56 protein-coding genes (1 of these 56 cut by a window edge) are annotated in these 55,661 nt (G+C 68.2%); 25 read left to right on the forward strand and 31 right to left on the reverse strand.

What is annotated here, in order from left to right:
- Positions 1–250: 250 nt before the first annotated feature.
- From V7Q48_RS06485 to purM, 4 genes are all read right to left on the reverse strand, one after another.
- On the reverse strand, positions 251–1,684 hold the full coding sequence (locus V7Q48_RS06485) for a phospholipase D-like domain-containing protein (RefSeq protein ID WP_333836974.1): 1,434 nt from the start codon (positions 1,682–1,684) through the stop codon (positions 251–253).
- A gap of 69 nt (positions 1,685–1,753) precedes the next feature.
- Complete coding sequence (locus tag V7Q48_RS06490; protein WP_333836975.1) at positions 1,754–2,851, reverse strand: MFS transporter; 1,098 nt, start codon at positions 2,849–2,851, stop codon at positions 1,754–1,756.
- Between the two features lie 47 nt (positions 2,852–2,898).
- Positions 2,899–3,837, reverse strand: a complete 939-nt coding sequence (gene purN, locus V7Q48_RS06495; RefSeq protein ID WP_333836976.1) for a phosphoribosylglycinamide formyltransferase — start codon at positions 3,835–3,837, stop codon at positions 2,899–2,901.
- 88 nt (positions 3,838–3,925) lie between these two features.
- Positions 3,926–5,032, reverse strand: coding sequence for a phosphoribosylformylglycinamidine cyclo-ligase (purM, locus tag V7Q48_RS06500; protein ID WP_333836977.1), 1,107 nt, complete (start codon positions 5,030–5,032; stop codon positions 3,926–3,928).
- A 143-nt stretch (positions 5,033–5,175) separates the two neighbouring features.
- Here purM and V7Q48_RS06505 point away from each other — a divergent pair, with 143 nt between their 5' ends.
- The 3 genes from V7Q48_RS06505 to V7Q48_RS06515 all read left to right on the forward strand — a co-directional run bounded on the left by V7Q48_RS06505 (position 5,176) and on the right by V7Q48_RS06515 (position 7,648).
- Positions 5,176–6,441 (forward strand): heavy-metal-associated domain-containing protein, encoded by a 1,266-nt coding sequence (locus V7Q48_RS06505; RefSeq protein WP_333836978.1) that lies wholly within the window; start codon positions 5,176–5,178, stop codon positions 6,439–6,441.
- 171 nt (positions 6,442–6,612) lie between these two features.
- Positions 6,613–7,239 carry an HdaA/DnaA family protein gene (locus V7Q48_RS06510; protein WP_333836979.1) on the forward strand — a complete coding sequence of 209 codons (627 nt, stop codon included), beginning with the start codon at positions 6,613–6,615 and terminating at the stop codon, positions 7,237–7,239.
- 79 nt (positions 7,240–7,318) lie between these two features.
- Complete coding sequence (locus V7Q48_RS06515) at positions 7,319–7,648, forward strand: DUF2794 domain-containing protein (protein WP_333836980.1); 330 nt, start codon at positions 7,319–7,321, stop codon at positions 7,646–7,648.
- Positions 7,649–7,657: 9 nt separating this feature from the next.
- Here V7Q48_RS06515 and V7Q48_RS06520 read toward each other — a convergent pair whose 3' ends face one another.
- The gene (locus V7Q48_RS06520) at positions 7,658–8,995 is read right to left on the reverse strand and encodes a PAS domain S-box protein (RefSeq protein WP_333836982.1); all 1,338 of its coding nucleotides are present in this window, start codon (positions 8,993–8,995) and stop codon (positions 7,658–7,660) included.
- Between the two features lie 120 nt (positions 8,996–9,115).
- Positions 9,116–10,324 (reverse strand): trans-sulfuration enzyme family protein, encoded by a 1,209-nt coding sequence (locus V7Q48_RS06525; protein ID WP_333836984.1) that lies wholly within the window; start codon positions 10,322–10,324, stop codon positions 9,116–9,118.
- A 120-nt stretch (positions 10,325–10,444) separates the two neighbouring features.
- On the opposite strand from V7Q48_RS06525, the gene V7Q48_RS06530 reads away from it, so the two are divergent.
- Positions 10,445–11,800, forward strand: coding sequence for a phospholipid carrier-dependent glycosyltransferase (locus V7Q48_RS06530; RefSeq protein ID WP_333836985.1), 1,356 nt, complete (start codon positions 10,445–10,447; stop codon positions 11,798–11,800).
- A gap of 153 nt (positions 11,801–11,953) precedes the next feature.
- Here the strand turns inward: V7Q48_RS06530 and V7Q48_RS06535 are convergent, their stop codons facing one another.
- The 3 genes from V7Q48_RS06535 to recO are packed head-to-tail and all read right to left on the reverse strand — an operon-like array spanning position 11,954 to position 14,831.
- Positions 11,954–13,078, reverse strand: coding sequence for a glycosyltransferase family 2 protein (locus V7Q48_RS06535; protein ID WP_333836986.1), 1,125 nt, complete (start codon positions 13,076–13,078; stop codon positions 11,954–11,956).
- A gap of 11 nt (positions 13,079–13,089) precedes the next feature.
- On the reverse strand, positions 13,090–14,145 hold the full coding sequence (leuB, locus tag V7Q48_RS06540) for a 3-isopropylmalate dehydrogenase (RefSeq protein ID WP_333836988.1): 1,056 nt from the start codon (positions 14,143–14,145) through the stop codon (positions 13,090–13,092).
- A gap of 14 nt (positions 14,146–14,159) precedes the next feature.
- Positions 14,160–14,831 (reverse strand): DNA repair protein RecO, encoded by a 672-nt coding sequence (gene recO, locus V7Q48_RS06545; protein ID WP_333836989.1) that lies wholly within the window; start codon positions 14,829–14,831, stop codon positions 14,160–14,162.
- A gap of 87 nt (positions 14,832–14,918) precedes the next feature.
- Here recO and apaG point away from each other — a divergent pair, with 87 nt between their 5' ends.
- From apaG to V7Q48_RS06565, 4 genes are all read left to right on the forward strand, one after another.
- Complete coding sequence (gene apaG, locus V7Q48_RS06550) at positions 14,919–15,317, forward strand: Co2+/Mg2+ efflux protein ApaG (protein WP_333836990.1); 399 nt, start codon at positions 14,919–14,921, stop codon at positions 15,315–15,317.
- 40 nt (positions 15,318–15,357) lie between these two features.
- A complete protein-coding gene (locus V7Q48_RS06555; RefSeq protein ID WP_333836992.1) occupies positions 15,358–16,185 on the forward strand; it encodes a LysR family transcriptional regulator in 828 nt (275 codons plus the stop codon).
- 130 nt (positions 16,186–16,315) lie between these two features.
- Positions 16,316–18,229 (forward strand): putative bifunctional diguanylate cyclase/phosphodiesterase, encoded by a 1,914-nt coding sequence (locus tag V7Q48_RS06560; protein WP_333836993.1) that lies wholly within the window; start codon positions 16,316–16,318, stop codon positions 18,227–18,229.
- A gap of 131 nt (positions 18,230–18,360) precedes the next feature.
- Positions 18,361–19,995, forward strand: coding sequence for a sulfatase-like hydrolase/transferase (locus V7Q48_RS06565; protein WP_333836994.1), 1,635 nt, complete (start codon positions 18,361–18,363; stop codon positions 19,993–19,995).
- 18 nt (positions 19,996–20,013) lie between these two features.
- Here V7Q48_RS06565 and V7Q48_RS06570 read toward each other — a convergent pair whose 3' ends face one another.
- The gene (locus V7Q48_RS06570) at positions 20,014–21,285 is read right to left on the reverse strand and encodes a multidrug effflux MFS transporter (protein ID WP_333836996.1); all 1,272 of its coding nucleotides are present in this window, start codon (positions 21,283–21,285) and stop codon (positions 20,014–20,016) included.
- 66 nt (positions 21,286–21,351) lie between these two features.
- Between V7Q48_RS06570 and dinB the strand changes: the two genes are divergently transcribed.
- A complete protein-coding gene (dinB, locus tag V7Q48_RS06575; RefSeq protein ID WP_333836998.1) occupies positions 21,352–22,557 on the forward strand; it encodes a DNA polymerase IV in 1,206 nt (401 codons plus the stop codon).
- Positions 22,558–22,995: 438 nt separating this feature from the next.
- On the opposite strand, the gene V7Q48_RS06580 is transcribed toward dinB, so the two are convergent.
- Both V7Q48_RS06580 and nhaA read right to left on the reverse strand, forming a co-directional pair.
- Entirely contained in the window at positions 22,996–23,451 is a 456-nt protein-coding gene (locus tag V7Q48_RS06580) for a Dps family protein (protein ID WP_333836999.1), read from the reverse strand.
- Positions 23,452–23,550: 99 nt separating this feature from the next.
- Entirely contained in the window at positions 23,551–24,726 is a 1,176-nt protein-coding gene (nhaA, locus tag V7Q48_RS06585; RefSeq protein WP_333837000.1) for a Na+/H+ antiporter NhaA, read from the reverse strand.
- A 234-nt stretch (positions 24,727–24,960) separates the two neighbouring features.
- Here nhaA and V7Q48_RS06590 point away from each other — a divergent pair, with 234 nt between their 5' ends.
- From V7Q48_RS06590 to V7Q48_RS06600, 3 genes are read left to right on the forward strand one after another with little or no spacing between them, the layout of a single operon-like run.
- A complete protein-coding gene (locus V7Q48_RS06590; protein ID WP_333837002.1) occupies positions 24,961–25,410 on the forward strand; it encodes a hypothetical protein in 450 nt (149 codons plus the stop codon).
- A gap of 38 nt (positions 25,411–25,448) precedes the next feature.
- Positions 25,449–26,363: a sulfite exporter TauE/SafE family protein gene (locus V7Q48_RS06595; RefSeq protein WP_333837004.1), complete on the forward strand. Its 915-nt coding sequence runs from the start codon at positions 25,449–25,451 to the stop codon at positions 26,361–26,363.
- A complete protein-coding gene (locus V7Q48_RS06600) occupies positions 26,360–27,115 on the forward strand; it encodes a TIGR02186 family protein (protein ID WP_333837006.1) in 756 nt (251 codons plus the stop codon). The genes V7Q48_RS06595 and V7Q48_RS06600 overlap by 4 nt, the downstream gene beginning before the upstream one ends.
- A 12-nt stretch (positions 27,116–27,127) precedes the next feature.
- Here the strand turns inward: V7Q48_RS06600 and V7Q48_RS06605 are convergent, their stop codons facing one another.
- From V7Q48_RS06605 to V7Q48_RS06620, 4 genes are all read right to left on the reverse strand, one after another.
- Entirely contained in the window at positions 27,128–28,009 is an 882-nt protein-coding gene (locus tag V7Q48_RS06605) for a LysR substrate-binding domain-containing protein (RefSeq protein WP_333837008.1), read from the reverse strand.
- Positions 28,009–28,953, reverse strand: coding sequence for a hemolysin family protein (locus V7Q48_RS06610; RefSeq protein WP_333837009.1), 945 nt, complete (start codon positions 28,951–28,953; stop codon positions 28,009–28,011). The genes V7Q48_RS06605 and V7Q48_RS06610 overlap by 1 nt, the downstream gene beginning before the upstream one ends.
- A 32-nt stretch (positions 28,954–28,985) precedes the next feature.
- Complete coding sequence (gene ybeY / locus V7Q48_RS06615) at positions 28,986–29,480, reverse strand: rRNA maturation RNase YbeY (RefSeq protein ID WP_333837011.1); 495 nt, start codon at positions 29,478–29,480, stop codon at positions 28,986–28,988.
- A gap of 100 nt (positions 29,481–29,580) precedes the next feature.
- Entirely contained in the window at positions 29,581–30,672 is a 1,092-nt protein-coding gene (locus V7Q48_RS06620; protein WP_333837013.1) for a PhoH family protein, read from the reverse strand.
- A 245-nt stretch (positions 30,673–30,917) separates the two neighbouring features.
- On the opposite strand from V7Q48_RS06620, the gene V7Q48_RS06625 reads away from it, so the two are divergent.
- Both V7Q48_RS06625 and V7Q48_RS06630 read left to right on the forward strand, forming a co-directional pair.
- Positions 30,918–31,223, forward strand: coding sequence for a hypothetical protein (locus V7Q48_RS06625; RefSeq protein ID WP_333837015.1), 306 nt, complete (start codon positions 30,918–30,920; stop codon positions 31,221–31,223).
- Positions 31,224–31,370: 147 nt separating this feature from the next.
- Entirely contained in the window at positions 31,371–31,733 is a 363-nt protein-coding gene (locus V7Q48_RS06630; protein ID WP_333837016.1) for a hypothetical protein, read from the forward strand.
- A gap of 70 nt (positions 31,734–31,803) precedes the next feature.
- Here V7Q48_RS06630 and V7Q48_RS06635 read toward each other — a convergent pair whose 3' ends face one another.
- The 5 genes from V7Q48_RS06635 to V7Q48_RS06655 form a co-directional block, all read right to left on the reverse strand.
- On the reverse strand, positions 31,804–33,123 hold the full coding sequence (locus V7Q48_RS06635) for an ABC1 kinase family protein (protein WP_333837017.1): 1,320 nt from the start codon (positions 33,121–33,123) through the stop codon (positions 31,804–31,806).
- Complete coding sequence (locus V7Q48_RS06640) at positions 33,120–34,331, reverse strand: FAD-binding domain-containing protein (RefSeq protein ID WP_333837019.1); 1,212 nt, start codon at positions 34,329–34,331, stop codon at positions 33,120–33,122. The genes V7Q48_RS06635 and V7Q48_RS06640 overlap by 4 nt, the downstream gene beginning before the upstream one ends.
- A 112-nt stretch (positions 34,332–34,443) precedes the next feature.
- Complete coding sequence (locus V7Q48_RS06645; protein ID WP_333837020.1) at positions 34,444–35,052, reverse strand: DUF4328 domain-containing protein; 609 nt, start codon at positions 35,050–35,052, stop codon at positions 34,444–34,446.
- A gap of 84 nt (positions 35,053–35,136) precedes the next feature.
- On the reverse strand, positions 35,137–36,237 hold the full coding sequence (locus V7Q48_RS06650) for a branched-chain amino acid aminotransferase (protein ID WP_333837021.1): 1,101 nt from the start codon (positions 36,235–36,237) through the stop codon (positions 35,137–35,139).
- 508 nt (positions 36,238–36,745) lie between these two features.
- Positions 36,746–37,288, reverse strand: a complete 543-nt coding sequence (locus V7Q48_RS06655; RefSeq protein ID WP_333837023.1) for a hypothetical protein — start codon at positions 37,286–37,288, stop codon at positions 36,746–36,748.
- Between V7Q48_RS06655 and V7Q48_RS06660 the strand changes: the two genes are divergently transcribed.
- From V7Q48_RS06660 to V7Q48_RS06675, 4 genes are all read left to right on the forward strand, one after another.
- The gene (locus V7Q48_RS06660; protein WP_333837120.1) at positions 37,287–38,108 is read left to right on the forward strand and encodes a TlyA family RNA methyltransferase; all 822 of its coding nucleotides are present in this window, start codon (positions 37,287–37,289) and stop codon (positions 38,106–38,108) included. The two genes, V7Q48_RS06655 and V7Q48_RS06660, sit on opposite strands and share 2 nt — an antisense overlap.
- Before the next feature lie 186 nt (positions 38,109–38,294).
- Positions 38,295–38,849: a TspO/MBR family protein gene (locus V7Q48_RS06665; protein ID WP_333837024.1), complete on the forward strand. Its 555-nt coding sequence runs from the start codon at positions 38,295–38,297 to the stop codon at positions 38,847–38,849.
- Positions 38,850–38,975: 126 nt separating this feature from the next.
- Positions 38,976–39,236: an accessory factor UbiK family protein gene (locus V7Q48_RS06670; protein ID WP_333837026.1), complete on the forward strand. Its 261-nt coding sequence runs from the start codon at positions 38,976–38,978 to the stop codon at positions 39,234–39,236.
- Between the two features lie 157 nt (positions 39,237–39,393).
- On the forward strand, positions 39,394–41,544 hold the full coding sequence (locus V7Q48_RS06675) for a catalase (protein WP_442947101.1): 2,151 nt from the start codon (positions 39,394–39,396) through the stop codon (positions 41,542–41,544).
- A 177-nt stretch (positions 41,545–41,721) separates the two neighbouring features.
- Here V7Q48_RS06675 and miaB read toward each other — a convergent pair whose 3' ends face one another.
- From miaB to V7Q48_RS06705, 6 genes are all read right to left on the reverse strand, one after another.
- Positions 41,722–43,053 carry a tRNA (N6-isopentenyl adenosine(37)-C2)-methylthiotransferase MiaB gene (gene miaB, locus V7Q48_RS06680; RefSeq protein ID WP_333837027.1) on the reverse strand — a complete coding sequence of 444 codons (1,332 nt, stop codon included), beginning with the start codon at positions 43,051–43,053 and terminating at the stop codon, positions 41,722–41,724.
- A gap of 74 nt (positions 43,054–43,127) precedes the next feature.
- The gene (locus V7Q48_RS06685; RefSeq protein ID WP_333837029.1) at positions 43,128–43,343 is read right to left on the reverse strand and encodes a hypothetical protein; all 216 of its coding nucleotides are present in this window, start codon (positions 43,341–43,343) and stop codon (positions 43,128–43,130) included.
- A 6-nt stretch (positions 43,344–43,349) separates the two neighbouring features.
- Positions 43,350–43,706, reverse strand: a complete 357-nt coding sequence (locus V7Q48_RS06690) for a hypothetical protein (protein ID WP_333837030.1) — start codon at positions 43,704–43,706, stop codon at positions 43,350–43,352.
- 205 nt (positions 43,707–43,911) lie between these two features.
- Positions 43,912–44,526: a calcium-binding protein gene (locus V7Q48_RS06695; protein ID WP_333837032.1), complete on the reverse strand. Its 615-nt coding sequence runs from the start codon at positions 44,524–44,526 to the stop codon at positions 43,912–43,914.
- Between the two features lie 297 nt (positions 44,527–44,823).
- A complete protein-coding gene (locus V7Q48_RS06700) occupies positions 44,824–46,017 on the reverse strand; it encodes an acyltransferase family protein (RefSeq protein WP_333837034.1) in 1,194 nt (397 codons plus the stop codon).
- A 194-nt stretch (positions 46,018–46,211) separates the two neighbouring features.
- Positions 46,212–47,018: a VOC family protein gene (locus tag V7Q48_RS06705; RefSeq protein ID WP_333837036.1), complete on the reverse strand. Its 807-nt coding sequence runs from the start codon at positions 47,016–47,018 to the stop codon at positions 46,212–46,214.
- 162 nt (positions 47,019–47,180) lie between these two features.
- On the opposite strand from V7Q48_RS06705, the gene cobS reads away from it, so the two are divergent.
- The gene (gene cobS / locus V7Q48_RS06710) at positions 47,181–48,173 is read left to right on the forward strand and encodes a cobaltochelatase subunit CobS (RefSeq protein ID WP_333837038.1); all 993 of its coding nucleotides are present in this window, start codon (positions 47,181–47,183) and stop codon (positions 48,171–48,173) included.
- 66 nt (positions 48,174–48,239) lie between these two features.
- Here cobS and V7Q48_RS06715 read toward each other — a convergent pair whose 3' ends face one another.
- The 3 genes from V7Q48_RS06715 to fmt form a co-directional block, all read right to left on the reverse strand.
- Positions 48,240–49,373, reverse strand: coding sequence for a zinc-binding dehydrogenase (locus V7Q48_RS06715; RefSeq protein ID WP_333837040.1), 1,134 nt, complete (start codon positions 49,371–49,373; stop codon positions 48,240–48,242).
- Between the two features lies 1 nt (position 49,374).
- Positions 49,375–50,121, reverse strand: a complete 747-nt coding sequence (truA, locus tag V7Q48_RS06720; protein ID WP_333837042.1) for a tRNA pseudouridine(38-40) synthase TruA — start codon at positions 50,119–50,121, stop codon at positions 49,375–49,377.
- 166 nt (positions 50,122–50,287) lie between these two features.
- Entirely contained in the window at positions 50,288–51,193 is a 906-nt protein-coding gene (gene fmt / locus V7Q48_RS06725; RefSeq protein WP_333837043.1) for a methionyl-tRNA formyltransferase, read from the reverse strand.
- Between the two features lie 50 nt (positions 51,194–51,243).
- On the opposite strand from fmt, the gene recR reads away from it, so the two are divergent.
- A complete protein-coding gene (recR, locus tag V7Q48_RS06730) occupies positions 51,244–51,837 on the forward strand; it encodes a recombination mediator RecR (RefSeq protein ID WP_333837044.1) in 594 nt (197 codons plus the stop codon).
- 7 nt (positions 51,838–51,844) lie between these two features.
- Here the strand turns inward: recR and V7Q48_RS06735 are convergent, their stop codons facing one another.
- A complete protein-coding gene (locus V7Q48_RS06735) occupies positions 51,845–52,033 on the reverse strand; it encodes a DUF1674 domain-containing protein (protein WP_333837045.1) in 189 nt (62 codons plus the stop codon).
- Positions 52,034–52,145: 112 nt separating this feature from the next.
- On the opposite strand from V7Q48_RS06735, the gene V7Q48_RS06740 reads away from it, so the two are divergent.
- The 5 genes from V7Q48_RS06740 to rsmH all read left to right on the forward strand — a co-directional run.
- The gene (locus tag V7Q48_RS06740) at positions 52,146–53,384 is read left to right on the forward strand and encodes an RsmB/NOP family class I SAM-dependent RNA methyltransferase (RefSeq protein WP_442947105.1); all 1,239 of its coding nucleotides are present in this window, start codon (positions 52,146–52,148) and stop codon (positions 53,382–53,384) included.
- A gap of 26 nt (positions 53,385–53,410) precedes the next feature.
- Positions 53,411–53,815: a c-type cytochrome gene (locus V7Q48_RS06745; protein ID WP_333837048.1), complete on the forward strand. Its 405-nt coding sequence runs from the start codon at positions 53,411–53,413 to the stop codon at positions 53,813–53,815.
- Positions 53,816–53,899: 84 nt separating this feature from the next.
- On the forward strand, positions 53,900–54,616 hold the full coding sequence (locus V7Q48_RS06750) for an MgtC/SapB family protein (RefSeq protein ID WP_442947102.1): 717 nt from the start codon (positions 53,900–53,902) through the stop codon (positions 54,614–54,616).
- 366 nt (positions 54,617–54,982) lie between these two features.
- On the forward strand, positions 54,983–55,483 hold the full coding sequence (locus tag V7Q48_RS06755; RefSeq protein WP_333837050.1) for a division/cell wall cluster transcriptional repressor MraZ: 501 nt from the start codon (positions 54,983–54,985) through the stop codon (positions 55,481–55,483).
- A protein-coding gene (gene rsmH, locus V7Q48_RS06760) for a 16S rRNA (cytosine(1402)-N(4))-methyltransferase RsmH (protein WP_333837053.1) crosses the window boundary here: on the forward strand, positions 55,480–55,661 show its beginning. The gene runs 802 nt beyond the window's last position; only the first 182 of its 984 coding nucleotides appear in the window; its start codon is at positions 55,480–55,482; its stop codon lies beyond the right edge, outside the window. Before V7Q48_RS06755 ends, rsmH begins: the two co-directional genes overlap by 4 nt.

The following is a 55,661-nucleotide window of genomic DNA, read 5'->3' on the forward strand; positions in this document are numbered from 1 at the left end:
GACAAGCTCAGGGCGAACGCGGGGCAGTGGTGCCACGCGCGCCCGACCTGTTTGTACCCCACGCTCCCGTTCGTCCTGAGCCTGTCGAAGGACGGGCAAGCGCGTCGTTTGCTCACAGGGGCCCTTCGACAAGCTCAGGGCGAACGCGGGGCAGTGGTGCCACGCGCGCCCGACCTGTTTGTGCCCCACGCTCCCGTTCGTCCTGAGCCTGTCGAAGGACGAGCAAGCGCCACGCCAGCCCGTCACCCCCTCACAACAGCGGGCTCATCATCGCCAGCACGTTGCGCCACAGCCGTTTGGCGAGCGGGGTCCTGGCCGCCATCTCGGGGGTGATCGCCACGCAGTCCGCCAGCCATTCCTTCTGCCGCGCCGCCACGGCACGCGCGAGGGTCGCGTCGGCGAAGAGGATCGTGTTCTCGTAATTCAGTTCGAAGCTGCGCCGGTCGAGGTTGGCCGAGCCGACAATGCCGGCGCTGTCGTCGGCGACCATGGTCTTGGCGTGGAGCAGCCCCGGGCAATACTCGTGGATGGCGACGCCGGCCTCGAGCAGGGCGGCATAGCTGGAGCGGCTGGCGGCGCCGACGAAGCGACTGTCGTTGCGGCGGGGCAGGATCAGCGTGACCGCAACACCGCGCCGGGCGGCGGCGACCAGCGCCGAGAGCACCTGCTCGCCGGGCACGAAATAGGGTGTGGTCACCACCAGCGAGCGGCGCGCAGCGTGGATCAGCGCGGCAAAGCAGGTGGTCATGGCGCCATAGGCCACCGTCGGCCCGGTGCCGATGCCGATCGCCACCACATCGCCGCGCGGCGGGGGCAGGGGCGCGACGATCCAGGCCGACAGGTCGTCCCCGCCCTCGGCCATCCAGTCCGCCGCGAACAAGAACTGCCAGTGGCGCGCCACCGGGCCTTCCCAGCGGGTCATGGCGTCGACCCACGGGGCAAAGCGGGGCTTTATGCGAAATTCGGGGTCGGCCGCGTTCTGGCTGCCGCACCAGGCCACGGCGTTGTCGATGACGAGCGCCTTGCGGTGATTGCGCAGGTCCACGCGACCGCGGATCAGCGTCCACAGCAGGTTGCCCACCGGCAGCGCCTCGCGCGCGTCGACCCCGGCCTCGCGCATCGCCTGCCAGTGCGGCGAGCGCACGAAGCGGCGCGAGCCGAGCGCGTCGGCCAGCACGCGTACCGCCACCCCCCGCCGTGCAGCCCGCGCCAGCGCTTCGGCCAGCGCGACGCCGCTCTCGTCGTCCAGCCAGATGTAGAAGCAGACGTGCACGCTCTCGCAGGCGCGATGAATGTCGGCGACCATTTCGGCGACGGCGGTGCGGTTGTCCGCGGCGAGGGTGGCAGCATTGCCGGCGGTGACCGCCAGACCGTTGACCGAGGTGGCGAAGGCGAATGGCGGCTGCCACGGCGTTGCTGCGACCATCGCGCTGCCGGTCGGATCGACCGGCGGGCGGGGCAGGGCGGCCTCGACGCTTTGCCCATGCAGCCGGCGGCGGCGGATCAGCCGCGTATCGCCCCACAGGATATAGGCAGGGATCGCCAGCACCGGGATCACGAGAACGACCACCAGCCAGGCAAGGCGCGAGGCAGGATCGCGATGCGGGCGCAGGATCACGCGCAGCAGGGTGACGGCCTCGGCCAGCGCGCCGAGCGCGAGTGCGATCCAGTGATAGGCGGTCATCGCCCCGGGTGGTCCCACCCCCGCAAGGCTTTGTCCAGTCTCGGTATACCGGACATCGTCCCTAACGTATCAGGTCGTGGCGCCGGCCCGTGCGTACCAGGTGAACAGCATGCGCCAGATCGCGGCAACGGCGACGATACCGCACAGGATCGGCACGCGGAAACCCGCGCCGAATTCAAGCATCGCGGCTGCGGCGAGGCAGGCGGCGGAACAGCCGAGATCCCAGCCGCCCTCGGTCGCCATGTTGAAGCGCAGCGTGCAGGCCGAGCGGCGGGCCATGTCATAGAGCGGCGACAGCATCGCCGTGGCGGCCATCGGCGTGACCAGCGCGCCGAGCGCAGTGGCGACGATCGCGGCGAGCGGCATGTCGAAGGCGACGGCTTTGACCAGCAGCGCGACGATCGCCGCGCCATAGGCCAGGGCCAACGAATGCAGCGGTCGGCCGCCGTCGATGAGAATGCCGATCAGCAGGCTGCCGGCCGCGGCCGCCACTCCGGCAACGGCGATCGCACCGCCGAAGGCGTCGAAGTGCTGGCCAAGCGTCACAAACAGCGCGAGGTTCCAGATCACCACCGCGCAGCCCGAGTGAAAGCCTTCGGACAGGTAGAGCCGCCGCGCGCGCGCCGTGGTGGGGCGATCAAGCGCGGCGTCTGCGGCGATGCCGGGGTTGGGCATGGCGAGCAGCGGCAACACGGCCGCCAGCTGGATCACGGCGATGACCCCGAAGCCGACCATCGCCCCGGCGCGATCGAGGAGGAGGCCGCCGGCCAGCGGCGCAACGATGCCGACGACGGCGGTCGTGGCCTGCTGGATCGACACCTGCCGTCCGCCGCGCTCGCTGTCGGCCAGCGCCGAGGCGAGGCTGTGCCACCCGGTCCAGTAGAGCACGCTGCCAAGGCCGGTGACGAGGATGAACGCCGCCAGCGCCGGCCCGGCCCCTGCAACGAGGGGAAGCAGCAGGAAGCTCAGGCACCGCACCACCACGCCGGCGATGACGACGCTGCGCAGCCCGGCGCGGCGCGCCAGCGGCAAGACCAGCCCGCGCAAGGCGAAGCGCGCCAGCAGCGTTCCCGCGAATGCCGCCAGCGCGAGCGCGTGCGAAAAGCCCTGCGCCACGAGGAAGCCGGCGATGAACAGGCCGCCACTCGCCTCGACAAACGATTGCATGCCGACGTGCACATAAAGCGGCCGCATGGGATTGCCGGTCATAGGGGTCAGAACTCCAGGATCGCGGCGAGGCGGCGCGGGGCGACTGCGGCCCAGCTGCGTTGCAGCCAGGCGGCGATGTCGTCCCAGTCGACCGTGCCCTGGTCGAGGCGGATGGCGATCCAGCCGTCGCCGAAATAGGCCGGGCGGTAAAAGCGCTCGGGATCGTTCTCGATCAGCTGAGCCTGCTCGTCCACGCCGCTGATCTTGACCAGCAGCGCGGTACGCCCGTCGCCATGATGGTCGACACTGACGTAAGCGAACTTCTTGCCTTTCGCGATGCCGAAGCAGGCCATGCCGTGGCTTGCGACTTCGTCGGCCTCGGGCAGCGCCATGGCGCGGCTGCGCACCTGTTCGGTCAGCCAATCGGGCGAGGTATCCCGCGTGACCAGCCGTGCGAGGCAGCGGGCGTAGAGCTGGTGCTCGGCGAACAGGACGCGCGCGGCCAGCGTATCGGCCGTGTCGCCGGGCACGATCGCCACCGGCGTCTGCCCCAGGATCGGGCCATCGTCGAGCGCGGCGGTCACCAGATGGACGGTGCAGCCGCCATGGGCATCGCCCGCCGTGATCGCGCGCTCGTGCGTGTGCAGCCCTTTATACAGCGGCAGCAGCGAGGGGTGGATGTTGACCATGCGGCCCTCCCAGCGCCCGACGAACTCGGGCGACAGGATGCGCATGTAGCCCGCCAGTGCGATCCACTGTGCGCCGGCGGCGCGAACCTGCTCTTCCATCGCCGCGTCATGATCGGCGCGCGCCATGCCCTTGTGCGGCAAGGCAAAGGTCGCGATCCCCTCGGCTGCGGCGAGCGCCAGGCCCTTGGCTGCGGGATCGTTGGAAAGCACCAGCACGATCTCGTAAGGGCAATCCTCGGCGCGGCTCGCATAGAGCAGCGCGGCCATGTTGGTCCCGCTGCCCGAGATGAACACGGCGACTTTTGCTCTGGTCACGGGACTGGTTCCTCGAGGGTGGCTGCGGATTTCGACGGACTGGAGGTTCGGTGAGGCCCTTCGATACGCTCAGGGCAAACCGCAACCCTCAACCGATATGCACCGCTTCCCAGGGCTCGCGTGCCGACCAGGTTTCCGCGCTGCCGAACACGGTGCACCCCTTGTCGCCCTCGACCACCTCGCCGATGCGATACACGGTCTCGCCCGCGGCGGTGAGGTCGGCGGCCAGCGCGTCGGCGCCCTCGGCCTCGACCGCCAGCACCATGCCGATGCCGCAGTTGAAGGTGCGCGCCATTTCGCCCGGCTCGATGTGGCCCTGTGCCTGCAGGAACGCCATCAGGCGCGACTGCTCCCACGAATCGGCATCGATCCGCGCGTGCAGGCCCTTGGGCAGGACGCGCGGCACGTTCTCGAGCAGGCCGCCGCCGGTGATGTGCGCCAGCGCGTTGATCCGGCCCGAGCGGATGAACGGCAGCAGAGTCTTCACGTAGATGCGCGTCGGCTCGATCAGCACGTCGATCAGCAGGCGCTCGTTGTCGAACAGGGCCGGGCGGTCGAGCCGCCAGCCCTTGTCGGCGGCAAGGCGGCGCACCAGCGAATAGCCGTTGGAATGGACGCCCGAGGAGGCCAGGCCGAGCAGGACGTTTCCGGCAGCGACCTTGTCGCCGGTCAGCTGCTCGCCGCGCTCCACCGCGCCGACGCAGAAGCCGGCCAGGTCGTAGTCGCCATCGCCGTACATGCCGGGCATTTCCGCGGTCTCGCCACCGATCAGCGCGCAGCCGGCCAGCTTGCACCCTTGCGCGATGCTGGCGACGACTCGCTCCGCGACGCCGTTATCGAGCCGTCCGGTGGCGAAATAGTCGAGGAAGAACAGCGGCTCGGCGCCCTGGACGATCAGGTCATTGACGCACATCGCGACGAGATCCTCGCCGATGCGGTCATGGCGGTCGTGGTCGATCGCCAGCTTGACCTTGGTGCCGACGCCGTCGTTGCCCGCCACCAGCAGCGGGTCCTTGTAGCCTGCGGCCTTGAGGTCGAAGAAACCCCCGAACCCGCCGAGTTCGGCATCGGCGCCGGGGCGCGCAGTGGCCTTGGCGAGCGGGCCGATGGCCTTCACCAAAGCGTTGCCGGCGGCGATGTTCACGCCTGCCTGTTCGTACGAGTAGCTCTGCGGCTTGGAGGTGTCGTTGGCCATGATGGGATGAGCGCCTAGCCGTTTCCCGCTTGGATTTCCACTTGCCTTTGGGCAAAAGCGCGCAACACTCGTGGCTGGGGCTGACACAGCCGCATCGCCAGCTGCCCCATTCGACTGGAGCTCACTTGGCCGTCCTTCGTGCAATGCTGCCCAAACGCCTGACGCGCCTGCATTTGGCCCTCCTCGGCGGCGGGATCGCCATGGCCGGTCTCGGCACCCTGGCAGGGCCAGCAATCTGGGCGCAGATCGCGGGCGATCGCGGCATCGCGCCGATCGCCAGCACCGGCGATTTCGAAGTGAGCGGGATCGACGTCAACGTGACCGGTACCTCGGCCGAGGATGCGCGCGCCAAGGGTTGGCGCGAGGCGGAGCGGTTGGCCTGGCAGAAACTGTGGGCCAGCAACGGCCTCGGTGGCGGGACCGCGCCTGCGCTCGATCCGGGCACGCTCGACGGCATGGTCGCGGCGGTGACGGTGGAGCACGAGCAGATCGGCCCGCATCGCTACATCGCGCGGCTCGGCGTGACGTTCGATCGCGCGCGCACCGGCGGCTATCTCGGCATGCGCGGGGCGATCGCCCGTTCGGCGCCATTGCTCATCATTCCCGTGCTTTACGAGGGCGGCGTGGCCTCGGTCTACGAGACGCGCACGCCGTGGCAGCGCGCCTGGGCTGAGTTCCACACCGGCGAAAGCGCGATCGACTACGTGCGCCCCAATGGCGGCGGCGCCGATTCGCTGCTGCTGACCGAAGGTCAGCTCACGCGCCGCAGCCGCAACTGGTGGCGGCTGGTGCTCGACGAGTTCGGCGCGGCCGATGCGGTCATTCCGATCGCGCGCCTGACGCGTGAGTTTCCCGGCGGCCCAATCCACGGCACCTTCACCGCGCGCCATGGTCCCGACAACCGCTTCCTCGGCCAGTTCGAGCTGACCGCGCCCAGCGACGAGCAATTGCCGCAGATGCTGGCGGATGCGGTCCACAAGCTCGATGCAATCTACACGCAGGCGCTGCAGGAGGGTAAGCTCGCCCCCGATCCCTCGCTCAACATGGCGCCGCAGCTCGATCCCAAGCTGATCAACGACATCCTCGATTCGCTGGGACCGGTGCGCCAGACGCTGCCCGATGCGCCTGTCGAGGCGCCCGTGCCGGGTACCGCTCCGGCTGCTCCGGCGGCGGCTGCGGCCTACACTGTGCAGGTGGCCACGCCCGACGGTGCGGCGCTGGACGCCGGGCTGGGGGCTCTGCGCGCGGTGTCCGGGGTCCAGGGTGCGGCCACGACGAGCGTGGCGATCGGCGGTACCTCGGTGCTGCGCGTGACCTACGCCGGCGACCTCGAGGCCCTGGCCGCTGCGCTGCGCGCCCAGGGGTGGAAGGTCACCAAGGGCGCCAACGCCCTTTCAATCCGTAGATGACGGCGATTCGCAATGACGGCGATTCGCAAATGACGGGTCGCCGATAGCCGCGCCGGGCAGGTCCAGGTCGGCGCTTTGCCGGCACGATCCACAGGGTAGCCCCCGGTTTCATGGCCTGCGCGGCGCCCTGCCTGTTCCCTTGGCGTTCACGCTTCCTATATGGGAGGTGTCATGAGCCAGATTGCCCTTCCGCTGTCGCCCGTCCACGGGCCAGAGAACATCGTCGTCGGTCCCGCCTTGCAGCCGGTGATCGATGGCCTGCTGGCCGCCGACCGCTGGCCCTATCGCACTTGCATCCTTTCGGGACCTTCGCGCTCGGGCAAGAGCTTGCTGGCGCGCTGGTTCGAAGCCTCGGACCTGGGCGATGCCGTCGATGGCGCCGATGCGCTGCCCGAGGACGAGGTGTTCCACCTGTGGAACCGCACGCAGGCCAGCGGGCGCCCGCTGTTGCTGGTCAACGGTCGCGGCCCGGGCGGCTGGCGCGTCAAGCTGCCCGATCTGGGCTCGCGTCTTGGCGGGTCGATGACCCTGACGATCCCGGCGCCCGATGAGGAGATGCTGGTCCAGCTGCTGGAAGAACATGCCGGGCGGCGCGGGCTGGCGATCGGCGATGCGGCCATGGCCTTCGTCCTGCCGCGGATCGAGCGTAGCCATGTTGCGGCCGAGCAGTTCGTGGCGACGATCGACCGTCTCAGCCTCGAGCGCAAGTCGGCGGTGACGATGCCGCTGGTCCGCGATGCGCTTGCCGAACTCGACGCCGAGGCCGCCCCGCGCGAGAAGCTGGCGGCACGCGGATGATGGTTAGCGTCATCCCCTCTACCCTGACAGAGAGGCTGCGCTGAGCGGCCCCGGCAGCGACTCCCTGCTCGGCAATGTCGTGCCGATCGCCTCGGCGCGCACGGTGCCGCAGGTCGCGTTCGACCGCCTCGAATTGCTGCGCATTCTCGACCTTTACGGCCGCATGGTCGCAGCCGGGCAGTGGCGCGACTACGCGATGGATTTCGGGCGCGAAGCTGCCAACTTCTCCGTCTTTCGCCGCACCGCCGAACGCCCCACTGCCCGGATAGAGAAGCGCCCGGCGTTGCGCGCGCGTCAGGGCATGTGGGCGCTCTATGGCGAGGCGGGGCAGGTGCTCAAGCGCGGCCACGAGCTTGCCAATGTGCTGGCACCGCTCGAGCGGCGGCTGCTCAAGGTCGTCGAGGACTGACCGCTCCGGTTAGGATGCCAGCGTGCGCGCCAGCGTCGCGTCGCAGGCCAGCGACCACGTGAGGCCATCGGGCGCATAGTCCAGCGTGACGTCGGCCTTGAGGCTGCGCGCCGGGATATGATTGATGAGCGTCGTGCCGAAGCCCGACGCGGCTGGCGGGGTCACGCGTGGGCCGCCCTGTTCGCGCCAGGTGATGCGGAACTGGCTCTCGTCTTCTTCCCAATAAAGCCAGACTTTCCCGCCTGGGCGCGACAGTGCGCCGTACTTGAGCGCATTGGTGGTCAACTCGTGCAGCGCCATGCCGATCACTTCGGCGGTGCGCGGCGACAGCGGCACGAGCGGGCCACAGGTCTCCACCAGCACCCGGCTGTTCTGGTCGAGGATCGCCAGCTGCGCGTCGACCAGTTCGCCAACCGGAATATTCGACCAGCCGCGCCGCACCAGCAGGTCCTGGTTGGCGGACAGGCTGCCTAGGCGATATTCAAAGCGCCGCAGGAAATCGGCGTCGCCACCGCCCGACCGGCGCGCCAGCGCCTGGACCACCGCGAGCATGTTCTTGGAGCGGTGATTGACCTCCATCAGCAGCACGCGAATCTGCTCTTCCTTCTCGAGCAGCTCAGTGACGTCGGTGTTTGTGCCGAACCAGCTCTGCACCACGCCGTCGCTGCCGATGATCGGCTTGGCGCGCGACAGGAACCAGCGGAAGCTGCCATCGCGGCCGCGCAAGGGGAAGGTGTCCTCCCATTCGCGCCCTGCGGCCAAGTCGGCGAAGAACTTTGCGCGCACGCGATCGACGTGGTCGGCGTGGTGGACATCGGCCCAGCCCCAGCCCAGGGCTGCGCCCTCCGTCTGTCCGGTATAGTCGTACCAGCGTTGGTTGCACCAGAGCAGCCGGCCTTCGCGGTTTGCGACCCAGGCGAGCTGCGAGATGTTATCCGCCAGCATGCGGAACTGATGCTCGCGCTCGGCGATGGCCGCCTCGGCGCGATGCCGCTCGCTGACGTCACGCGCGATCTTGCTGGCGCCGATTACGCGGCCATCGGCGTCGAGGATCGGCGATACGGTCAGCGAGACGTCAAGCGTGCTGCCGTCCTTGCGCTGCCGGACGGTCTCGAAGCTGCGCACGCGTTCGCCGCGCGCGATCCGCGCGAGGATGTCGTCCTCCTCGGCCTGGCGGTCGCACGGGATGAGCTTGCGGATCGACTGCCCGATCATCTCCTCGGCGGTGAAGCCGAAGATGCGCGATGCACTCGGGTTCCAGCTCTGGACGATGCCATCCAGGGTCTTGCTGATGATGGCATCGTCCGACGACTGTACGATGGCCGAAAGGTGGGCTTCCGCCAGCAAGGTTGCGCTCCTGTCCGGGTCCCCACTGGTCATCGTTCTAGACGATCAACGCCGGGGCGCAAACACCCGAAAGACGTGAAACACGAAGCGCTTGCCAGGATAGGGTGATGGTCCGGCAGATCAGAGCCCGATGGCCTTCAGCGCCTGGTCGAGGTCCTCGATCAGGTCGTCGGCATCCTCGAGCCCGATGTTGAGCCGCAGCATGCCCTCGCCCACGCCCATGTCGGCGCGGCCTTGGGGGCCGACGCCGTGGTGCGTGGTCGTGGCGGGGTGGCACATCAGCGAACGCGAGTCGCCGATGTTGTTCGAGATGTCGATCAGCTTGAGCGCGTCGAGCAGCCCGTGCGCCTGTGCGCGGCCGCCGTCGAGGACGATCGAGAAGATCGTCCCGCCGGTGCGCATCTGGCGCTGGGCCAGTGCGTGCTGCGGGTGGCTAGGAAGGCCGGGGTAGAGGATCGTCGGCACCCGGCCCTCGACGAATTCGGCGACCTTCTGTGCGTTCTCGCTCTGGCGCATGATGCGCAGGTCGAGCGTTTCCAAGCCCTTGAGCACGACCCAGGCGTTGAACGGCGCGATGTTCGGGCCGGTGTTGCGCTGGAACGGCATCAGCACGTTGTCCATGAAGTCCTGGCTGGCGCAGACCGCACCTGCAAGGACACGGCCCTGGCCGTCCATCATCTTGGTGGCCGAATAGGCGACGACGTCGGCACCGAATTCCATCGGCCGCTGCAGCGCGTTGGTGGCAAAGGCATTGTCCACGACGGTGGTGATGCCGTGCGCCTTCGCCAGCCCACAGACATAGGCCATGTCGACCAGTCCGAGCGTGGGATTGGCAGGCGTCTCGAAGAAGAACACCTTGGTGTTGGGGCGGATGGCGGCTTCCCAGGCGGCATTGTCCGACGCCTCGATCAGCGTGCCCTCGATGCCGAAGCGCGGCAGCAGGTTCTCGACCAGCCAGCGGCACGAGCCGAACGCCGCCTTGGCCGCGACGATGTGATCGCCGGCCGAAAGCTGGCACAGCAGCGCCGTGGTCATCGCCGCCATCCCGCTGGCCTGTGCGCGGCAGGCTTCGGCCCCCTCGAGCAGGGCGATGCGCTCTTCCAGCATGGCCACGGTCGGGTTCTGCAGGCGCGAGTAGGTCATGCCCTCGGCCTCGCCGGCAAAGCGGGCCGCGGGCGTCGCCGCGTCGTCGTAAGTATAGCCCGAGGTCAGGAACAGCGCCTCGGACGTCTCGCCCATTTCCGAACGCCATGTGCCGCCGCGAACGGCCTGGGTGGCGGGGCGCCAGTGTCTGGTGATCGAGCGGTCTTGTCCGGTGGTGCGCTTCATGGTCGCAGCCTTAGTTTCGGCCAGCCAGCCATGCAAGCGTAACAACCCCATGGAAGCGTGGTCGATGCCCTGTCCCATGGTGTTGCACGCAAGCCGTCTTGTGGCGTATCGCCCGGGCCGATGAGCATGTCCTCCCCGCTGCCACGCCGCGCCGAAACCGATCCCCGCTGGCAGGTTGCCGCGATCGTGCTGGCCTTTGCCGCGCTGGTGTTCTGGCGGCTGGGCACGCCGTCCAAGATCATGTTCGACGAGGTGCATTACCTGCCCGCTGCGCGGCACCTGGTGGAACTGTCCACCCGGCTCAATCCCGAGCATCCGCTACTTGGCAAGGAGCTGATCGCGCTGGGCATGATGACGCTGGGCGACAATCCCTTCGGCTGGCGATTCTTCACCGCGCTTTACGGTGTGATCGGCCTGTTCGGCGCGATCCGTGCGTTCTGGTGGGCCAGCCTGTCGCGCGTGGGTACGGTGCTGTTCGGCGTGTTCCTCGCCACCAACTTCATCTGGTTCGTGCTGTGCCGCATTGCGATCCTCGACATGGCGATGGCCGCCTCGCTCGCGCTCGCATTCTGGCAGTGGGCCCTGGCGGCGCGCAAAGGGCGGCGCGTGCACCTGATCCTGGCGGGCGCGTTCATGGGCCTGTCGCTGGGTGGCAAGTGGAACGGTGCGCCGCTCATGGTGCTGCCCGGCCTGTGGTTCGCGTGGACGCGGATCAAGGCCAGTCGTGGCCGCTGGTTGACGCTACCGTTCGGAACGCGCGGCGGCGTGGTGCGCGGGGTCAGCCTGGCCGAGGGCTTCCTGTGGCTCGGCGTGCTGCCGGTGCTGGTCTACTTCGCCACCTTCATCCCCGCGATGTTCTACCGCGTCGGCGCGATCAGCCCGTGGCATCTGGTGGACTGGCAGTTCACCATGCTCAAGCTGCAGGACAGCGTGGTCAAGCCGCACCGCTACATGAGCCGCTGGTACCAGTGGATGTTCAACGCGCGCTCGATCTGGTTCTTTTACGAAAAGTGGGACGGCGCGCAGCGCGGGGTGCTGATGCTCGGCAACCCCTATACGATGTGGGCCGGCCTTCCGGCGCTGCTGTGGGCCGCGATCGACGGCGTGCTGGCGGTGCTGCGCTGGCGGCCCCGGCTGTCGCCCGCCGTCCGCCGCTGGGCGCCGACCGGGCAGGACGCGCTGGCCCGCATAGGGGGCACGGCCGCGCTGTGCTACGCCGGCTCGCTGTTCTTCTGGGCGCTCAACGGCAAGCCGGTGCAGTTCTATTACCACTACCAGCTGGCCGCCGTGTTCCTCGACGCCGCGCTGGCGATCGTGCTGGCACAGCTCTGGCGCCGCGGCCTGCGCTGGCCGGCGGGGGTGTCGGTGGTACTGGCGCTGGGCTTCTTCGCCTACTTCTTCCCGATCCTCGCTGCGTTGCCGCTGGCGGGGGTGAAGTCGTACAAGCTCTACAACTGGATGCCGGTGTGGAAGTGACGGCTTGAGCGCTGTGGTCGGCGCAGGCGTCCTTCGACAGGCTCAGGACGAACGGGGTCAGGGGGAGGGGGCGTACCCATCCGCACCCCGTTCGCCCTGAGCCTGTCGAAGGGCCATGCCGGCAAGCGCAACGCCTGCCGGCGCGCGGCCGGATCAGCCGTACTTGCCCCAGACGAACTTGCTCGACAGCGCGAAATTCCACACTGACGCCAGCACGATGCCGATCAGCGCGGCGGAGATCGCGTGGAAGCCGACGCGAACCAGCGCGGTCGAAACGCCGATATTGGCGAGCATGCCGAAGGCGCAGGTCGCTGCGAACTTGAGCCAGCCGCGCATCAGCGGCACGAAGCCGCGCAGGCGCTTGTCGGCATAGGTCAGTTCGTTGTTGAGCACGAAGTTGAAGGTCATCGCGGTCAGCGCTGCGATGGTCTGGCCGATGATGAAGGCCGCTTCCTTGGGGTAGTGGCTCAGCAGGAATTCGGCGCCGAACAGCTTGAGCACCAGCCAGAGCACACCGAGGTGGACCACCGCGCCCAGCGCGCCGACGGTGCCGAACAGAGCAAAGCGCGTGGGGATGATGCGGCCCAGCCACTTGTCGTAAAGGCCGATGAGAAATTCAAACACGACGGTCCGGTCCAGTTTCGATTCGCCTTCCGCCCGCGCGGCGAAGTGCAGGGGAAATTCCTTGACCCGCAGCGGCGCGTCAACGGTGGCGAGAATGTCGAGCAGGATCTTGAAGCCGACGCCCGAAAGCCGGTGCGCGTCGGCACGCAGCACGGTGGCGGGCAGCATGAAGAAGCCGCTCATCGGGTCGGTCAGCTGGACGCCCGTGACCTTGCGCGCGATGGCATTGGCCAGGCCCGAGGCCTTGACGCGGTCGGGGCGGCCCCAGGCCTCGGTGCTGGCGCCTTCGGCGAAGCGCGAGGCATAGGCCACGTCGCATTCGCCGCTGGTGATCGCGGCCAGCATCTGCGGCAGCAGCGCCGGGTCGTGCTGGTGGTCGCTGTCCATCACCGCGACGATCGGCGCGGCGGTCGCGCACATGCCCTCGATCGCGGCGGAGGCAAGGCCGCGCCGGCCGATCCGCTCGATCACGCGGATGCGCGGATCGGTGCGCCCGATCCCGCGCGCCACTTCGGCGGTGCCGTCGGGGCTGTTGTCGTCGACGAAGATCGCCTCCCAGGCGATCCCGGTCAGCGCCTTGTCCAGCCGGTCCACCATCGAGGCGATGTTCCGGCTTTCGTTGTAGGTCGGCAGAATGACAGCAAGTTGCAACATGGCGCGGGCGCTTACAGCTTTGCGAGCACCGCGTCACCAATTTCCGCTGTCCCGGCATGGCCGCCAAGGTCGCGGCCGAGCACGCCATCGGCCAGCGTCGCCGCCACCGCGCGCTCGATCCGGTCGGCCGCATCGGCAAGACCGAGCGAATGGCGCAGCAGCATCGCCGCCGACAGGATCGTCGCCATCGGATTGGCGAGGCCCTGGCCGGCGATGTCGGGCGCCGAGCCGTGGATCGGCTCGTAAAGGCCGAAGGTGCCGAAGTCGGTCTGCCGCTCGCCCAGCGAGGCCGAGGCGAGCAGGCCGATCGAGCCCACGCACATGCTCGCCTGGTCCGAGAGGATGTCGCCGAACAGGTTGCCGGTGACGACGACGTCGAACTTGCCCGGCGCGCGCACCAGCTGCATCGCCGCATTGTCGACGTACATGTGCTCGAGCGCGACCTCGGGGTAGTCCTTGGCGACCTCGACGATCACGTCGCGCCACAGCTGCGAGGTTTCCAGCACGTTGGCCTTGTCGACCGAGCACAGGCGCTTGCCCCGGCCCATCGCCGCGCGGAACGCGACATGCGCGATGCGGCGCACTTCGCTTTCGCTGTAGGACATGATGTCATAGCCCTCGCGCTCGCCGGTGGCGGTCTTGCGGAAGCCCTTCTCGCCGAAATAGACGTCGCCGTTCAATTCGCGCACGATCAAGAGGTCGATCGCGCCGGCCACTTCGGGGCGCAGCGCGGAATGGTTCTCGAGCCCGGCGAAGACCTTGGCGGGGCGCAGGTTGGCAAACAGGGTCAACGCCTTGCGCAGGCCCAGGATCGCCTGTTCGGGGCGCAGGTGGCGTTCGAGGGCGTCGCAGTCGGGGTCGCCCACTGCGCCGAACAGGATCGCGTCGGACTCGTTGGCCAGCGCCAGCGTCTCGGGTGGAAGCGGATGGCCGGTGGTCTTGTAAGCCACGCCGCCGACGAGCCCTTCGGCCATGCCGATGCCAAGATCGAGAGCCTCGATCACGCGGACCGCTTCGCGCGTCACTTCGGGGCCGATGCCGTCGCCTGGCAAAACCGCAATCTTCATGGCCGTTCCTCTTGCTATCCGGTTCCGATCCGCTTGAGCCTGTCGAGCAGAATCGTGCGGGCCGCCATAACATCGCGCCGCCGTTCGGCAAGCAGGTGGGTGGCGATGCCCGCGCCCTGCCGGTCGAGGCGGGCCAGCAATTGCGCCCAATCCTCGTCGGCAGGCGGCGCGGGCGCCAGGCCCGCGCCGGCCTCGCGCAGCAGCAGCGCCTCGTACCCGGCCAGCGCGCGCGCCCAACCGCGCGCCGAGGGGGCCAAGCAGATCGCATCGAGCAGCGCAGCCAGCGCCTGGTGCAATCCGGCGGCCGGCAGGCCCTCGGGCAGGGCGGCGGCGGTCAGCGCACAAGCCCAGGCGATCCCGGCGCTGGCCAGCGGCTCGCCCAGCCACGGACCCCGGCTCGCGACGAGTTCGACCCGCGCGCCGGGCAGGCGGCCATCGCCGCGCTGGAGGATTTCGGCGGCGACGAGGTTGCCGGGGATGAGCACGGGGCGCAGTGTGCGCCCGCGCGCGCCGCCGACATAGGCAGCGACCAGTCCCTGTGCCGCCGTCAGGAATCGCACCACTGCGCCATGTTCCCCATGGGGCAGGACGGCGCAGACGATGTCGGGGGTCGCGTCGTGAGAGGGGGCTGTCCCCGCGCCGCCATCCGGGGAACTGTCGGGCAATGGCGGGGTGTGTCCTGGCATCCGCGATGCTGTGCCGCGCCCCGCACGCACGGGCAAGCGCCATTTCGGTCATTGGAACCAGCGGCCGCTTGGGTTATTCTGATGGGGATGAAGCAGCTTTTCCACCACGCCGCGATCACGCATGGGGTCACTGTCCGCGTCGCGGTCAGCTATCTGCCCGAGCAGTCCCGCGTGGCCGCCGGAAAGTGGTTCTGGGTCTATCACATCCGTATCGAGAACGGCTCCGACCAGCCGCTGCAACTCGTGACGCGGCACTGGCGCATCACCGATGGCAACGGCCATGTCAGCTTCGTCGACGGCGAAGGCGTTGTCGGCGAACAGCCGCGGCTCGCCCCCGGCCAGTCGCACGATTATGTGTCGGGTTGCCCGCTCGGCACGCCGACGGGCAGCATGGAAGGGCACTATGCCATGCGCGCCGACGATGGCGCCCTTGTCGACGTGGCGATCCCCTTCTTTCCCCTGGCCGCGCCTGCTACGGCAACCTGACCACACGAGTCGTGGGCAGAGCAGGGGTATTATCAACGACATGAAGCGGACCCATCTCCCGCTTAACGGATTGCGCGTGCTCGATGCCGCGGCGCGCCACCTCTCGTTCACCCGCGCGGCCGACGAACTCGCGGTGACGCCGGCAGCGGTCGGCCAGCAGATCAGGGCGCTGGAAGATCTGCTCGGGGTCGTCCTGTTCCGCCGTACCTCCAAGGGCCTCGAACTGACCGACGAGGCTGCATCGGGCCTCGATGCCATCCGCGAAGGCTTCCTGCGCTTCGAGGAAGGCGTGCAGGCGATGCAGGCCGGCCAGTCGAGCCACGTCTACACCATCGCCTGTCCTCGCGACTTCTTCGCCGCCTGGTTCAGCCAGCGCCTCGCCGCGTTCCGCGCCGAGAATCCTGCACTACGCTTCTCGCTGGTCGGCGGCGACGGCGACATCGACTTTACCGAAGCCAACCTCGATCTGGCAGTGCGCTGGGCCGAAGGGCCGGGCGAGCTTGAGGGCATACCGCTTGGGGCGCCACAGACCGTCGTCGTTGCCGCGCCCGGTTTTGCCGATGCCGGCGAGCGCAGCAACGAGGAGGGCGCCTGGATCGGCTGGCCCGGCGATCCCACGCCTGCCGGCGAGGGGCGCGACGTTGCGTTCTCGGTCGGCGATGCCGGCACGGCGATCAGCGCTGCCGCCGCGGGCCTCGGCAAGGCGCGCGTACCCTATCAGCTGGCGGAGTATGCACTCGGCACCGGGCGCGTCATTGCGCTGGGCGAGATCGAGAGCGGACGCCGCGGCTACTGGCTCGTGGCCCCGCTGCCGCAGTGGCGCCAGAAAAAGGTCAAGGCGCTCATCGCCGCGCTGACCGAGGGCTGAACTGCATACACCTTGTTAACGATTGGCGTCCTAACTTCGCCGCATGGCGCCGTATCGAAAAAAGACAGTCGTTAACCATCGGACGGGCCATCGCGGGTTCGTCCAGCGGTTGGGCGTTTCGCTCGGCGGCGTGTACTGGCGGGGTTATCGCGGCGACGCGATGGTCGCGGCCTATGCCAACAGCCTGGCCCGGCGCCTGCCGATCATGGCGATCCTCCTCGTCCTTGGCCTCGCCGCGATTCAACTGCGCTACGTCGGCACCGTGCACTGGCAGTGGCTGGTCCCGGGCATGGCGCTCAGTGTCCTGACTTTTGCGCAAGGCTGGCACTGGCTGCCCCGCCGGGTGGAAGCACGATCGCTGGATCGCCGCGCGCGCGATCTCGCCTGGCTGCCCCTCGACGTCGGCATGCGCGTCGCGATCGCCGTGGCCTGGGCCTTGTCGCTCTATCTCACCGGCAACGAATCCCAGCGTACGCTGGTGCAGGTGTTGCTGGCCATGCTGTCGGTGGTCGGCCTGTTCGGTTTTGCCCACCACCCGGCCACTTCGACCCGCATCGTGCTGGTCTCGGTCCTGCCGAGCATCGCGGTGTTCCTCTATACCGACGGCTGGAACGCCTTGCCCGTCTCGCTGGTGCTGATCGGGGTCAACGCCGCGCTGGCGATCGTCGCGTTCAGCTACCATGCCGATTTCGTCCGGCTCGAGTTGTCCCGCCAGCAGCTCGCCCGGCGCGAACGGACCGCGGCGCGGCTGGCCGATGCCCATTCCGAGCAGGCATTGCGCGACGCCCTGACCGGCGGCCTCAATCGTCGCGGCATTCTCGCCCGGATCAAGCAGGAACTCGCCGATGGCCCGACCCGTCGCGCGGGCACGCAGCCCTGGCTGGCGCTGATCGACCTCGACGGGTTCAAGCACATCAACGATACCTACGGCCATGCGGCGGGCGACGATGTGCTGCGCGCGGTCGCGGCGCGGATCGACACCATCGCCGGTGTGGTGGCCCACGGCCGGCTTGGCGGTGATGAATTCGCGATCCTCTTCGATGGCGCGCTCGACGAAGCCGGGGTGGGCGCGGCGGCGCACAATCTGGCCCAGGCCGTGCGCCAGCCCGTCGCGCATAACAACGTGCTGTTGCGGCTTCATGCTTCGACCGGCCTGCATCGCATGGAGGGCGCCGATCTCGGCCCGTGCCTCGAACGCGCCGACGCGGCCCTCTACAAGGCCAAGGCGCGCGGCGAGGGCGCGATCGTGGTGTTCGGCGACGACGACGAAGTCGCACTCGCCCAGCGCGCCTTCCTGACCCGCCGGTTCAACGATTGCGCGCTCGATGCCCGCCTGCGCGTCCTCTACCAGCCGTTTTTCGACAACGACAGCGGCGCACTGATGGGCTTCGAGGCTTTCGCCCGCTGGTCTCCCGATGGGCAGAGCTGGCTCGCCCCGGGGGATTTTCTCGATCTCGCCAATGCCACCGGCCGCACCGGCGAACTGACCCGCGCCGTGCTCAGCCGCGCTCTGGCCGAGTGCGAGGCGTGGCGGGACGGGCTGACGCTCGCCGTCAACCTGACTCCGCGCGACGTCACGCGCGAGGGTGCGGTAGAGGCGCTGACCGCGCTGGTTCACGCCGCCGGGGCGGACCCGTCATGCATCCTGCTCGAAATGAACGAGAAGGCGCTGCTCGGCGACCCACGCCGCGCGCTGGCCCAGATGCAGGCGTTCCGTGCCGCAGGCTTCCGCCTCGCACTCGACGATTTCGGCGCCGGGTGGTCCAGCCTGTCGCAGCTGCGCGACCTGCCCTTCGACATGGTCAAGATCGACCGGGCTCTGGCAACGGCGCTTACCACCGACCCCGGCGCCCGCGCCATCGTCAGCACGATCGTGACGCTGGCCTGGCAGCTCGACATGGAATGCCTGATCGAGGGCATCGAGACCGAAGCCCAGGCGGCCACTGCTCGCGCGCTCGGCATCCGCCTCATGCAGGGCTATCACTTCAGCCGCCCGGCGTCCGCGCTCGTGGCCCAGGCGATGACAGGCCGTGCGGTCGCATGATGCACCGCGCATCACTGGCATAGATGGTGTTTCATAAGATCAATCAATTTCATACAAGGTGACGGCGGTCGTTACGAAGGCTCCCTAAGTTGCCGGACCGGCGCGGTCATGGCTGAAACGGGAGACTTGCCGTGACCCACCCCACCGGATTCAACCGCCGCGACGTTCTGGGAACGCTGGCCGGCGCCGCCGCCGGGTCGCTTGTCGGCCCCATGGCTGGAGCGGCGCAGCCGATGCCGGGGGGCGGCGTGGGGGGCGGTAGCACCGCCACGGGCAGCCGGCCCAATCTCATCCTCTATTTCATCGACGAATGCCGCGCGGATGCGCTGGGCACTTATGGCAACCCCGTCTGCAAGACACCGAACTTCGACATCCTTGCGCGCCAGGGCACGATGTTTGCCGATTGCCACGTGCAGTTCCCGGTCTGTGGCGCCTCGCGGTGCAGCCTGCTGACCGGCCTGCCGCCGTCCGAGACAGGTCATCGCAGCCTGTACTACTTTATCCGCCGCGACGAGCCGAACCTGTTCCGATACCTCAAGGAGGCGGGCTACGACACTTACTGGTTCGGCAAGAACGACGCCTTCGCCCCTGAAAGCTTTCCGCTCAGCCTGACCGAATGGCACGACCTGCCATGGCGCATGCCGCGCATGAAGCTGGGCGCTGGCAAGCCACCGTGGTTGACGGGGGAGCCGCTGACCATGCGCTTCGAGGCTACGCTCGACCGGCGCGAGACGACCGATTATCTGCTGCTTCAGCGCGCCATCGCCATTCTGGAGCGCCGCGAGAAGGACAGGCCTTTCTGCATGTTCCTGCCGCTGGTGCAGCCGCATCCCCCCTATCTGGCGCCCGATGGCTTCGACACGCTCTATCGGCCGCAGGACCTGCCGCCGCTCGCCCCGCCGGATCTTGCCGGCAAGCCCGATTATCACACCGCGATCCGCAAGGCCTATCACCTCGACAAGGCGACCGACCTCGAATTCCGCAAGGTTCGCGCGACGTACTATGGCCAGGTCAGCTACGCCGACTGGCTGCTGGGCCAATTGCTCGAGGCGCTCGACCGGACAGGCCACACCAAGGACACCGTGCTGATCGCCGGATCCGATCACGGCGATTATGCCGGCGACTACGGATTGATCGAGAAGTGGCCGAGCGGGCTCGAAACCTGCCTCACCCACGTACCGCTGGTGGCACGGATGCCGGGCGGCGCATCAGGGCATGTCGTCAACGAGATGGTCGAGTTGTACGACATCATGGCGACCTTCCTCGATCTCGGCGAGGTAACGCCGCGCCACACGTTCTTTGCGCGCAGTCTCGTGCCGCAGCTCAAGGGGGCCAAGGGCGATCCGGGCCGGGCCGCTTTTACCGAGAGCGGTTACGACACGTTCGAGCCGCAGGCGTTCGAACCGTCGGAGCCAGGCGCGCCGAACATGTATTCGGCCAAGCACGACCTGCAGAACCAGCATCCCGAAACCGTGACCCGCGCCGCCAGCATCGCAACGCCCGAGTACAAATACATCGCACGCCCGGGCGGGCAGTCCGAGCTCTACGATCGCCGCAAGGACCCGCTCGAGACCCGCAACCTGATCGACAGCCGCAGCCATGCCAAGGTTCGCGAGGGGCTACAGCTGCGGCTGATGAACCGCTACATTTCGACCACCGGGGTTCCGCCGATGGACCGCGACGGCCGCGAAATGCCCGAGTTCGAGCCTATGAGCACGTTCTCGCCCGAGCAGAAGCGGCGCACAAGGACGGTGCTGGACCAGTAAGAGGACCCGCCCGCGGCGTCAGTGCACGTCGACGACGACGATGCGCTCGCCGCCCGGCGGGATCAGCCGGCGGAACAGGCGCCCGCGCTCGCTGTAGAGCACGAGGCACAGCGAGAGGATGCCGCTGGTCAGGAACGCGATCGCTAGCGGACGCGCGCTGTTGTCGTAGAGCTGCCCGATCGCGATGCCGACCAGCGAGCCGACGAGCGTGCGCAGGAACAGCTGCATCGAGCTTGCCGCGCCGGCGATGCGGGCGAAGGGCTGGAGCGCGATCGAGCTGAAGTTGGCACCGATGAAGCCCAGCGCGCAGACATTGGCGGCAAGCACCGGCATGAAGGTGATCAGCGTCTGGTGCGGACTGAACGCCAGGTACACCTGTACCCCGCTCAGCGCGATGCAGATCAGCAGTGCGGTCTGCGACACGCGGCGCGCACCAAAACGCTCGACGATCCGCGCGTTGAAGAAGTTGGACACCGCCAGCGACAGGGCGGTCATGGCGAAGAGCAGCGGGAACAGCCGCCCGGCGCCGAAGTGTTCGGCGACCAGCTGCTGCGAGCTGTTGACGTAGCCGAGCATGCTGCCGAACGTCAGCGACGCGCCGAGGACATAGCCGATCGACGAGCGTTCGACTGCGGCACCAAGCATGTTGCGCGCGATCGTCATCGGCAGGATCGGCTGGCGGTTCGCCGCGTCCATGGTCTCGGGCAGGCGGTAGAATACCCATGCGCCCATCACCGCGCCCAGCAGCGCCAGCACGCCGAAGATCCAGCGCCAGCCCGCGAACAGCAGCACGAACTGGCCGACCGTGGGCGCCAGCATAGGCACGACCATGAACACCATCGACACGGTCGAGAGCGTGCGGGCCATCCGATCGCCGGCAAAGCGGTCGCGCACGATGGCAGCGGGCAGCACCGCGACCCCGGCGCTTGCCACGGCATGGATGGCGCGCAGGCCCAGCAGCGCGTCGAAACTGGGCGCCAGCGCGCAACCGGCTGCCAGCAACACGTAGAGAACTAAGGTCACCAGCAGCACCGGGCGCCGCCCGTGGCGGTCCGCCAGCGCACCGGGCACCAGCGCACCGATCCCGGCGGCCACGAGGAACACGCCGACCACCAGCTGGCGCCGGTTGGGGTCGCTGACGCCGAGATCCTGCGCGATCTGGGCAAGGCCGGGCAGCATCGCGTCGATGGCGAGCGCCTGGAGAGCCATCAGCATCGCCATCATGGCGATGAATTCGCGTTCGCCCAGCGCCGGCCGAGGCGGGGTTTCGGCGGAAGTGTTCGTTCGCATGATGGCCCTATAGGCAGGTCGGTCTTGCCATTCCACGACTTAGTTGCGATTTTTGCAGCGATCCCGATGCGCGCACCGCTGTCTCCTCCCGATCCCGGTGCCCCGAGCGCCGGGGATGCCACATCCGCCGGCGCCCCCGGCATCGCTGTGCCCGGCTCTGACTTCGGCGCCGAGTCCGACGAGGCCATCGGCCTGCGCAAGATCATCCATGTCGACATGGATGCCTTCTACGCCAGCGTCGAGCAGCGCGACGATCCGTCGCTGCGCGGACAGCCGGTGGCGGTGGGGGGAAGCGCAGGCCGCGGCGTGGTGGCGGCGGCCAGCTACGAAGCACGGCGCTATGGCGTGCGATCGGCGATGCCGTCGGCACGCGCAGTGCAACTGTGCCCCGACCTGATCTTCCGCCGGCCGCGCTTCGAGGTCTATCGCGCGGTCTCCCAACAGATCCGGGCGATCTTCCTCGACTATACCCCGCACGTCGAGCCGCTGTCGCTCGACGAGGCGTACCTCGACGTGACGCGCGACTTGCGTGGCATCGGCTCTGCGACGCGCATCGCCGAACTGATCCGGCGGCGGATCCGCGCCGACACCGGCCTTACTGCGAGCGCGGGGGTGTCGTACAACAAGTTCCTGGCCAAGCTGGCGAGCGACGAGAACAAGCCCGACGGACTTTGCGTCATCCGCCCGGGCGAGGGTGCGCGCTATGTCGCCGGCCTGCCGGTCGCCCGGTTCCACGGCGTCGGGCCGCGCGGGGCAGAACGCATGGCCTCGCTCGGCATCGCCACGGGGGCCGACCTTGCGCGCATCGACATCGCCACCTTGCGCCAGCATTTCGGGGCGCAGGCGGATTACCTCTACCGGGCCGCGCGCGGCATCGATTTGCGTCAGGTGCGGGCGGACCGGCCGCGGAAGTCAGTGGGGGCGGAGCGCACCTTCGACCGCGACATCTCGACCGGCTCGGTGCTGCGCGCCACGCTCGAGACCATCATCGACCTGACGTGGGATCGTATTGCCCGCGCCGACGCGCGCGGCCGGACCGTCACGCTCAAGCTCAAGTTCCGCGATTTCCAGGCGATGAGCCGCGCGAAGTCGCTGACCTCGGCCGTGGCGGATCGCGAGGCCTTCGCCGATGTCGCGCGCCAATTGCTCGACGCGGTCCTGCCATTGCCCCAACCCATCCGCCTCATGGGCCTGACGCTCTCGAACCTCGATGACGCGGAGGGCGATACCCCCGCCAGCCCGGCGGGAGGGCAGGTCGAGTTGCCATTCTGAGCGCGGCTATCGCGCCGTTATCGATGCAATCGGCAGGGGTTTGGGGAAGGTTTGCGGATAATCCTGCCCGCACCAGGCGCGGGAGGCATTCATGGAGCCGACTTCATCAGGGCTGCCGCCGCAAGCGGGGGTGGCGGCCGCTTGTCCATGCGGTGATCCTGAGTGCGCAGGCGTGCGGCCCTGCGGGGTCCTCGTCGTCGGGCAAGGGCCTGGCGGACTCGAGGTGATCCTGCGCGAAGGGACGAGCGCGCTTTGCCTGATCGCGGTATCGCAAACCTTGGGCCGCATTGCGCTGTGGCGGCGAATGCCTCGGGCGGCATTCGATCGGTTGCGGGCACAGACGCGTGGGGGCGGTGCCTGAAACGCGAAGCGCCCGCCCGGCACGAGGGCAGGGCGGGCGCTTTCAAAAACGGCCGGGGTGTGGCCGTTTCTATACAATCAGGCAGCGATCTGCCCCAGGAACCACACGCGCTGTTCGGCCTGGTCGGTCCAGTCGTCGGCGGCACCTTCGGTGGCATTGTCGCCGGCCTCGGTGGCGGCAGCCTTAACCGCGCGGATGGCCTCGACCAGCTTGGCGTTGTCGTCGCGCAGCGTGCGGACCATGTCCATCGCATCGACCTTGGCGCGGTCGTCATCGGCAATGGCGGTCTTTCCTGCGATCGCGCCGATCGAGGTCAGCGTCGAGCCGCCGTTCTTGCGCACGCGCTCGGCGATGATGTCGGTGAGGGAGAAAAGCTCGGTCGCCTGCGTGTCGAACAGCAGGTGCAGGTCGTGGAACTGCGGGCCGGCGACGTGCCAGTGGAAGTTCTTGGTCTTGAGATAGAGCGCGAAATAATCGGCGAGCAGCCCGTTGAGGCTGTCGATCAGGGCTTTCTTGGCGTTGTCACCGGGCATGGCACTTCCCTTTCCTTAGGCGGCGTTTGCTGCGTAGTACCCTCGATAGGGCACCATAGTTTCATGACAATATGGACATGGGGTTATCGGTGTTTTCGATCATTGGCGGGCGGGCGCAAGGCGCAGCACGAGAGCGCCTGCCAGGGCGGAAAGCAGCGAGCCGCCGAGGATGCCGAGCTTGGCCTCCTCGACCAGCGCCGGGTCGGCGGGGAAGGCCAGCTCCGCAATGAACAGGCTCATGGTGAAGCCGATGCCGCACAGCAGCGCGAGGCCCCAGACATGCAGCAGGCTCGCCCCCGATGGGCGGGCCGCGATGCCGAGCCGTTCCGCGCCGACCACTGCGCCGAAAACGCCAGCCTGCTTGCCCACGAACAGCCCTGCGGCAATGCCCATCGGCAGGGGATCGAGAATGGCGGCAAGGCCCCCGGCGCCCAGCGCGACCCCGGCGTTGGCCAGGCCGAACAACGGCACCACCACGAAACCGTTGACCGGAACCAGGGCATGCTCGAGCCGCAACAACGGCGAATCGCCGTGCTTGTCGAGCTTCATCGGCACGGTCATCGCCGCGAGCACCCCCGCCACCGTCGCGTGGACGCCCGAATGCAGAACGGCAAGCCACAGCAGGACCGCCAGGACGGCATAAGGGGCCACGTGGCTGACCCCGCGGCGGTTCAGGGCGATCATGACCGCCAGCACCGCAAGCGCGGCGGCAAGCCAGCCCAGCGCCACCCCGCTGGTATAGAACAGTGCGATCACCACCACGGCACCAAGGTCGTCGACCACCGCGACCGTCAGCAGGAATAGCCGGATCGAGGGCGGGACGCGCCGGCCGATGAGCGCGAGCACGCCCATGGCAAAGGCGATGTCGGTCGCGGCCGGGATGGCCCAGCCCCCGTGGAGTGCTGGCGTACTGCGCGTCACGAACAGGAACACGAGGGCGGGGGCCGCCATGCCGGCCAGTGCGGCTATCACCGGCAACCGGCGCCGGCGTGCATCCGACAGCGCGCCACTCACGACCTCGCGCTTGATCTCCAGCCCGACGACGAAAAAGAACACCGCCATCAGCCCGTCGTTGATCCACGCATGGAGCGTGCCGAGGTGGGCAATCGGCGTGAAGGCGAGGTTGTCGTGGAACAGAGCGTGCCAGCCGTGCGCGGCGGAGGAATTGGCCAGCACCACCGCGAGCGCGGCGCAGACGAGGAGCAGCACGCCGGGGGCGGCCTCGTGCCGCATCAGGGCGCGCAGCCCGGAGGGTGCGGAGCGGGGTTCCGCCATATTCGATCCATTCCTGCGGGTTGGTAGCGTTGTCACGTCAGCGCGGGAACCATACTCTGGCAGGTGGGGAATTGGCCGTCAAATCGGATGGGGCCAGACGGGGATATGATAACGCACTCTGCGGCCCGGCTGCGGTGGGCAGCCGGCGCGTGCGCGGGCTGTCCCCCGATGACCGGTCCGGAACGCTTGCCACGCGCTCGCACTTGCGGGGCCGGCCACGGCGGTGGCGCTGCCGTGCTGCTTCCGCTGTCTTCGCAAGTCGAGCCTGCGCACGATGCGATAGCGCGGTGTCTGGCCGAGTGGCCGCATCCGGGCAACCGCATCTACATCGGCTGCCACCGGACGGATCATGCCGCCATCGCCGCCGCGATGGATGCCTCCAAGACAGGGGCTGCCGATCGCAGGGTTCGCATCGTCTTCCACGATCTGGCGTTAGAAGATGCCGGTTGCCGAGGCCTGGACTGCCTGGGGCTGGCCAGCCTGCTCGACGCCCTGTCCATCGACGAGGCGCGGCGTGGCGCGACATTCGATACCCTGGCGATTCCCGCCCCCGGCATGGATGGCCGGGCACCCGGTTGGCGCTGCCTCGACCGGGCGCGGGCCGATGACGTGATGATCGTGTTCGCGCGTGCCGGCTTGCAGGTGCCGGCATGGCAAAACGAGCGCGCATTTCCGCGCTGCTGAGGGTGGCATTTGGCGGCCCACCGCCTAGAGTGGCGGCGATGGATGTCTATCTTCCGATCGCCAATCTTGCGGTCAACGGCCTGGTCATCATCGGGTTGGGGGCACTGACCGGCCTGCTCTCGGGCATGTTCGGCGTGGGCGGGGGATTCCTGACGACGCCGCTGCTGATTTTCTACGGCGTCCCGCCCACAGTCGCGGCCGCATCCGCCGCAAGCCAAGTGACCGGGGCCAGCGTGTCGGGCGCATTCGCCCATGCCCGGCGCGGCGGGATCGACTACCACATGGGCGCCGTGCTGGTGGCAGGCGGCGTCCTCGGCACCGGGATCGGCGCACTGTTGTTCCGCCTGCTCCAGGCCCTCGGGCAGATCGATACGGTCATCAATATCCTCTATGTCCTGCTGCTTGGCGGGATCGGCGGGCTGATGGCCCACGAAAGCGTCACCACCCTGCGCGCGCAGCGCCGCGGCGTGGCCCCGCCCGCGCGACGGCGGCGCCACCATCCGCTGGTCGCCAGCCTGCCGCTGCGCTGGCGCTTCTATCGCTCGGGTCTCTATATCTCGCCGCTGGCCCCGCTACTGCTCGGCATGGCGACCGGCGTGCTGACGATGCTCATGGGCATCGGTGGCGGCTTCATCCTCGTGCCCGCGATGCTCTACATTCTGGGCATGAGCACGAATGTCGTGGTCGGAACCTCGCTGTTCCAGATCCTGTTCGTGACCATGGCGACGACGATGATGCACGCACTGACCACGCATGCCGTCGATGTCGTGCTGGCGGGCATGCTGCTGGTCGGCTCGGTCTCGGGCGCGCAGATCGGCGCGCAGTTCGCGCAGAAGGCCCGGCCCGAACAGTTGCGCCTGCTGCTTGCGGTCATCGTGCTGGCGGTGGCGCTGCGCATGGCGGTCGGGCTCGGCTATCGCCCGGACGAGATCTATACCGTGGTGCCGTTGTGATCCGCGTTCTGGCCCTGCTGGCAGTGCTTCTATTGACCGGCGGCGCGCGCGCGCCGATCCTCGTGCCGGAAATCTCGCAGCACCGCGTCGAGGTGCGCCAAGGCTTTACCGGCGCGGACCTTCTCCTTTTCGGCGCGATCCTCGACCCCGGCGGCACGCGCGCGGCGCAGGATTACGACATTGTCGTGGTGCTAAAAGGGCCGGTGCAGTCGATCGTCCTGCGCGAAAAGCGCAAGGTGGCGGGAATCTGGGTCAATGCCGACAACACGGAATTCCGCTCGGCCCCCAGCTTCTTCGCCATCGCCGCCTCGCGCCCGCTGCGCCGCATCGTCGATGAAAAGACCGCCGCGATCTACGAACTGGGTCTCGATCGGCTGCAGCTTTCGCCGATCGGCACGATCGACCCGGAAGACCAGCACCGCTTCTCCGCCGGCCTCGTCGACCTGATGCGGCGGCAGGGTCTCTATCGCGAGGACGATCACGGCGTCACGATCAGCAGCCAGGTTCTGTACCAGGCGCGGATCGCGCTGCCCTCGCAAGTGCGCACCGGGACTTACACCGCCGAGACCTTTGCGATCCGGCAGGGCCGAGTCATCACCTCGGCCGTCACGCGCGTCGATGTATCGAAACAAGGTTTCGAGCGGTTCGTCGCCAACCAGGCGGATGGCAACGGCCTGTTCTACGGGCTTTTCGTCGTCGCCGTATCGGTGGGCATGGGCTGGGTCGCCGGCCGGCTCTTCGCGCTGATCTGACGCGATGGCGGCTTACAAACCCGCCTTCAGCATCCAGTCGTGGAACAGCCGCACCGGGCGCGATTGCAGCGCACGGGGGCGGCACACGAACCAGTAGGAATAGGGGCTGTCGACCTCAATGTCGTAGACCCGGGCCAGCCGTGGATCGTGGCTGCGGCTGAAATGGTCATCGTGCATGATCGCGATGCCCAGTCCTTGCGCCGCGGCCTCGAGGATCAGCTGCCCCGAATCGAAGTGGTCGATCGCCGCCGGCTCGAGCGCCTCGAGGTGCAGCGTGCGCTTCCACGCCTCGAAGCTGGCGGGCAGGTCGTTGTGCACGAGGAACGTCTGGCGCGACAGCAGCGCCATGTCCGGGCGACTGCCCAGCTCCTCGGCCAGCTGCCTGCTGGCGATGGCATAGACGCGGTTATGGTCGAGCCGTACCGAATGCAGCGTGACGTCGGGGCCTTCGGACAGGACGATGGCCGCGTCGATGGTATCGCCCAGCTTGGTCTCGGCGGCGGCCGAGCTGTCGATGTCGATGTGCAGCTGGGGGTGCAGCTTGCGCAGCTCGCCCAGGCGCGGGAACAGGCGCTGGCTGCCGAATAGCGGCAGGACACCAAGGCGCAGGCGCATGACCTTGCCGGTGTCGATCATGCGGTCGATGCGGTCCGCCATCTCGTCGATCAGCGGGGCGACGGCGTCGTAAAGCGTCTGGCCGTCGTCGGTCAGCTTGAGCGCCTGGTGCTTGCGCTCGAACAGCGGCTTGGCGACGAACTCCTCGAGCGAGGCGAGCCGGCGTGACAGCGCCGAAGGGCTGAGCGCCAGTTCGGCCGCAGCCGTCTTGGCCGAGCCGGCGCGCACCACGCGGATGAAGGCTTCGAGCGAGCGCAGGGGAGGGAGGCGGCGGATCATCAGGCGTCTTCGGTTTCTTCTTTGCCGGACGTGGGCGCGTGGAGGCGCAGGCGGGTCAGGCGGCGTTCGTCGCCATCGGTAACCTCGAGGCGCCAGCCCGACTGGTGCTCGAGCACGCGGCCGACCGGCGGCACTTCGCCCGCCAGTACCACGGCCAGGCCGCCCAGCGTGTCGACGTCTTCCTCCACCTCGGCGAGGCGCGGATCGATGGTGTCGGCCACGTCCTCCAGCTCGGCGCGCGCGTCGGCGTCCCAGGTGTCGGGATCGAGCTGGTTGAGCAGCACTTCGGGCGCGTCGTCGTGCTCGTCCTCGACGTCGCCGACGATTTCCTCGACCAAGTCCTCGAACGTGATGATGCCATCGGTGCCCGAATATTCGTCGATTACCACGGCCAGGTGGGTGCGGCGGCTGCGCATGTCGGCCAGCACGTCGATCGCGCCGCGCGCCTGCGGCACGAACAGCGGCTGGCGCATCAGGTGTGCCCAGTCCTCGGGCGCGCTGCCGCCGTTGAAGGCCATGTCCGCGACGATCGCGAAGACGTCCTTCACGTGCATCATGCCCAGCACTTCATCGAGCGATTCGCCATAGACCGGCAGGCGGCTGTGCCCGTGCTCGGCAAAGGCGGCGACGACTTCCTCGAACGTCGAGGCGGCGGGGATGGCGATGATCTGCCCGCGCGGGATCGCCACGTCGTCGGCGTCGCGCTCGCTGAAATGGAGCAGGTTCTTGAGCATCTGGCGCTCGATCGGCACGAGATCGCCGTCGGCACCCGATGTCGTGCCCGGCTCGTGCTCGTGCTCCTCGATCGCTTCCTCGATCTGTGCCCGCAGCGACTGGTCGTTGTCCGGTCCCTTGAAGAAAGCCCGGATCGCGCGCCACAGCGCGCCGTTACTGTCGCCTTCGCCCGACCGGCTCTCGCCGCCGGACCCGTTGCCCTCGGGCACTGATCTTGCTCCTCTGCTCGTTTCAGGTTCGTTCATGCATATGGGTCGGCGAGGCCCAGCAAGGCAAGCGCCTTCCGCTCCAGCGCTTCCATTTCCTCGGCCTCCGCATCGCCGGTCTCGTGGTCGTAGCCTGCCAGATGCAGCAGGCCGTGGACCACCAGGTGCGCGGCATGGTCCGCGACTGGAATACCCTTTTCCTCGGCCTCGCGCGCGCACACGCCCTGCGCGAGGATGAGATCACCGAGCATTCCCGGCGCGCCTTCGTCGGCGGCTGCGCGCAGCACGTCCTCGCGGGCAAGCATCGGGAAGGACAGAACATTGGTGGGCTTGTCCTTGGCGCGCCACTGCTTGTTGAGCGCGTGGACTTCCTCGTCGTCGGCCAGGACGAGGCTGACCAGCAGGTTGGGATGGGCCAGTTCGGGCGCGACCGCCGCGGCGGCCTCGGCGGCGCGATTGGCGAGCGCCTCCCAATCGGTGGCGGTACCCCAGATCGGGTCGATGTCGATTTCGAGAATGGGGGCGGTCATGCAGCGTCCGTGCCGGGGGGGTGAGCGAATCGCTTTGGCACGGCGGGCGGCCTGAAGCCACCCTGCCGATACCAAAGCGATGTCGATCAGGTGCGCAGGGTCAGGCCTCGGGGCCTTCGTAGGCCTCGACGATGCGGCCCACGATCGGGTGGCGGACCACGTCGGCGCGGCTGAAGTGGACCACGCCGATGCCGTCGACTCCCTCGAGCCGGCGAACCGCATCGGCCAGGCCACTGGCGGCGACGCCGCCGGGCAGGTCAACCTGCTTGGGGTCGCCGCACACCACCATGCGGCTGTTCTGGCCGAAGCGGGTAAGGAACATCTTCATCTGCGCGGGCGTCGTGTTCTGCGCCTCGTCGAGGATGACGAAGGCATCGGCCAGCGTGCGGCCGCGCATGAAGGCGATCGGCGCGATCTCGATCTCGCCGCTGGCGATGCGCCGCTCGACCTGCTCTGGCGGCATGCAGTCGTACAAGGCGTCGTAAAGCGGGCGCAGGTACGGATCGACCTTTTCCTTCATGTCGCCGGGCAGGAAGCCCAGCCGCTCGCCCGCCTCGACCGCGGGGCGCGAGAGGATCAGCCGCTGGACCGAGCCGGTCATCAGCTGCGCCACGGCCTGCGCCACGGCCAGGTAGGTCTTGCCCGTACCCGCCGGCCCCAGCGCGAAGATCACGTCGTTCTTCACCAGGGCCTGCATATAGGCGATCTGCGTGGCCGACCGCGGCACGATCGTCTTGCGACGGGTGCGGATCATGATCGGCGGGGTGCCGGCGGCGTCGCCGGTGATGATCCCCTCGAGCGTGGGCTCCGCGCTCATTGCGATGATCGATTCGAGCGCGCCCATGTCGATCTCGTGCCCGGTGTTGAGGCGCTGGTGCAGGCCCTTGAGCACGTCTCGGGCGCGGGCCACGCTGTCTTCCGGCCCCTCGATCAGCACCTTGTTGCCGCGCGCCGAGATATAGACGCCAAGGCGATTCTCGATCTGCACGAGGTTGGTGTCGAACTGTCCGAACAGCGCCCCCAGCATGGTCTGCTCCTCGAACTCGACCTCGGCGCGGGCGCGGCGGGACCGATCCCCTCCATCGCGCGTCGATCCGTCACCGAACGAATGGACGCCGGGCCTTGGGCCGCTGCGGTCGTGGGTCAAGTCGCGATGCGCCTCATCGTGCGCGCGGGAGAGTTTTCGAGCCATGGGGTGGGGTTTTCGCGCTCCTTTCATCGGACCTCTATGGGTAAAGTGTAAGGTGTGATCGCCGTGGTGCAAGGACCCCTCGGGGCTAATGCACAAGATGGGTCACAGTGTTGCGACACTTTGTTGCCGCCGCACGACAAAGCTGAGCGGTTTCTGGCGGATTGCTTCGCTCAGTGTTCAGCCGCGACGCCCCATAACCGGTTCATGGCCAAGGCACCCGCCGCGGCCCGGACAGGAGACCCATCATGCGCAAGTTCATTCTCGCCATCGTCGCTGCCGCCGCGCTCGGCCCCGTTGTCGCCCCGGCGATCGCCAACGCCCAGCCGGTGCCGGTTGCCGCCGCCCGTCACGAAGTGGCCCGCGACCGTGCGGAAGTCCGGCATGATCGCCGCGAGATCGCGGTCGCCCGGGCGCACGGCGACTATCGCCGGGCCCATATCGCGCGCCACGAGCTGCGTCACGACCGCCGCGAACTGCGCCGCGACCACCGCGTACTGCACCGCAAGATGATGCATCACCGCCATCACCGTCATCACGACTATCGTCGCTGATGGTGTGCAGCTGACCGGTTGACGGTTGGGTTGACGGTTCTGTGGCGGCGCGGCGAAGCCGGCCTTCCTCCCCCTCGGGTCACGGCTTGCCACGCCGCCACGTCCGTCTATCATGGCACCCCGACCAGCCGGCCGGGGTGCCATTTCATGCGACCAACACCTGCCGCTGCCCGTCTTGGCCGCGCGACCGCAAGCCTGGCGGCCTTGGTACTGCCCCTGGCGCTGGTTGCGTGCGGCAGCGCCAAGAAACCTGCGCCGGCCCGGCATGACGAACCCGTCCTGCGCGCGATCTACCGCGATGGCCACGATACGATGCTGCTTGCGCTCTCGCCCGACGGCCGGCCGATGCGGGCGGACGATTGCCACAATGCCCTGCTGGTCGACGATGCCACCGGCGCTACGCGCCAGCTCGATCAGGCCGAAGTGAACGCCCGACTCAGGTCGATGCAGCTGGCCGGCGCAGCCCCCGGCGATTGCCCGAGGCCGGCGCGCCGCTCCCCGATGCGTTGACGCGCCTTACGCGGCGGCCCTGAGGTGACTGTTCATCGCCCGTTCGCCGGGGTGGTTCCATCACAATGCTTCACTGGCCGGCAATCACGTGTGCGGCCATGTCCCTGATCTGCACGCGGGCCTCCATCCGTACCGCGAGCAGGGCCGTGCCGCTCACCTTGCGCTGCACCAGCAGCGTCTGGACGGGCGGCACGTGCCAGGCCTCCCGGTCCGCCACGATCGGCTTGCCGATGGCGCGCAACTCGCTCACGAATCGGCGATCCGAAAAGTCCAGCGGCCCCGGCCGGGACAAGTGGGCGAGCAGCACCGCGATCATCGCATCGATCCGCGCGCCATGGCGTTCGAGCAGCAGCGGGGACACGAACCCGACCGCCAGAATCGCCTCGCGCAGCGCTGCCGGGTCTTCAGCCAAACCGGCCTTTACCACGGCGCGATAGGCGGCGGCGGTTTCGGGTGGCACCGCCCGCGCCGCCCCGAAATCGAGCAGGACGAGCCGACCGGTCTCCGGCTGCCAGCGATAGTTGGCGAAGTTCGGATCGGTCTGCATGAAGCCGAACACGAACAACTCGTGCAGCACGAGATCGAGCAGCGCGGAGACCGCGGAATCGCGCTGGTCCTGCGCGGCATCGGCCAGCGTATCGATGGGGCGCCCGCTCACGAAATCCATCGCCAGGACGCGCGTGGTGGTGAATTCCTCGACCGGCTCGGGCACGACGAAGCGGCGGTCGTCGGCCAGCTGCGCGCGGTAACGGCGCATCTGCTCGGCCTCGCGCCGATAATCGGCCTCTTCGTGCAGCTGGACCTTGGCCTCGGCCAGCAGCGGCGCGATGTCCACGCTCGAAGGGAGCAGGCTCGAGACCCTGAGCAGCGTCGCCACGTTGTCGACATCGGCGTCGATGCTCTGCGCGACGCCCGGGTACTGCACCTTGATCGCCAGGTCGCGGCCATCGGGCAGGCGTGCACGATGGACCTGGCCGATCGAGGCGGCGGCCAGCGGGCGCGGGTCGAAATGCGCGAAGCGACGGCGCCAGTCGGCGCCCCATTCGGCGGCGAGCACTTTCTGCAGCTGTGCCGGTGGCATGTGATGCGCGCCATCGCGCAGCCGGGCGAGGATCGCGGTCAACTCCGGCGGGAGCATGTCGCCAGCATCGAGCGAGATCATCTGCCCGAGCTTCATCGCCGCGCCGCGCAAACGTGACAGCTGCTCGGTCAGGCGCGCGGCATTGCCCGGCGTCAGCATCAGCTCGTGCAGGGCAGGGCGCTCGCCCCGCGCAAGCCGGCGCGCGCCTTCGGCCACGGCCCCGCCGGCAAGGCCACCGGCCAGTTGCCCGAAGGCGGCGAGGCGCGAGAGCCGGCCGCTGGGAACCTTGCGTCCACGATCCTCGCTCATCGGATGGTGTCCACCAGCGTGCAGTCCAGGGCATCATGGGGCACGAGCATGTCGAGCAATGCGGGTATCTCCTGCTTGAGGGCGAAGAAGCCCCGGCGACAATGCGGCCAAACCGTCCGGTCCCAATGCCGTAGATGCTCAGCCAGGACCAGCCCGGCCCCGTCCAGCGCGGCACGGATTGCGGGCAGTTCATCGCCCAGGTGGCCGAGGGGCACGAACCCGGTAACGATCTGCGTGGCGTCATGATCCCCGGCAATGGCGACTAGATCGTCGACATCCTGTGCCCATAACGCCGGCACATCGCGCTGCCTCGCGGCGCGCGACAGCGCATCATCGAGGGCGGCGCGATCGGCATCGTCGCGGACATGGTCATGCAGCGCGACGACGGCCCGTACGGGCATGTCCTGCAAGGCCGTTGCCAGGTCGACCGAGGCGTCTTCGGGGGTGATCCACAGCACCGCCGGCCGTGTCGTGTCGGGCATCGGGGTCGTGCGGAGCGGCGTTGCTGGAGGCGGCGGCGCATCGGCGGGGATTGCCGCATCCCGCGCCAACCCGTGCGGATGGAAGCGACCGCCGGTCATTGCGGTGATCCGCTCGGCGTCTGCAAGATAGGCCTTGCCGGCGGTGTGCAGTCCCGCGACCCAGCGCCACGACAGCGTGTTGCTGGCCGGGTCTGCATCGCGCAAGCGTGCCGCCATGTGGGCCGCGCCCAGCTCCCACGGCAGGCCCAGCGTGAAAATCCAGATCGAGGCCACCTGCATTCGCGCCCAGTTATGCAGGTAGCGCGTATCCAACAGCTCGCGCATCCAGTGGTCGAAGGCGTCGATCCCGGTGTGACCGGCGATGGCGTCGGCATGACGGCCGGCAAGGTCCGGATCGCGCCGAAGCTGCTGCTTCAGCGCCGCGCAGCGCGCCAGGTATTGCGTCCAGATCGCCGGGCGCTGCTCCAGCCAGCCTTTCCAGTACGTGCGCCAGAACACTTCGCTAATGAAGCTCTGCGCAGCCTGCGCATCATGGTGTCGCAGCACCTCGGCGATGACTTCGGCTTCGGTCACGGTGCGCCGGCGCAGGGCCGCCGACAGGCGCGAGACCGTGTCATGCCGGCCAGGGCCATGATCGACGTTGCGACCTTGGCCATAAGCGCTCCCCGCGCGGGGTGCGAACGCGGCGAGGCGTGCCAGTGCGTCTGCCCGGGTGACGGGGAACACGGCTGGATTGGACCGATGGGATGGGGCGTTGCTGGGCATGTCGCCGCCATCGCCTCATTTCCCGGTGGGGACGACCCGTACCTTCGGACCTGTCCGACCCGGGAACCGCAAGTCAGGCGAAGACGTCGGCGTCCACCAGGCCCTGCTGCCCCTGGTTCACGCGCTGCACGATGGCCCGAAACAGGAAGGATGCCGCCAGCAGGGCCAGCGCGGCGACCGAGGGCATGACCTGCTGCCCGACCGACGTCTGCGCGAACAGGGCGTTGCCCGAGGCGTTGAGCGAGATCGTGCCGATGAGCCAGGCGGCCCACCATTGCCCCAGCAGCGGCGTGGCGGGTGCGGCGAAGCTGTCGGTCTCGCGCAGGCTGTCAGTCCACAACTCGCGCACCACCTGGTACGGCTTGAACAGCGTGGCGATCGGCACGAAAGTCCAAAGCCAGGCCATCGTCGGGCCGTGGTTCATCTGTACGCCGGCGGCATGGAGATTGGCGTTGGCACGGTAGAGCCACATGCACGATAGCGTCACCGCCACCAGCACCACGATCAGCGCCACGAGCGTGAACAGGCCCATGATTTCGGGGAAGCGCGCCATCGCATTAAGCAGGCTTTCGCCCAGCAGCACGACGGCGAGCATGACGCCGGCCAGCGGCAATACCCAGCCCAGCGCACGCGTCAGCCGGTCGAGGCGGAACCGCCCCTGGTCCAGTGTCAGTTTTCCCATGATCCATCCCCCATTTGCCGCAGAAGGCTAGATGAGGAGACGGCGATCACGCAAGCGTGATCGCGTCGGAACTGGCAGCAGGGATCAGGCGATGCGGCGCACCCAGCCGTGGGCATCGGGGCTTTCGCCGCGCTGGATCGAGACGAGGCGCTGGCGCAGCTTCTGCGTCAGCTGGCCCGGACCGCCAGAGCCGATGACGAACTCACCATTGTGGTCGGCGACCTTGCCCACGGGGGTGACGACCGCAGCCGTCCCGCAGGCGAAGGTTTCGACCAGCTTTCCGCTCGCGGCATCGGCGCGCCACTGGTCGAGGCTGTAGCGTTCCTCGCGCACGGTCAGGCCTTCCTCTCGGGCAAGCGCGATCAGGCTTTCGCGGGTGATGCCCGGCAGGATCGTGCCCGACAGCGGCGGCGTCAGGATCGAGCCGTCGTCGAAGGCGAAGAACAGGTTCATGCCGCCCAGTTCCTCGATCCACTTGTGCTCGGCAGCGTCGAGGAACAGCACCTGGTCATGCCCGCGCGAAAAGGCCTCGGCGGTGGGGACGAGGCTGGCGGCATAGTTGCCGCCGCACTTGGCCGCACCGGTGCCGCCGGGCGCTGCGCGGGTATAGTCGCTCACCCAGATCGAGACTGCGGGCGAGCCCGACTTGAAATAGTTGCCGGCAGGGCTGGCGATGACGAGGAAGCGATAGGCGCGGGCCGGGCGCACGCCGAGGAACGCCTCGGTCGCGAACATGAAGGGCCGCAGGTACAGCGCGCCGCCGTCGACGGTCGGGAACCAGTCACGGTCGGTCAGCACCAGTTGCTCGACCGCCTCGACGAAGAGATCCTCGGGCAGTTCGGGCATGGCGAGGCGGCGGGCCGAAGCGTTGAAGCGGGCCGCATTGGCCTCGGGCCGGAACAGCGCCATGCCGCCGTCGGGCAGGCGATAGGCCTTCAGCCCCTCGAAGATTTCCTGGGCGTAGTGCAAAACTGAGGCGGCCGGATCGAGCGCGATCGGGCCGTAGGGCAGGATCGCGGCATCGTGCCAGCCCTTGTCCTCGGTCCAGTCGATCGACACCATGTGGTCGGTGAACTTTGTGCCGAAGCCGGGGTTTGCCAGTACCGCGTCACGCAGCTCGGCCGTGGCCGGGGCGGGGTGGTTCGTCTTGGCAAAACGCGAGGTGGCTGCGGCGCTGGTCGCCATGGCACGTCAATCCTTCGTATCGGTCGGTCTGGTTTGCGCGTTGAACGAATGTTGCGCAAAGTTCAAGCGAAAAGAAATAAATGTGAAGGGCCGCCCCGGCAATCCGAAGCGGCCCTTCGCATGGTCAGCGGCCGGAAGTGCCGCTCACGAAGCCTTTATCGCGTATCGAAATCAGCGATAATGCCTCGCGTTGCGGAATGCCGACCTCTCTGCTGAACCATGAGACATCGGATCACCTCCTTTCGCGCTGTTGAGCCAGGGTCACCGCCCGGGGCGTGCCGGACGATTGGGCCGGGAGGGTTTCTTGTCCACTCACCAACCGTGACCTCAATGTGCGCAATCGCACCCGAAACAACAAGACTTGCATTCAATTATTTTGGCGTCACAATCGAGACTTCGCGCGCGGTTTCGGGCCAGTTGACGCGCTGCAGCATGGCCGGCCGCCATGCCCGCTCAACGCGTCGATCCGGGTACATTCGAAACGATTTTGTCGGCGCCTTGCCGCCTCTCAGCGACAGTCTTCGATCACGCGGCCGACTTCGGCCCAGGCCGGCAGAGCCAGCGTCGACAGGCCATTTACCTCGAGCACGAAGCGGCCGCGGCTGAATGCCATGGCATCGAGCAGGCTGTCACGCACCGGCAAGGCGATCGCGAGCGATTCGGCGCCGTAGGGAGAGGCACTCAAGGGCCGTTGCTGGGCGCTGGTGGTGATGGCAGCAGGTACCGGCTGGGCCGCGCTGCCCGCGCGCACGATCAGGATTTGGCCGGCGGCGCGATTGCATTGCAGGCTGACCAGCGGCGCTGCGCCAAGCTGGCCAAAGCGCGCCGTGCCCGCCGCATATGTCCACGTGCCCGGCGTTTGCGGCAGGTCGCGCCAGTCAGCGGGTGGGGGTGCTGCGGGCTGAGGCGCAGGTGCCGGGCGGGCAGGGGGCAAGGTGCGCACCGGCGCCGGTGCCGGAGGCGGCGCGGAAACGCAGCCTGCCGCAGAGAGCACGAGCGCGATTGCCAGCAGCGAATTGGTCGATGGCACCACGGCCCGGTTGATCTTCATGCCCGGCTTATGGAAGGAAGCGCGCGTGACCTCAACCCATCCCCCCTCGTCCGACCGGTCCCCCCGTGCCAAACCCGCGCCGAAGCAGCGCGTCGACCAGCTTCTCGTCGAGCGTGGCCTTGCCGAAAGCCGCGCGCGCGGCCAGGCCCTGATCCTTGCGGGGCTGGTCTTCGTGGGCGAAACCAAGATCGCCAAGGCGGGGCAGACCGTGCCGTCCGACGCCGTGATCGAGGTGCGGGGCCGCGACCATCCCTGGGTATCGCGCGGCGGCATCAAGCTGGCGCATGCGATCGACCACTTCGCGCTCGACCCGGCGGGCGTGACGGCGATGGACATCGGCAGTTCGACCGGCGGCTTTACCGACGTGCTGCTCCAGAAAGGGGCCGCCCATGTCTTCGCCGTGGATTCGGGTACGAACCAGCTGGCGTGGAAGCTGCGCCAGGACCCGCGCGTCACCGTTCTGGAGCAAACCAGCGCGCGCATCCTGACCCCCGCGCACATCGACCGACCAGCGCACTGGGTGGTCTGCGACGCCAGCTTCATCAGCCTGCGCAAGGTGCTCGAGGTGCCGTTGCAGCTGGCCGCCGCGCCCACCACGCTGGTCGCCCTGATCAAACCGCAGTTCGAGGTCGGCCGCACCGAAGTGGGCAAGGGCGGCGTGGTCCGCGACCCGGCGCTGCACGCCCGGGTCTGCGACGAAGTGCGCGACTGGCTCCAAGGCGAGGGCTGGCGCGTCGAGGGGATTGTCGAAAGCCCGATCACCGGGCCGGAGGGCAATGTCGAGTTCCTGATCTACGCCTTTCGCGACACGGCATCCTGATCGGGGCACCGGGCGCTGTTCCATGCGTTCACGCCCGAACCGTTGCGTCCTGGCCTAATCGATGCGTTTCGGAATGAGATTCGCTCGCCATTTGCCTAGCGGCGCGACACTTGCAATACCCGGCATTCTGGCCATACCGGCATACTGGATGCCCGATCCTTCGCTTGAGGCAGACGTCGACCGACCATGCGTTACCTTGCATCCCCCGCCCAATTGCGTGCCAGCCTGATCCGCTGGGCCCTGTTCACCATCCCCCTCGTCGTTGCGCTGGGCTTCCTGTCCGGGCGCAGTGCCGGGAGCGGGCCCGACAACCCCTGGTTCGCGGCGCTGGTGAAGCCGGCGATATTCCCGCCGCCGGCGGTGTTCGGCATAGTCTGGGGCATTCTCTACGTCATGATGGGCCTGGCGCTGGCGATGGTGCTGGCCGCGCGTGGCGCACCGGGGCGCGGCGTTGCGGTGCTTGCCTTCGCGGTGCAGCTCTGCGTCAATCTCGCGTGGAGCCCGGTGTTCTTCGCCTTTCATCGGATCGTCGCCGCACAGGTGATCATCCTCGTGCTGATCCCGCTGGTCGCGCTCACCATCTGGCTGTTCTGGCGCGTGCGCACCGTGGCCGGGGCGTTGCTGCTGCCCTATCTGGCCTGGGTCTGCTTTGCCGCCGTCCTCAATTACCAGTTCATGCAGGCCAACCCCGATGCCGACGGCGCCTTTGCCCCGGCGCAGACGGTGCGCGTCGCGATCTAAGTTGCGACCTAATCCCGGCGCTCGATAGAGATCCGCCATCCACGGCCATTGTGCACGGGGCGCTTGCGGTTGTCGCGGCGGCGCACCATGTAGGCCGGCATCACCGCTTAGCCAGGATGGGCCGCCATGCAGACCGAAAACCCGATGATCGCCGATTTCGTCAAGGTGCTCAACAGCGCCGCAGGGACCCTGGCCGGCCTAGGCCGCGAAGCTGGCGAAACCGCACGCGAAAAGGCCCGCGAAGTGTTCGGCGGCTTTGATTTCGTCAGCCGCGAGGAATTCGACGCGGTCAAGGACATGGCCGCGACGGCGCGCGAGGAAGTAGAGACGCTCAAGGCCCGTCTCGCCGCTCTCGAGGCTCGTCTCGGGGACGCTCCGCAGGGCTGACGACGGCGGCCGGGAACGGCCCCGGGAACGGCCAACGCCGAACGATCTGGCCAGCCTGCCGGATCGGCACGACGGATTGTTCGCAGCGAAGGGAACGCAGTGGCGCGCCGAACGTCGGAGGGGGGAGCTTTCCCCCCTACCGACCAGGAGCTGCCCGATGGCAAAAGCCGCCAAGCCTGCCAAGCCCACGAAGACACCTGCCGAGATGCCGCATGCCGCAAACGGCGTCTTCGTGACCGACGAGGGTGCCGGTGGTGAAACCCACCAGCACGTGCCCGAAGATGGCAATCACGGCAGCGCCGATGCCCACCTGACCACCAACCAGGGCATCCGCATCAGCGACAACCAGAACAGCCTCAAGGCCGGTTCGCGCGGCCCCGTGCTGCTCGAAGACTTCGTGCTGCGCGAGAAGATCTTCCACTTCGACCACGAGCGCATCCCCGAGCGCATCGTACACGCCCGCGGCTCCGCCGCCCACGGCGTGTTCCAGGTCACGCGCGCGATCCCCGAACTGACCAAGGCCGGGCTGTTCGCCGAGGAAGGCAAGGAAACGCCGGTCTTCGTGCGTTTCTCGACGGTCGCCGGCGGTGCCGGCAGTGTCGATACCCCGCGCGACGTGCGCGGGTTCGCGGTCAAGTTCTACACCGAAGAGGGCAATTGGGACCTCGTCGGCAACAACATCCCGGTGTTCTTCATCCAGGATGCGATCAAGTTCCCCGACCTGATCCACGCCGTGAAGATGGAGGCCGACAAAGGCTATCCGCAGGCGGCCAGCGCGCACGACACGTTCTGGGATTTCGTCGGCCTGATGCCCGAGACCATGCACATGATCATGTGGGCAATGTCCGACCGCACCATCCCGCGCTCGCTGCGCATGATGGAAGGTTTCGGCATTCACACCTTCCGCTTCGTCAATGCCGAGGGCGCGAGCAAGCTGGTCAAGTTCCACTGGAAGCCCGTGCTCGGCATGCAGTCGACGCTGTGGGACGAGGCGGTCAAGATCGCCGGTGCCGATCCCGACTATCATCGTCGCGACCTGTTCGAGGCGATCGATGCCGGCGATTTCCCCGCGTGGGATCTCGGCGTCCAGGTCTTCGACGAGGAATGGGCGATGGAACAGCCCTACGACGTCCTCGACTCAACCAAGCTGATCCCCGAGGAGGTCGTGCCGGTCGAGATCATCGGTCGCATGACGCTCAACCGCAACCCCGACAACTTCTTCGCCGAGACCGAGCAGGTCGCGTTCTGCCCCGCCAACATCGTACCGGGGATCGACTTCAGCGCCGATCCGCTGCTGCAGGGCCGCCTGTTCTCGTACCTCGACACGCAGAAGTCGCGCCTTGGCACCGCCAACTTCCACCAGCTGCCCATCAACGCGCCCAAATGCCCGATGCACAACTTCCAGCGCGACGGGCAGATGCAGATGATGGTGCCCAAGGGCCGCGCCAACTACGAGCCGAATTCGCTGGGTGAGGCTGGTGAGCAGGGTGGTCCGCGTGAATGCCCGGCAACCGGTTTCAGCACCCTGCCGCGCAACATCCAGCCCAACGATGCCGACGCCAACGTGCGGCTGCGCCCCGAACTGTTTGCCGACCACTTCAGCCAGGCCCGCCTGTTCTGGGTGTCGCAGACGGCGTCGGAGCAGGCGCACATCGCCTCGGCCTTCGTGTTCGAGCTGTCGAAGGTGGCGCTTGAGCATGTGCGCCTGCGCGTCCTGTCGCGCTTGCGCAACGTGAACGAGGATCTGGCATCGCGCGTCGCGGCGGGTCTTGCCATGGACCTGCCCGAGGCGGCGCCTGCCGCACGGGAGCCGATCGATATGGCGGCGTCGCCCGCGCTGTCGATCCAGCAGCAGATGGAGCCGGTGCTGACGGGCCGCAAGGTCGCGATCCTGTTTGCCGACGGGTCTGACGGCAAGGCGATCGCCGACCTCAAGAAGGCGATCATCAAGGCCGGCGGCACGCCGTTCCTGGTGGCGCCCAAGGTGGGTGGGATCGAGACCACGACCGGTCCGCTCAAGGCCGATGGCCAGCTGGCGGGCAGCCCCTCGGTGCTGTTCGACGCGGTTGCGCTGGTACTTTCGGCCGACGGTGCACAGATGCTCGCCAAGGACAGCGCCGCGGTCCAGTTCGTCGCGGACGCCTTCGGGCACCTCAAGGCGATCGGCGCCACCGAGGATGCCGGCGTCCTGCTCGACAACGCCAATGTCATGGAAGACGACGGCGTCGTTCCGCTGAGCGCGAACTTCGTGAAGGCCGCCGCCATGCGCTACCCTGATCGCGAGCCGCAAGTCCGCATGCTCGCCTGATCTAAGGCGCTACCTGAAACCCCCTCCTCTTCCGAGGAGGGGGTTGGGGGTGGTGGAGACAGGGCACGACCCCGCCTCCCACGCATCCATTTCCCTTAAAAATTGTTATCCGCCAAGGCCGTGCATGGCCGCCACCACCCCCCGACCCCCTCCTCAGAAGAGGAGGGGGAGCATCGGTCAGGCGGATTTCTGGACCAGTTGCCCGGCGAGCGAGTTCGGGCCTGCCTCGACCAGATCGACGGTCACGATGTCGCCGATGCCGACGTCTCCGGTGAAGTGCACCGACTGCAGCCACGGCGACTTGCCCAGCCACTGGCCTTCATGGCGACCGCGCCGCTCCACCAGCACCTCGCACCGCTTGCCCACCGACGCCGCATTGAACGCGGTGGCGTCACGCACCAGTGCGGCCTGGAGGCGTTGCAGGCGCTCGTCCATCACGGCGGCGGGCACCTGGTCGGCCATCGTCGCGGCCGGCGTGCCGGGTCGCGGCGAGTACTTGAAGCTGAACGCCTGCGCGTGGCGCACGTGCGCAACCAGATCGAGCGTATCCTGGAATTCGGCTTCGGTCTCGCCCGGGAAACCGACGATGAAATCGCCCGAAAGCGCAATGTCGGGCCGCGCGGCGCGCACGCGATCGAGGATCGCCATATAGCTGTCCACCGTGTGGCTGCGGTTCATCGCCTTGAGCACGCGGTCGTTGCCTGCCTGGACCGGCAAGTGCAGGAACGGCATCAGCTTGTCGATCTCGCCATGCGCGGCGATCAAGCCGTCGCTCATGTCGTTGGGATGGCTGGTGGTGTAGCGGATCCGCGCCAGGTCCGGATCGGCGGCCAGCGTGCGGATCAGCCCGTCGAGGCCGATCGTGCGGCCCTTGTCATCCTCGCCGTGCCAGGCGTTGACGTTCTGCCCCAGCAGCGTGATCTCGCGCGCGCCGCCAGCGATCAGCAGCTTGGCCTCCTCGACGAGGTCGGCATAGGGGCGCGAGATTTCGGCGCCGCGGGTATAGGGCACGACGCAGTAGGTGCAGAACTTGTCGCACCCTTCCTGCACCGTCAGGAACGCGCTCGGCCCCGAGCGGCGACGCTTGGGCAGCGCGGCGAACTTCGCCTCCGCCGGCATGTCGGTCTCGGTGCCGCGGCGCCCGGCGGCGGCATCGGCGACCATCGCGGGCAGGCGGTGATAGGCTTGCGGCCCAACGACGACCTTCACGCTCGGGGCGCGGGCCATGATCTCTTCGCCCTCGGCCTGGGCGACGCAGCCGGCGACCGCGATCAGTGGTGCGCTGCCATCCGCACGGCGCAGGCGACCGATGTCGGAATAGACCTTTTCGGTCGCCTTCTCGCGGATGTGGCAGGTGTTGAGCACGACGAGGTCGGCATCGTCGCGCTCGGCGGCGACGGTCATACCTTCGGCGGTGAGCAACTCGGCCATCCGCTCGCCGTCATAGACGTTCATCTGGCAGCCGAAGCTCTTGACGTGAAACGTCCGGGGGGGAGTCTGTGCGGGCATAAGCCGCGCCCCTTACGGCATCGCGGCGGCGATTTGAAGGGGCGGCGGGCTGCGTGGCCGGAATGCTGGCCGCGTTATCCCGCCTGTCCGGCGCTTTCGTGCGCGACCTCGATCATCGAGGGGCCGTTCGCCACCGGCGTCAGCCACACCGCGAGGTCGGCAACGATGAGCACGGCCATGCCGAGCATCATCGCCGGCCGCTTGCGCTCACCACGCCGCCACAGGAAGATCGCGCCGGCGATCAGCGCCACGGTGGCGAGCACCAGCAGGGACAGGACGGTATCCATCATGACCGTTCAGCCGAACAGGCCCTTGGCGATGCCGGCGATGTCGTTTAGCGGGTTGCCGTCGCCGTCCTTGTCGAGGAAGCGGGTGACCTGGCCCAGCGCATCGGGATGCTCGCCGAGCATCGAGGCGAACTGGCCCAGCGCGCCTTCGCCACCGATGTGGCCGACGATCTGCTGAAGGAGGCCGGCGTCCAGCCCTGAATTGGCAGCGGCGGTCTCGATCGTGTCGCCCTTTGCTTGGTGGCCTGCCGCCAGCGCCGCGATCGCGGTTTCGGCCTGCGCGGGATCGATGCCGAGCTTGGCCGCCATGTTCTTGACGTCGACCGCGCTGCTCACCTGGCCCAGAATACCATCGAACACGCTCATGCTATCGGTCCTTTCGTGGGAGGATGCTGTGGCGGGCGCGGAGCCCCGCTGCGCAGCCGTGATAGCGCGGCGAAGGGCGGTCTGGCCATCAAAAAGGCCCCACCCTCGGGGACGCGAGGGCAGGGCCAGACTGCGCAAGCGGGTTTTGCGCAGAACGACCGGGCAGGCGTGGTCGCCTCCCGGCCCCGTTTGTCTGCGCGTTTGGTCAGATCGACACGGTATCGTCGGCGATGATGTGATTGAGCGTGAGCGCCTGCTGGTGGCCCAGTCCGTCATTGAGAATGAAGGTCGTGCCGTCGAAGCCGGACTTGTTGACGAAGTAGCTGCCGGCCGAAGGGTTCGCCTTGAGATAGGCGGCCAGGCGGTTCACGTCGTCCTGCGAATCGATGAAATAGGACCCGGTTCCCTTCACGCCGAACCCGAGCGCGCCCAGCGTCGAATCGAAGCCGGTGATGCGGATGGCATCGTGGTCGGCGAAATTGAGGTCGGTGATGGTCAGCCACTGAGCCACCGTGCTGACTCCGTGGCCGCCGGTGAAGCTGACGACGCCATTCCCCTCGGCCTGGCGGAATACGAACTGGTCGGCACCATTGCCGCCGGTCAGCGAATCCTTGCCACCGCCGCCCTTCAGCACGTCGTTTCCGTCGCCGCCGTAAAGGACGTCGTTGCCCGCGCCGCCATAAAGCTGGTCGTTGCCGGCACCGCCGGAGATGATGTCGCGGCCGCTGCCACCCGAGATGGTATCGGCGCCGCTGCTGCCGTTGATGATTTCGCTGCTCTTGGTGCCGGTGATGACGCCCGAGCCGGTGATGACTGCCATGTTCGTTCTCCTCGTCCGCCGTGGGGCGGGTTTTGATCCACAAGATGCGATTGCTATCGAGCGGTCGGGAAGAACGAGACCGTTCCTCGGCCACCACAGCAGGTTAGTGCGACCTGGTTTGCTGTTCTGGTTCGTTGGACGAAGGCGGCCGTTCGACCGCCCAGCTGGGTTACTGCGAATCTGCGCTGCAGTGGCGCACGCGCCATGCCCGATCAGGTTACGGCATTCTGCACTGCAGCGTATCCGGCTCTCCGTTCAAACTGGCGCTATCCGTGCCCAAAAGGGCAAGCGACGCGTTCAATTTGGACGCGTTTCGCCGACCGCATCAATCCGGGACCGGCAGCGAACCGTGGCGCTGCCAAAGCGACGGGTGAGCGCGGCCCGCGTCGGTTCCTCCCAGGCGGTGGTGAGCCAGGCGGCCACGACCAGCGCCGCCGGAACCATCGCGAATGGAAGCAGGGCCGAGGCGCCCGTGCCTGACTCGCCGTGCCCGAGATATTCCGTCGCGCCGGCATAAAGGGTGAGCAGCGGGACGTGGATGCCGTAGAGCGGGTAGGAGATGCGCCCCAGCCAGCGCCCGCCGGGGATAGCGTGATGGCGACCTGCGCTGATCGAAAGCGCCAGCACCGCCGGCATGAGGACGATGGCGACGAACATCGTCCATGCCACCTCCCGCACCGGGAGCGCCATCGCGAAGAGCAATGCACCGGCGGCCAGGGCCGCATGTCGCGCGCCCATCGCGGGCAGACGATGACGCAGGCGGTGCAGCAGCAGGCCCATGGCGAATCCGAAGCCGATGCGCGCCAGTCCGCCGTCGATGCTTTTCAGCTCCCACCCCAGGTTCATCGACCCGTGCCGTGCGGCAACGGCGATAAGCACGAGCGCACAAGCGAAGACGCCGACACCAATCGCGGCGGTGGAGCGCCGGACGAGACTGGCGGCCCAGGCAAAGTTGGCAAGCAGTTCGAAGAACAGCGACCATAAGGGGCCATCGCTGGGGAACAGCTCTCCCCGTGTGGCCGCGCCGACCCAGACCTTGGGCACGAGGACGAGATTGAGTGCGCTGCCGAGCAGTACTTCGCCCAGCCTGTCGGAGCGATCGGGGGCGACGAACCACCGGGCGATCAGATAGGCGCTGCCGAGCCCGGCGCCCAGGACCACGATCGGCGCCATGCGGATGAGGCGGCGGCGGACGAAGTCGCCGAGTGCCATCCGCCGATCTGCGGGAGCGTCATGACCGAGCCGATCGCCATAAGCCTCAGCCAGCACGAAGCCGCTGAGCATGAAGAAGAAGTCCACCGCGAGGTAGCCATTGGGCATGAGCTGCGCCGCGCCGGTGTACGTGCCGACATGATAGAGGCACACCGCCAGCGCCGCGAGCCCGCGCATTTCGTCGAGGAATGCGGTCTGCGCGCGGGCCCCACCGTCGCGATGACGCGCGGCCGGCGCTGCAGAGTTTCGCGCGGGCGGATCCCGCAGCGCGCTATCCATGATTGCCCCGATCCCGATAGCGGCGCGCGCCTGTGCAGGGCGTTCACGCAATGAACGCCCACACTCGCCCGCGCCGGGCCAAAAACGAGCACCACCATAGATCGGCTTGCGTGGGGCACGCGGCGCAACCGCATCCGTTTCCGGGCAAGACTGCGCGTCGGGCCGGCAGCCAGAGCAGGGCGGGTCAGGTCAGGTCAGTCGGCCGAAGCAGGCATTCCGACCAGACCCAGAAATGCACCCGCCGGGTCGAGGACGTGCACGATGAGCCCGCCCCCCGGCACCGGACTGATTTCGCCCAGGCACGTTCCGCCCAGTGCCGTGACGGCCTGCGCCGCGGCGTGAATATCCGCGACGCGAAAGTAGATGCGCCAGCCGCCGGGCATGTCGGGAGACAATCGCGGCATCATCGCGCCGACCGGTCCCTGCGTGGCATGAGCAAGGAACACGTAATTCCCCATCGGCCCCATCGGCATCGTGCCGCTGTCGGAAAAACCGAAATGGCGCGAGTAGAAGCCCAGCGCACCGTCGACATCGTCGGTGACGAGTTCGTTCCACGCTGCTGCGCCGACCACATTCATCGCGAAGACCGGCGAGGGCGGTGCCGATGTGTCGTCGCGCGCACCGGGCGTCATGAGGTAGAACGGCGCGCCGCCCGGGTCGGTGACCATCGCGAAGGTGCCTTCGGGTATCGAGGCGGTCGGCATCAGGCTTTCCCCGCCATCACCAACGATCGCCGCCACGGTGGCGTCGACGTCGTCGACGAGCAGGTAAGGCACCCAGCCCGGTGTGGCACCGCCTTCGACCATGTCGGCCGTCAGGACCAGGACGCCGCCCTGGTCCACGCCATCCGCCCGGCGGATGTGGCGATAGTCGATCGGTGTTTCATCGCTCGTCGGTGCGGCGCCGTCGATCGTCCAGCCGAGCACGCCCTCGTAGAAAGCCTGCACCTCGTCGGGTGCGTCGGTCATCAATTCGTACCAGACGAAGCTGCCTTGTCGCATCGCATGTCTCCCGGCGGCGATCACCCGATCCTCGTCCGTTTCCGAGTCGGGAAGCGCCAGCTATGCATATCACCGCCGATCGCCTGCCAATACGGGCACATTGCCCGGCGATGCGCCAAAGCATGTTGCGGTGCGGCGCCGGCGCGGATAGGCAGATGGACGATGAGCGACACTTCCAGCCTCGTGGCCCAGCCCGGCGCCACCACCGCCTTGCCCGCGCCCGACACCACCGTTTCGGTGCGCGAGGTGTTCGGTATCGATATCGACATGACCGTGCCGGCCTTCTCGGCAGCGGACGAGCGTGTGCCCGATACCGACGACAACTATGTCTTCGACCCCGATACGACGCTGGCGATCCTCGCTGGCTTCGCGTTCAATCGCCGCGTCATGGTGCAGGGCTACCACGGGACCGGCAAGTCGACGCACATCGAGCAGGTCGCTGCGCGGCTCAAGTGGCCTTGCGTGCGCATCAACCTCGACGCGCACATCAGCCGCATCGACCTGATCGGCCGCGACGCCATCGTGCTGCGCGACGGTTTGCAGGTGACCGAATTCCGCGAAGGCCTGCTGCCCTGGGCGCTGCAGACCCCGACCGCGCTAGTGTTCGACGAATACGACGCCGGCCGTCCAGACGTAATGTTCGTGATCCAGCGCGTGCTGGAGACCGAGGGCAAGCTCACGCTGCTCGACCAGAACCGGGTGATTCGCCCCAATCCGTTCTTCCGCCTGTTCGCCACGGCAAACACCGTGGGCCTCGGCGATACCTCGGGCCTCTATCACGGCACGCAGGCGATCAACCAGGGCCAGATGGACCGCTGGAACCTCGTCGTCGCGCTGAACTATCTGCCGGCGGAGACCGAGGTCGAGGTCGTCTCGAAGAAGGTCTCGGGCCTCGATCCGCAGGTGATCGCGAGCATGGTCCGCGTGGCCGACCTGACGCGCAAGGGCTTCATGGGTGGGGACATCTCCACCGTGATGAGCCCGCGTACGGTCATCAGCTGGGCGCAGAACAGCCAGATCTTCAACGACGTGGGCTTCGCCTTCCGCCTGTCGTTCCTCAACAAGTGCGACGAGGCCGAGCGGGTCCTGGTGGCGGAATACTACCAGCGCGTGTTCGGCAAGGACCTGCCCGAGAGCGTCGCGCACAAGGCGTGACGCGCGGGCTGGCAAGCTGACTCACGCAATGCAAGGGGCCGGGCGCAATCCCGGCCCCTTTCGCGTTCAGCCGTGCGGCACGATCAGGTATTTCTCGCCCGTCGCCTTGGCATTGCAGGCCTGCGCCGCCGCCGGAGTGAGCAGGTCCTCGAGGCTGACCTCGGCCTTGTAGGCACTGGCGAAGGTCGTGGTCAGTTCGGCGCCGACACGCTGGCGCAGGCGCATCACGCCGTCCTGCCCCAGGCGGCCGAGGAACGGGCGCAGCAGCCAGCCGCCGATGCTCCAGGCAAAGCCGAAGTTGCGCGTCAGCGTGGTCGGGCCGGTGTCGAGCCCGCCGTAGATGTAGCCCTGCTTGAACGTGTCGCTGCCATAGCGATCGTAGGCCGCGCCATCGCTCGCCGCGCGTTCCATCGCCGACAGGATGCGGCCGAGCTGGTCGCCGCCGCCGATGGCGTCGAAGGCGATCGTCGCGCCGGTGGCCTTGACCGCGGCAAGCAGCGCCTCGGCGAAGTCGGGGGCGCTGCTGTCGACGACGTGTTCGGCGCCAAGGTCGCGCAGGATCCGGGCCTGCTCGGGCTTGCGCACCACGTTGACCAGCGGCACGCCGTCGGCCTGGCAGATCCGCACCAGCATCTGTCCGAGGTTCGAGGCGGCGGCGGTGTGGACGATGGCCTTGTGCCCTTCCATCCGCATCGTCTCGACGAAGCTCAGCGCGGTCATCGGGTTGACGAAGGCGCTGGCCCCATCGCGCGCGCTCGTGCCGTCGGGCAGCGGCAGGCAGGCGCGCGCGTCGGTCTTGCGAAACTGCGCATACATGCCACCGGCGACGGCCGCGACGCGCTTGCCGAGCAGGGCCTGCGCCTCGGGCGACTCGCCTGCGGCGATCACGGTCCCGGCGCCCTCGTTGCCGACGGGCATCGCCTCGCCGACGCGCGCAGCCATGCCGGCCATCGCGGACTGCGGCATCGGGGCGACGAGGCGGCGCGGCTCGTACCGGGCGGCGGCGAGGTCGGCCGGGCCGAACAGAAGCGCGAGGTCCGACGGATTGACCGGCGCGGCCTCGACCTTGATCACCACTTCGGTGCCGGTCGGCGGGGTGATGGTCTCCTCGACCAGTTCGACGGTCAGCTGGGCATCGGCATCGAGGCGGGAGACCAGTTGCCAGCCTCGGAAAGTTTGGTTCGTCGGGGTGTCAGCCATGTCATTCTCCGGGGTAGATCGCTTTCACGAAATACAGACCCTCGGGCGGCGCATTGTGTCCCAGCTTCTGGCGATCGCGTGCATCGCGTGCGGCGACGAGATCGGCGCGGCTCCACAGTCCCTGCCCGACGAGGCCGAGGCATCCTACCATGGATCGCACCTGGTGGTGCAGGAAACTGCGTGCCGCGGTCTCGATGATGATCGTGTCGCCCTCGCGACGCACGTCGAGCCGGTCGAGCGTCTTGAGCGGGCTGGCAGCCTGGCAATGGACCGAGCGAAACGTGGTGAAGTCGTGATGGCCGACCAGTTCCTGCGCGGCCTCGTGCATGGCGGCGGCATCGAGCGGTCGCGCGATGCGCCAGGCGCGCCCGGCCTCGAGCGTCAGTGGCGCGCGGCGGTTGATAATACGATATTCATAGGCCCGGCCCAGGCACGAAAACCGCGCATGCCAGTCGTCGGGCACGATCACGCAATCGACCACGGCGATAGGATCGGGACGGATCCGCGCGTTGAGTGCTTCCATCAGCCGGAACGGATCGAAGGCACGCTCGACGTCGATGTGTGCCCGCATGGCGCGCGCATGGACACCGGTATCGGTGCGCCCGGCGGCGTAGAGGAGGACCGGGTGGCCGACAATGGACTCGGCGGCATCCTCGACCGATTGCTGGACCGAAGGACCGTGCGCCTGGCGCTGCAGGCCCATGAACGGGCTGCCGTCGAATTCGAGGGTGAGGGCGTAGCGGGGCATCAGGTCAGGGCCTTGGGAGCGGGGGTTGCGACAGGCTGCGCCCCTCCGTCAGTCGCTGCGCGCCTGCCACCTCCCCATTGCATGGGGAGGAGCTTGGCCGATCCTCCCTGCCGACAGGCGGGGAGGGGGACCGCCCGCGCAGCGGGTGGTGGAGGGGCAAAAAGCCTCATGCCAGCGTCGTCCCCGCCGGAATCGCCCGCCCCCGCAGCAGCGCCGCCGTCTCCATCGCCGGCCGACCGGCACGCTGCACGATCACCGGGCGCAATGCACGCTGCGCGCAGGCGATCGTCAGCCGGTCGTCCAGCACCGTTCCCGGCGCGCCCTCACCTTCCGCGACTTCGGCGGCCAGCACGCGATAGCGCTCGCCGTCCAGCTCGAAGAAGGCGCCCGGCGCGGGGGCGAAGGCGCGGACCTGGCGTTCGACCTGTTCAGCGTCGGAATTGAAATCTAGCCGGCTCTCGGCCTTGTCGATCTTGGCGGCATAGGTCACGCCGGCCTCGGGCTGCACTTCGGGATCGAACGCGCCAAGGTCGGCCAGCACGCGCACCATGAGGTCCGCGCCCAGTGCGGCCAGCTCGTGGGTCAGGTCGCCCGCGGTCTTGCCCGCCACCGGCGTTGCGACGGTCGCCAGCATCGGCCCGGTGTCGAGCCCGCGCTCCATCTGCATGATCGTGATTCCGGTATGCACGTCGCCCGCCAGGATCGCGCGCTGCACCGGCGCGGCACCGCGCCAGCGCGGCAGCAGCGAGCCATGGACGTTGAGGCACCCCAGCGGCGGCGCATCGAGGATCGCCTGGGGCAGCAGCAGGCCATAGGCGGCGACGATCGCCGCCTCGGCGCCGTGCGCGGCGAAGCGGGCCTGCTCGTCGGCGGGCTTGAGGCTGACCGGCGTGAACACCGGAATGCCATGGCGCTCGGCCGCGAGGTGAACCGGCGAGGGTTGCAGCTTCTTGCCGCGCCCGGCGGGGCGGGGCGGCTGGCTATAGGCGGCCACGATCTCGTGGCCCGCGGCCACCAGCGCCTCGAGCGTCGGCACCGCGAAGTCGGGCGTGCCCATGAAGATCAGGCGCATCGCGCAATCGGTCCTTTTCCAATCCAGAGCGCGGCCCTATCTGTCGCGCCATGGCATCGCAAGAGATCGAGGCGCTGGCGAGCGCGCTGGCCCGTCTGCCGGGCCTCGGCCCCCGTTCCGCGCGGCGCGCGGTGCTGTGGCTGATCAAGCGGCGCGAGAGCGCGCTGCCGCAATTGCTCACCGCACTCGAACAGGTGCGCGAGCGGCTGGTCGAATGCCACGTCTGCGGCAATGTCGACACCACCGACCCCTGCGGCATCTGTGCCGACCCGCGCCGCGACCAGCGCGCGCTCTGCGTGGTGGAAGACGTGGCCGACCTCTGGGCGCTGGACCGCGCGCGCCTTTTCACGGGGCGCTATCACGTGCTCGGCGGGCGATTGTCGGCGCTCGAAGGCATTCGTCCCGAGGACCTGTCGATCGGCCGCCTGCTCGAGCGCGTGCGCGCCGGCGGGGTGGACGAAGTGGTGCTGGCGATGAACGCCACGCTCGAGGGGCAGACAACCGCTCACTATATAGCCGAGCGGCTTGAGGACATGGCGGTGCGCGTAACCCAGCTGGCCCATGGCCTGCCGGTCGGCGGCGAGCTCGACTACATGGACGAGGGCACGCTGGCGCAGGCCCTGCGCGCAAGGCGACCGGTCTAGGGCCTGTTCAGAAGTCGATCGCGATCCCGTTCTTTTCCCAATCGCCGAAGCGGGTGGGGTCGAGACCATCGGGATCCTCGCCGCGCTCGACCGCGCGTGGAGCCGGGGCCGGATCGTTGGACCAGTGATCGGGCTTGGCGAAGGTGGCAGGCCGCTGCGTGGCGCGCTGCCGGTTGGCGGGGTTTGCGTTTTCCATGCCCATCGCCATGCGCCTTTGCCGTAAGGGGCGCAATCGGCAAAAGGGGCGGTCATTGCCAAACTGCCGCCAAGGCGCGATAGGCCGGGCGATGAGCCGAACTTCACAGGATATGGAAACGCCGGGCGTGCCCGCCCGCCGCGCCGCGCTGCGCCTGCTCGATGGCGTGTTGCGCCGGGGCGACCCGCTCGATCAGGCCGCGCCCCCGGTGCTGCGCGCGATCGAGCGTGGCGATGACCGCGCACTGGCCATGGCGATCGTGCAGGAGGCACTGCGCTGGTTGGCCGATCTCGACGCGCTGATCGACAGTGCGACGCAGCAGGTCCTGCCCGAGGATGCCAAGGCGCGCGGCGTCCTGCAGATCATGCTGGCCCAGGCGCTGCGGCTCGACCTGCCGCCGCACGCGGTGATCGCGACCGGGCTGCCGCTGTTGCAGGGCGGGCCGCGCCGGCTGGCGCATGGTGTCTTTTCCACCCTGCTCAAGCGCGGCGTCACACTGCCCGAAGCGCCGAGCCTGCCGCCCGCCGCCGCCGCGCGCTGGGACGCGGCCTGGCCGGGTCGCGTGCCCGCGATCGCCGCCGGCATCGCCACGCCGCCGCCGCTCGACCTCACGCTGCGCGATCCTGCCTCCACGCAGGAATGGGCGGAGCGGCTGGGTGGGCACGCGCTGATGCCGGGCCACGTCCGGCTGGCACGCGCCGGTTCGGTCGAGGCGCTCGACGGGTTTGCGCAAGGGGCCTGGTGGGTCCAGGATCTCGCCGCCAGCCTGCCGGCGCGGCTGCTGGGCGCGGGCGAGGGGCGCCGCGCGCTCGATCTCTGCGCCGCACCGGGCGGCAAGACGATGCAACTGGCCGCCATGGGCTGGGCCGTCACCGCGCTCGACAAGTCCGCGCGCCGGCTGGAGCGCATGGGGGCCAATCTGCGGCGCACGGGCCTCGAGGCCGATGTCGTGGCCGCCGATGCGCTGACCTGGCAGCCCGAGGCGGCATTCGATGCCGTGCTGGTCGATGCGCCGTGCAGCGCCACCGGCACCTGCCGGCGCCATCCCGACGTGCTGCACCGCCACGCTGCACTCGACGAACTGACCGCGTTGCAATCGGCGATGCTCGCGCGCGCGGCCACCTGGCTCAAGCCCGGCGGCGTTCTCGTCTATGCCACTTGTTCGCTCGAGCCGGAGGAAGGCGAGGCGCAGGCGCGTGGCGTTTCCGGTCTCCAGCCGCTGCCCATCGCCGCAGACGAACTGCCGGCGGGCATCGTGCCCACCGCCGAGGGCTGGCTGCGCAGCGATCCCGGCATGCTCGCCGATGTCGGCGGGATCGACGGCTTCTTCGCCGCGCGCTGGCAGGCATGATGCGGCCAGGTCTCATTGCCCTGTCCGTGCTGGCACTTCTGGCCGGGTGCTCGGACCCCAAGCACGAGCAGCGCCTGCGGGCGGCGGGGCCGAACCCGACGCTCGATGCCCTGCTCAAGGTTGCGGACGTGGGAGCGGGCGAGCGGCGGTTCGGCCAGTGCATGGCCTGCCATTCCGTGGCTGCGGGTGCGCCCGACATGGCTGGACCGAACCTCCACGCCATCTACGGCAAGCCGATGGGGCGTAATCGCCCCGGCTATGGCTATTCGGCAGCGCTACGCGATGCGAAAGGCACGTGGGACGCGCCCACCCTCGATGCCTGGATTCAGCGCCCACAGAAGGTCGTGCCCGGCACCGCGATGATGTTCAGCGGCGTCAGCGATCCGCTCGATCGGGCCGACATCATCGCGTACCTGCGCACCCAGCGCTGAGATCGGGCCAAGCGGCGGTTGACGCCGCCGATCCAGGGGCTAACGGCTCGCCCTGACGCCAGCGGAGGCGGAAGGAGGCGGGCTTTGCGCATTTTCGAGACCTTCCAGGCGGCCTCGTTCGGTGATTCGCTGGTCAGTTATGCGCTGGCCTTCGTACTCGGCACGCTGATCGGCGCAGAGCGGCAATATCGCCAGCGCACCGCCGGCCTGCGCACCAATGCGCTCGTCGCGCTGGGCGCGGCCGCCTTCGTCGACCTGGCGCAGCGCCTCGGCGGCAATGACGCGGCCATCCATGTCATCGCCTATGTCGTCTCGGGTGTCGGTTTCCTCGGCGCCGGGGTGATCATGAAGGAAGGCATGAACGTGCGCGGGCTCAACACCGCGGCGACGCTGTGGTGTTCGGCGGCGGTCGGCGCCTGTGCCGGCACCGACATGGCGGCCGAGGCGGCATCGCTCACCGTCTTCGTGCTGGCGGGGAACACGCTGCTGCGCCCGCTGGTCAATGCCATCAACCGCTTCCCGATGGACGAGGGCGGGATCGAGGCGACCTATGTCGTCACCGTCGTGACCGATCCCGGCCATGCCCCGGCCTTGCGCGACGTGCTGGTCGATCACCTCGAGCTGATGCGCTATCCGGTCGCGGACGTCGACATCGTGCCGCAGGGCGAGGGACAGGTGGAGATCCGCGCCTCGCTGGTCAGCTCGGGGGCCGCCGGTGCGGACCTCGATTCCATCGTCGCGCACCTCGCCCGCGCGCACGATGCGCGCCACGTCAGCTGGGGCGTCCAGACCCAGGATTGAGCCGCGCTTGGACGCCTGTTCCGGCTGCCACGCCCCTCCGACCGGGCCATTTGCGGGAAAACACGGGACGATCCTGACTCATGTTGTCTTTGATTCGGAAAACGCACGGGTTTGCTGGGTTTGCTTAAAGGAACATTAAAAGAACAAATTGTCATCCCCAGTCAAAACTACGTATAAAACTGCAGGTAGATCAGCGGTTGGACGCGTTTTCCCGCATTTTCCCCTTTCCGCCCGGAAAGTCCCGCGATAGATTGCCTGCATCAGGGCAAGCTTTCATGTCGCATCCGCGGGGGATGGGGCGTTCGGTGCGTGCACGCCGGACGTGGACGGGAAGCCTGTGCCCTGCGGGCAAGGTGGTGACAGGGCGTGGCGGGAGCACCGTCAAACTATTGGGGGCAGGGCTTTTCACCGCGTGGTGAAAAGAACCGCTTCGTGCTGCCCGCCGATTTCCGCGCCGCCGTCAAGGATGCGTCGCAAGGCCAGCGCGTGCTCTGCCTCGATCGCCACCACAAGTTTCCCTGCCTGACCGGTTTCGGGCTTTCGCGGGTCGAGACGTTCCCGGCACGGATCGCGCGCGAGGAAGAAATGGCGTTCAAGCGCGGCGAGGACTTCGATCCCGATACCCGCGCCGCACAGCTCTACGGTTTCCTGCGCGCCAGCTTCGACGAATCCGGTCGCTTCATCCTGCCCGACCACCTGGGCGAGCAGGCCCGCGTCGACGACGCGCTCTATTTCCACGGTGGCGGCGAATTCTTCACGATCTGGGCACCCGAAGTGCTGTTCACCATGGATAGCGGCTGGGACGGCGCCAAGGCGACCTGCCGCGCGCTGCTGGCCGAAGCCGCGCAGAAGGGGAAGCGCAAGTGAGCGTCTCTCCCGCATCCGCCCCGCACATTCCCGTGCTGCTCGACGAAGTGGTCGCAGCGCTTGCCCCCGCGCCCGGCCAGGTGATCGTCGACGGCACCTTCGGCGCCGGTGGCTATACCCGCCGCATCCTCGATGCCGGCGCGACCGTGCATGCCTTCGATCGCGATCCCGACGCGAT

Origin of the sequence: Novosphingobium sp. (genome assembly GCF_036803765.1) — a bacterium.
In the GTDB taxonomy this organism is placed as follows: Bacteria; Pseudomonadota; Alphaproteobacteria; order Sphingomonadales; family Sphingomonadaceae; genus Novosphingobium.

Excerpts from the sequence above, each read along its gene's own strand:
- V7Q48_RS06485 (WP_333836974.1), bottom strand. The coding sequence starts at position 1,684 with ATGACCGCCTATCACTGGATCGCACTCGCGCTCGGCGCGCTGGCCGAG.
- V7Q48_RS06490 (WP_333836975.1), bottom strand. The coding sequence starts at position 2,851 with ATGCAATCGTTTGTCGAGGCGAGTGGCGGCCTGTTCATCGCCGGCTTC.
- purM (WP_333836977.1), bottom strand. The coding sequence starts at position 5,032 with ATGGCCAACGACACCTCCAAGCCGCAGAGCTACTCGTACGAACAGGCA.
- V7Q48_RS06505 (WP_333836978.1), top strand. The coding sequence starts at position 5,176 with ATGCTGCCCAAACGCCTGACGCGCCTGCATTTGGCCCTCCTCGGCGGC.
- V7Q48_RS06510 (WP_333836979.1), top strand. The coding sequence starts at position 6,613 with ATGAGCCAGATTGCCCTTCCGCTGTCGCCCGTCCACGGGCCAGAGAAC.
- V7Q48_RS06525 (WP_333836984.1), bottom strand. The coding sequence starts at position 10,324 with ATGAAGCGCACCACCGGACAAGACCGCTCGATCACCAGACACTGGCGC.
- V7Q48_RS06530 (WP_333836985.1), top strand. The coding sequence starts at position 10,445 with ATGAGCATGTCCTCCCCGCTGCCACGCCGCGCCGAAACCGATCCCCGC.
- V7Q48_RS06535 (WP_333836986.1), bottom strand. The coding sequence starts at position 13,078 with ATGTTGCAACTTGCTGTCATTCTGCCGACCTACAACGAAAGCCGGAAC.
- leuB (WP_333836988.1), bottom strand. The coding sequence starts at position 14,145 with ATGAAGATTGCGGTTTTGCCAGGCGACGGCATCGGCCCCGAAGTGACG.
- recO (WP_333836989.1), bottom strand. The coding sequence starts at position 14,831 with ATGCCAGGACACACCCCGCCATTGCCCGACAGTTCCCCGGATGGCGGC.
- apaG (WP_333836990.1), top strand. The coding sequence starts at position 14,919 with ATGAAGCAGCTTTTCCACCACGCCGCGATCACGCATGGGGTCACTGTC.
- V7Q48_RS06555 (WP_333836992.1), top strand. The coding sequence starts at position 15,358 with ATGAAGCGGACCCATCTCCCGCTTAACGGATTGCGCGTGCTCGATGCC.
- V7Q48_RS06570 (WP_333836996.1), bottom strand. The coding sequence starts at position 21,285 with ATGCGAACGAACACTTCCGCCGAAACCCCGCCTCGGCCGGCGCTGGGC.
- dinB (WP_333836998.1), top strand. The coding sequence starts at position 21,352 with ATGCGCGCACCGCTGTCTCCTCCCGATCCCGGTGCCCCGAGCGCCGGG.
- V7Q48_RS06580 (WP_333836999.1), bottom strand. The coding sequence starts at position 23,451 with ATGCCCGGTGACAACGCCAAGAAAGCCCTGATCGACAGCCTCAACGGG.
- nhaA (WP_333837000.1), bottom strand. The coding sequence starts at position 24,726 with ATGGCGGAACCCCGCTCCGCACCCTCCGGGCTGCGCGCCCTGATGCGG.
- V7Q48_RS06595 (WP_333837004.1), top strand. The coding sequence starts at position 25,449 with ATGGATGTCTATCTTCCGATCGCCAATCTTGCGGTCAACGGCCTGGTC.
- V7Q48_RS06605 (WP_333837008.1), bottom strand. The coding sequence starts at position 28,009 with ATGATCCGCCGCCTCCCTCCCCTGCGCTCGCTCGAAGCCTTCATCCGC.
- ybeY (WP_333837011.1), bottom strand. The coding sequence starts at position 29,480 with ATGACCGCCCCCATTCTCGAAATCGACATCGACCCGATCTGGGGTACC.
- V7Q48_RS06620 (WP_333837013.1), bottom strand. The coding sequence starts at position 30,672 with ATGGCTCGAAAACTCTCCCGCGCGCACGATGAGGCGCATCGCGACTTG.
- V7Q48_RS06625 (WP_333837015.1), top strand. The coding sequence starts at position 30,918 with ATGCGCAAGTTCATTCTCGCCATCGTCGCTGCCGCCGCGCTCGGCCCC.
- V7Q48_RS06630 (WP_333837016.1), top strand. The coding sequence starts at position 31,371 with ATGCGACCAACACCTGCCGCTGCCCGTCTTGGCCGCGCGACCGCAAGC.
- V7Q48_RS06635 (WP_333837017.1), bottom strand. The coding sequence starts at position 33,123 with ATGAGCGAGGATCGTGGACGCAAGGTTCCCAGCGGCCGGCTCTCGCGC.
- V7Q48_RS06645 (WP_333837020.1), bottom strand. The coding sequence starts at position 35,052 with ATGGGAAAACTGACACTGGACCAGGGGCGGTTCCGCCTCGACCGGCTG.
- V7Q48_RS06650 (WP_333837021.1), bottom strand. The coding sequence starts at position 36,237 with ATGGCGACCAGCGCCGCAGCCACCTCGCGTTTTGCCAAGACGAACCAC.
- V7Q48_RS06660 (WP_333837120.1), top strand. The coding sequence starts at position 37,287 with ATGCCCGGCTTATGGAAGGAAGCGCGCGTGACCTCAACCCATCCCCCC.
- V7Q48_RS06655 (WP_333837023.1), bottom strand. The coding sequence starts at position 37,288 with ATGAAGATCAACCGGGCCGTGGTGCCATCGACCAATTCGCTGCTGGCA.
- V7Q48_RS06665 (WP_333837024.1), top strand. The coding sequence starts at position 38,295 with ATGCGTTACCTTGCATCCCCCGCCCAATTGCGTGCCAGCCTGATCCGC.
- V7Q48_RS06670 (WP_333837026.1), top strand. The coding sequence starts at position 38,976 with ATGCAGACCGAAAACCCGATGATCGCCGATTTCGTCAAGGTGCTCAAC.
- V7Q48_RS06675 (WP_442947101.1), top strand. The coding sequence starts at position 39,394 with ATGGCAAAAGCCGCCAAGCCTGCCAAGCCCACGAAGACACCTGCCGAG.
- miaB (WP_333837027.1), bottom strand. The coding sequence starts at position 43,053 with ATGCCCGCACAGACTCCCCCCCGGACGTTTCACGTCAAGAGCTTCGGC.
- V7Q48_RS06685 (WP_333837029.1), bottom strand. The coding sequence starts at position 43,343 with ATGATGGATACCGTCCTGTCCCTGCTGGTGCTCGCCACCGTGGCGCTG.
- V7Q48_RS06690 (WP_333837030.1), bottom strand. The coding sequence starts at position 43,706 with ATGAGCGTGTTCGATGGTATTCTGGGCCAGGTGAGCAGCGCGGTCGAC.
- V7Q48_RS06695 (WP_333837032.1), bottom strand. The coding sequence starts at position 44,526 with ATGGCAGTCATCACCGGCTCGGGCGTCATCACCGGCACCAAGAGCAGC.
- V7Q48_RS06700 (WP_333837034.1), bottom strand. The coding sequence starts at position 46,017 with ATGGATAGCGCGCTGCGGGATCCGCCCGCGCGAAACTCTGCAGCGCCG.
- V7Q48_RS06705 (WP_333837036.1), bottom strand. The coding sequence starts at position 47,018 with ATGCGACAAGGCAGCTTCGTCTGGTACGAATTGATGACCGACGCACCC.
- cobS (WP_333837038.1), top strand. The coding sequence starts at position 47,181 with ATGAGCGACACTTCCAGCCTCGTGGCCCAGCCCGGCGCCACCACCGCC.
- V7Q48_RS06715 (WP_333837040.1), bottom strand. The coding sequence starts at position 49,373 with ATGGCTGACACCCCGACGAACCAAACTTTCCGAGGCTGGCAACTGGTC.
- truA (WP_333837042.1), bottom strand. The coding sequence starts at position 50,121 with ATGCCCCGCTACGCCCTCACCCTCGAATTCGACGGCAGCCCGTTCATG.
- fmt (WP_333837043.1), bottom strand. The coding sequence starts at position 51,193 with ATGCGCCTGATCTTCATGGGCACGCCCGACTTCGCGGTGCCGACGCTC.
- recR (WP_333837044.1), top strand. The coding sequence starts at position 51,244 with ATGGCATCGCAAGAGATCGAGGCGCTGGCGAGCGCGCTGGCCCGTCTG.
- V7Q48_RS06735 (WP_333837045.1), bottom strand. The coding sequence starts at position 52,033 with ATGGAAAACGCAAACCCCGCCAACCGGCAGCGCGCCACGCAGCGGCCT.
- V7Q48_RS06740 (WP_442947105.1), top strand. The coding sequence starts at position 52,146 with ATGGAAACGCCGGGCGTGCCCGCCCGCCGCGCCGCGCTGCGCCTGCTC.